This is a genomic window from Amycolatopsis sp. CA-161197 (assembly GCF_050942255.1).
In the GTDB taxonomy this organism is placed as follows: Bacteria; Actinomycetota; Actinomycetes; order Mycobacteriales; family Pseudonocardiaceae; genus Amycolatopsis.
Genome location: NZ_CP192059.1, coordinates 2,966,458 through 3,023,581, shown reverse-complemented (window position 1 = coordinate 3,023,581; position 57,124 = coordinate 2,966,458). Strand labels below are relative to the sequence as shown.

Below are 57,124 nucleotides of genomic sequence, written 5' to 3'. Positions count from 1 at the left end.
CCGATCATGCCCCTGACCTGGGGGAATCCCGGCGCACGCGGGCACCCCGCTGCACCTGCCGTGGACGTCCTCCGCGCCGCAGGCCGCGAGCGTGGCTGACGAGCATCGGTCGTGGAAGACGTTCAGTGAGCGGCTGGTCTACGACAACCGGTGGGTCAAGGTCGGGTTGACAGACGTCGAGGCGCCGAACGGCGAGCGCTGGGAGTACCACGTGGTTCACCTGGCGCGTGGGGGTAAACCGCGCCGCGTGGACGACCTCGATCCGCGGGATGAACCAATCGTCGGGATCGGCCAGGTCCCGATCGCCGTGCGCCGAGTAGACCTTGAACCCTCGCTCACCGAGCTCGATCAGCTTTCCAGGTCACGAGGCGCCCTGACCTGCACTGATCCCGTTCGGCGCCCATGCCGTCCAGGCTATGTCAGCAAATGAGACATCGCCAAAGCCACATTGGGGCGCTTCACCCACCCACCCACCCACCCAAGGCGACGGACCCATCCCAACCAACTCAGCACCCAGCCCCTCCCCAGCACCCCACGCAACACGCTCCCGCGAGAACTGCAAAGAACCACACAGAACCGCGGAAACCACTCACTCCATCACACGAATCGGCTCCCCACTCCGAAACGCCGCAATGTCCTCCACCGCATCCCGGTAGAAGATCTCGTACGTCTCCCGGCTCACGTACCCGACATGGGGCGTCAGAATCACATTGTCGAGACCACGCACCGCATGATCGGCCGGCAACGGTTCCACGTCGTACACATCCAATGCCGCCGCGGCGATCTGCCGCGAACGCAAGGCGGCCACCAACGCGGCCTCATCCACAATCGGCCCGCGAGACGTGTTCACCAGCAACGCCGTCGGCTTCATCCGGGCCAGCTCCGCCGCCCCGACCAGGCCGCGGCTGCGGTCGGACAAAACCACGTGCACCGACAACACATCACTGCGCTCGAACAGCTCTTCCTTGCCGACGGCCGTCACCCCGTGCTCCGCAGCCTTCTCCGCCGTCAGGTTCGGGCTCCACGCGATCGTCTCCATCCCGAACGCCTGCCCGATCCGCGCTGACGCACTCCCGAGCCGCCCCAATCCGAGCAGCCCCAGCGTCTTCCCGCTCAACACGGTCCCGACCCCGACCTGCCATCCACCGTCACGCATCGACTGCACGTCGGCCGGCAGATTCCGGGCCGCAGCAAGGATCAAGGCCCACGTGTGCTCCAACGTCGGCGGCCCGAGGTACCCCGTCGCCGAAACCACAACCCCGTTGCGCTTCGCCGCCGCGACATCGATCGCCGCGTTACGTCGCCCAGTACTCACCAACAGCCGCAAATCCGGCAACCGGTCCAAAACCTCCGCCGGAAACCGCGTGCGCTCACGCATCGCCACCGCGACGTCGAAACCCGCCAGCTTGCGGACGACGTCATCGGGACCGGTGAAGGCCTCCGTGAAGACCTCGATGTCGGCACCGAGGGAGTCCCAGTCGGCATAGGTGAGCGCGACGTTCTGATAGTCGTCGAGGATCGCGATCTTCATGCGCCCCACCGTAGTCCGCTCACGCGCGCAGAACCGCGTCCACCCGCAAGCCGGCGCCGGTCCAGCGAATCCCGGACAGGTCCTGGACCACGGGCGCGGCAGACGAATCCAGCGCCCCACGGCCCACACCCACCACGGCGGCAGGACCCGCCGCCACCGCAGCGGCCAGGCCGTTGTCGCTGTCCTCGAAGATCGCGCACTCCCCGATCGGCACACTGACCCGCCGCGCCCCGAGCAGATAGCCCTCGGGGTCCGGTTTGCCCCGCGACACGTCCGCGGCGGTCACGATCACGGGCGCGAGCGGCAGCCCCGCGGCGGCGAGCCGGGCTTCGAGCAACGGCCGCGACGCCGACGTGACCACGGCCCAGTTGCCGGCCAGGCTCGCGAGCAGCTCGGCCGCGCCGGGGATGGCGACGGTGGTGCCCGCGTCGCCGATCTCCAGCCCGTCGATCCGGCGCAGACCTTCCTCGGCTTGGTCCTCGGGCAGGTGCATCCGCACCGTCTCCGTGGACCGGCGGCCGTGCACACCGTCGAGCACAACGGCCGGGTCCAGCCCGTGCTCGTGCGCCCACCGCGTCCACGACCGTTCGCCCGACGCCGTGGAGTCCACCAGCACCCCGTCGACGTCGAACAGCACCGCACGGCACGCCACGATCATGCTTCTCCTGCCACACAACGGAAGTACAGGAACCGCGGCTTCGTCCGCAGCCCCTTGGCGATCCGCGGGTCGACCTCGTCGGCCTTGGCCACGGGCATCGGCTCCACCAGGCGGTCGACGATGAACCCGGCGTCGCGCACCGCGTCGAACGTCCGGCTCAGCGGCCGACGGTAGAACTGCACCGCCTGACGGTAAGAACCGAGCAGGAACTCGTCGTCGAGCAGCTCGGTCTCGAAGTAGTTCTCGCGGTCGAACCAGTGCCAGTCCTCACCCGGGTGGTGGACGGAGAACACAAGCTGTCCGCCCGGGCGCAAGACGCGGTGGAATTCGGACAACGTCGGTCCGAAATCCTCCAGGTAGTGGAGGACCAGAGACGCGGTGACGACGTCGACTGAACCGTCCTCAAGGGACAGTGGCCTCGCGACGTCGGCGATCTCGAACTTCGCCAGGTGACCGAACTCCTTGCGCGCCAGAGAGATCAGGCCTTCACTCACGTCGACACCCAGCACCTCCGCACCGCGGCCGGCGAGCAACGCGCTCAGGTGGCCGGCCGCGCACCCGACGTCGAGCACGCGCTTGCCCGCCACCTCACCGGCCAGCTCCACGATCGCCGGCCGGTCGTAGAGCGCGTTCGTGACGCTCTTCGCCGCGTGCTCGGCATACGCCTGGCTGAACGCGTCGTACTGCGCGGCTTCGAGCCGCGCGGCGCGGGCACGGCCGACGATCTCGTCGATGACCTCGCTCTTGGCGTCCGCGTAGTGCTGGATGTATGTCCAGGTTTTCGCAGCCAGTGCGCGCTTCTTCGCAAGATATGTTGCGAGTTCCTCAGGATGTGTTCGCATTCGATCACGGAAGAGGAGATACCGCTCGGTCTGGCCGTTACCCGGCGAGTGGACGTGGAGGTTGACCCTCGGGTCTGTCCCGGAGAAGCACCGGTGCTTCTCCCAGTCCGGCTCCCGGATCACGAGCCGGTAGCCCGCGGCTTCGAGGGCCGACACGTAGGCGTCCTCGTCGTCGGAGTCCGGGACCTCCAGCAGGATGTCGATGATCGGCTTGGCGGCGAGACCGGGAACCGAAGTGGACCCGACGTGTTCGAGGAGCACCACCTTCTCCCCCAGCGCTGTGCGAATCCGCTCAGCTTCGCGTTCGAACAACACCGGCCACTGCAAGTCGTACTCGGCGAGCGTCACCGTGGTGTCGAGGCGCGGCGGCTCGTCGACCCAGGAGTCCCGGATCTCCTCGTCGCTGCGCGGCTGCTGGCTGGTTTCCGACATGCGTCCCCCTGGACTCGGCAAACGGGCAGTCGGCCAGAATAACAGCGCGGCGCGAGGCCTGCCTCACGAAATCGGCAGCGGCAGGATGTCCCCCGTCGCCGCTCGCAGCGCGGAGCGCATTTCCTCCCGCGGCGCCGGCCGGCCCGTGAAGTGCTCCGCCTGGCCGAATGCCTGGTGCAGCAACATGTCCAGCCCCGTCGCCAACCGGCCGCCCCGGGCGGCAACGGCTTCGGCCAGCGGCGTCGGCCACGGGTGGTAGATCACGTCCAGCGCGCTGGGCACGCCCGCGAGCGCGGGAACGTGAGCCAGCACAGCCTCCGGCGGCACGGTGTTCACCAGCACGGCCGTGCGCGCCGCCAGGGCTGGGAAGTCCACTTCGGACCACCGGAGCACGTCGACCTCGAGGCCCGCGCTCTTGGCCGCGTCGAGCGTCTCCCCCGCCCGCGCCGGCTCGCGCACCACGAGACTCGCGGCCGCCACGCCCATTGCGGCGAGCCCGACCACCGCGGCCGCCGCCGTCCCGCCGGCGCCGAGCACCACGGCCCGGTCACCCGGCGAAGGGGTGTACCCACCGGCGGCCCGCAACGCGCCCGTGACGCCGTCGACGTCGGTGCAGTCGGCGAGCCAGCCGCCTTCGACGCGCACCAGCGTGTTCGCCGCACCGACGGCCGCCGCGCGCGGCGTGACCTCGGCCGCGTGGTCGAGCGCCCGGCGTTTGCCCGGCATCGTCACCGACAGGCCGACCCACTCGGGGCCGAGCCCGTCGACGAAGCCGGGCAGCTCGTCGGCCCCGGTCTCCACGCGCTCGTACGTCCAGTCCGTGAGCCCGAGCGCATCGAACGCCGCGCGGTGCAGCACCGGCGAAAGCGAGTGCTCGATCGGCTTGCCGAGCACCGCGGCCTTGCGGGGCCCGTCAGAAGACGCCACGGGACTGCGCCAGGTCACGGTTCTTGTTGTGGTCGACCAGATTCGAGGCGAAGCAGGAGTGCCCGTCCTTCTCGCACTTCACGAAGTACAGCTCGTCGCCGTCCGGCGGGTTGAGCGCCGCCTTGAGGGCGGCGGTGCTGGGCACCCCGATCGGGGTCGGCGGGAGGCCGTAGTTCAGGTACGTGTTGTACGGCCCCGGTGCTTCTCGATCCGCCTTGTTCGTGAGCAGGGTCGGTTTGTCGACCACGTAGTTCACGGTCGAGTCGAAGCCGAGCTTGATCTTCTGGTCGAGCCGGTTGTAGATGACCCGCGAGATCTTGGGGAAGTCGGGGGTGATCGCTTCACGCTCGATGAGCGACGCGATGATCAGCGTCTCGTACGGCGTCTGCTTGGGCCCGGTGCTCTGCGTGGTGAGGCCGGCGGCCTGGATCGCCGAGGAGGACTGTTTCACGAGGTTCGTGATCAGCTCCGACGCGGTCCAGCCCGGTTTGACGTCGTAGAGCCCCGGCGCGATCAGGCCTTCGATGCGCTTGTCCTTGCTCAGGGCCTTCTGCGCGGGGTCCACCGCCCAGTCGGGCACGCCGAGCGTCTTGAGGTCGGCGTCCGCGACGGTCTTGCGCAGCGCGTCGGTGGAGACGCAGGTGCTCTTGCCGTCGAGCTCGGCGCACGAGGCCTTGGAGATCAGCGAGTAGACGCCCGGCGCGACGGTGTTGTTGGGCTGTTTCACGTCGTCGAGCTGCATGTACGGGCGGATCTCCAGCCGTCCGACGTGCGCGGCCGGCGAGGTGATCATCGACACCGCGCTCTCGCCGGACATGTGCTGCTTGAGCAGGTAGTAGCCCTGCTGGATCCGGCTCAGCGCGGTGTTCTGCGCGCCGGCCTTCACGAACGCCGTGGTGCTCGCGACGACGCCCGCGTCCACCAGCTTGCCGCCGATCGCCGACGTGGTGTCACCGTCCTCGACCTGGATGAGCGCGCTGCCTTCGCCGGTGCCGTCGTAGTCGTTGTAGCCGAAGATCTTCTGGTAGCCGTAGTACGCGCCGCCGGCGAAGACCACGAGGACCAGCAGCGCCGCGACCCAGCCCAGCGCGCGCTTGCTGCGCTTGCGCTTCTTCTTTTTCTTGGCGGGTGCGGCTTCTTCGGCGTATTCCTCGTCTTCGTAGTCGGCGTCTTCGTACTCGCCGTACTCCTCGTCGTCGTACGCCTGGTCGTATTCGCCGTCTTCGCGGTACTCGTCTTCGTAGTCGTCGTCGCCGAACAGGTCGTCGAGCTGCTCACGCTCCTGCGGCGCCGAGTCCGGCACGGTCGGGATCACGTCGGTCGGGTGCTCGACCGGCTGCGGCCGGCGCCGCGGCGCCGGGCCCGGCCGGCCGAGCCGCGGGTCGGGCGGCATCGAACCGTCGGCGGGACCGCTGAAGCGCGGGTCGGGCGGCATGGAGCCGTCGACCGGGCCGGCGAAACGGGGGTCCGGCGGCATCGAGCCGTCAGCGGGGCCGTTGAAACGCGGGTCCGGCGGCATCGAGCCGTCGGCAGGAGTGTTGAAACGCGGATCCGGCGGCATGGAGCCGTCGACCGGACCGTTGAAACGCGGGTCGCGAGGCATGGAGCCGTCGGGCGGACCGGCGAACCGGGGGGCCGGCGGCATGGAGCCTTCAACGGGACCGTTGAAACGGGGGTCCGGAGGCATCGAACCATCAACCGGACCGGCAAAGCGCGGGTCGGGCGGCATCGAGCCGTCCGGCGGGCCGGCGGGGCGGCGGACCGGACGTGAGGGGCCGGGGTCGCCGGGCAGCGGCAGGTCGCCGGTGTCCGCGCGCGGGCGGCGGCGCGGGGGTGCCGGAGGCACCTCGCCCGGCTCGGCGCGGCGACGACGGCGCGGCGCGGCGGGCGGCGGGCCCGGCGGAGGAGGCGGCATCTCGCCGGCACCGCGCGGGTTGCCGGGAGGCAACGGGAGATCGGTACCACGCGGACCCGAAGGCTGCGGCAGATCACCACGCGGACCCGAAGGCGGCTGGAGATCGGCTCCCCGCGGGTCGCCGGGAGGCTGGGGCAGATCCGCGCCGCGCCCACGCGACGGTTGCGGCAGGTCACCATGCCGAGGGTCACCCGAGGGCGGCGGCAATTCGGTGTCACGAGGGCCCGAGGGCGGCGGCAGATCGGCACCGCGCGGGCCCGAAGGCTGCGGCAGGTCACCATGCCGGGGGTCACCCGACGGCTGTGGGAGGTCGGGAGGCGGCACGTCGGCGGGCTCGCGACGGCGGCGACGGCCGGTGGCCGGCGGAGATGCAGGAGGTGCAGGAGGTCCGGGAGGACCCGGTGGAGCCGGCGGAGGCGGCACCTCGTCCGCGGCCTCGCGACGGCGGCGCCGGCCGCCGCTGGGGGGAGGGGGCGGCGGGGCGTCGTCGTACGGGTCGGGGGCTGCGTGGTGGCCGCCGGACGGCGGTGGTGTGCGCCGGGCGCGCCGGGGTCCGCCCGGCGGCGTGGTGCCGGGGTCGCGCAATCGTCGGCGGCCGCCCTCGTTCTCGGGACCGCGGGGCTCGGTCATGACTCGCCTTTCCGGGCGCGCTGCGCGGCGGCGGCGTCGAGCCAGGCCTGCAGGATCTCGACGGCGGCGGCCTGGTCGACCACCGCCCGCTGCTTGCGTCCCTTGACCCCCCGCTGGGAAAGCATTCGGGACGCCGTGACCGTCGTCAACCGTTCGTCGGCGAGGCGCACCGGCACGTCGCCGACCCGCGTGGCCAGCTTGTCGGCATACTCCACCGCGATCTGCGCGGCGGGTCCGGCTCGGTTCGCCAGTGTCTTCGGCAAGCCCACGATCACCTCGACCACCTCGTGTTCGGTGACGAGTTCGGCAAGCTTGTCCAGATCGCTGTCGTCCTTCGCATCACGGGAGAGGGTAACGAGCGGGCTCGCGAGGATGGGGGCGGGATCGCTGAGCGCCACCCCCACCCGGACAGACCCGACATCGACCCCGAGCCGCCTGCCGCGGCCCGGATCGGACTCACCGGGCCGATCCGGGTCCCGCCGGGAGCTAGCGGCCAATGCCCGCGACCGCTGCGCGCAGCGCCTCGACGGCCTGCTGCGCGCCGGCCGGGTTGCTGCCGCCGCCCTGCGCCATGTCGGGCTTGCCGCCACCGCGGCCACCGATGGCCTCGGCGAACGACGGCACGAGCTTGCCCGCCGCGATGCCCTGGTCGCGCGCCGCCGACGTGGTCGCCACGACGAACGCCACCTTGTCACCGGAGGGCGAGAACAGCGCCACCACGCCGGGCCGGTCGCCCAGGCGGCCGCGGACGTCGGACGCGAGCGCCCGCAGCCCGTTGCCGTCGACGTCGGGCACGACCTCCGCGACCACCGACACGCCACCGATGTCCTGCGCCTTGTCGGTGAGCGCGCCCGCCGAGCCGAGCACCTGCTGCGTGCGCAGCTGCTCGATCTCCTTCTCCGCGTTCTTCAGCCGCGAGAGCACGTCCTCGATGCGGCCCGGCAGCTCGTCGGTCGGCACCTTGAACGTGTTCGCCAGCTGCGACACGAGCAGCTGCTCCTTGCGCACGTGCTTCAGCGCGTCCGGGCCCACCAGCGCCTCGACGCGGTGCACGCCCGACCCGATCGACGAGTCGCCCACGAGCTTCACCAGGCCCAGCTGGCCGATGCGGTCCACGTGCGTGCCACCGCACAGCTCGCGCGAGTAGTCGCCCATGTCGACCACGCGCACGTCGTTGCCGTACTTCTCGCCGAACAGCGCGACCGCGCCCAGCTCGAGCGCCTTGTCCTTCGTGGTGATGTAGCTCTGCACCTCGACGTCGGTCTGCAGGTAGTCGTTCACCTCTTCCTCGACCTCGGTGAGGATGTCGGTCGACACCGAGGCGGGCGTGGTGAAGTCGAACCGCATCCGGCCCGGCGAGTTGAGCGAGCCGGCCTGCGCTGCGCGCTTGCCGTACGCGCCGCGCACGGCCGCGTGCACCAGGTGCGTCGCCGAGTGCGACCGCTCGATCGACAGGCGCCGCGCGGCGTCGACCGAGCCGGTGAGCTCGGTGCCGATGCCGACCTCGCCGTCGGTGACCTCCACGCGGTGCACGAACAGGCCCGGCACGATCTTCTGCACGTCGAGCACGTTCAGCTTCACGCCGTCGCCGAGCAGCACGCCGATGTCGGCGACCTGGCCGCCGCTTTCGGCGTAGAACGGGGTGCGGTCGAGCACCAGTTCCGCCTTGTGGCCCGCCGAGACGCTGCGCACCGGCTGCCCGTCCTCGAGCAGGCCGACGACCTTCGCGGACGCCTGCAGCTCGGTGTAGCCGAGGAACTCGGTCTCGCCGTTCTGCTCCAGCAGTTTGCGGTACTCGGACAGGTCGCCGTGGCCGTGCTTGCGCTGCGCCGCGTCGGCCTTCGCCCGGGTGCGCTGCTGCTCCATGAGCGTGCGGAACCCGTCCTCGTCGACGCTCAGGCCCTGCTCGGCCGCCATCTCCAGCGTGAGGTCGATCGGGAAGCCGTAGGTGTCGTGCAGCTGGAACGCCTTGTCGCCCGCGAGCACGTCGCCGCCGGAGTTCTTCGTCTCGGCCGCCGCCAGGTCGAAGATGCGCGAACCGCTGGTGAGGGTGGCGAGGAACGCCTCCTCCTCCACGCGCACGACCTCGGAGATGCGGTCGAAGTCCGTGACCAGGTTCGCGTACGTCGGGCCCATGGTGTCGCGCACGACCTCGGCGAACGCCTGCAGCACCGGCTCGTGCACGCCCAGCAGGCGCGTGGAGCGGACGATGCGGCGCAGCAGCCGGCGCAGCACGTAGCCGCGGCCGTCGTTGCCGGGCGTGACGCCGTCGCCGATCAGCAGCACGCCGGTGCGCGCGTGGTCGGCGATCACGCGGAAGCGGACGTCGTCGACGTGGTTGGCGCCGTAGCGGCGGCCCGAGAACTCCTCGGCGCGGCCGATCACCGGGCGGACCAGGTCGGTCTCGTAGACGTTCTCGACGCCCTGCAGGATCGTCGCCACGCGCTCGACACCCATGCCGGTGTCGATGTTCTTGGCCGGCAGGTCACCGAGGATCGGGAAGTTCTTCTTGCCCGCGCCCTCGCCCCGGATGTTCTGCATGAACACCAGGTTCCAGATCTCGATGTAGCGGTCCTCGTCCGCGACGGGCCCGCCTTCACGGCCGTAGTCGGGGCCGCGGTCGTAGTAGATCTCGGAGCTCGGTCCGCACGGGCCGGGGATGCCCATGGACCAGAAGTTGTCCTCCATGCCGCGCTGCTGGATGCGCTCGGACGGCAGGCCGGTGAGCTTGCGCCACAGCCCCGCCGCTTCGGCGTCGTCCTCGAACACGGTCGCCCAGATCCGGTCGGGGTCGAGCCCGTAGCCGCCCTCGGACTGCGGCCCGGTGATCAGCTCCCAGGCCGACTCGATCGCGCCTTCCTTGAAGTAGTCGCCGAACGAGAAGTTGCCGGCCATCTGGAAGAACGTGTTGTGCCGCGTGGTCTTGCCGACCTCGTCGATGTCGGGCGTGCGCACGCACTTCTGCACGGAGGTCGCGCGCGAGTACGGCGGCGGCACCTCACCGAGGAAGTACGGCTTGAACTGCACCATGCCGGCGTTCACGAACAGCAGGTTCGGGTCGTCGAGGATCAGCGAGGCGCTGGGCACGCGGGTGTGCCCCTTCGCCTCGTAGTGGCGCAGGAATCGTTCGGTGATCTCGTGTGTGTCCACGGGTGTGTCCTCGGGCTGGGGTCCGCGCACCGCTCGGCGCGAAGATCGGACCGGGAAAAGAGGGGGAGGCGGCGACGGCGGAAGGACGCTGCTCGCGGGCGCGAGAAGCTCAGCCTTCCGCCCGGCGAGCTCGCCGGACGGGGCGCGCGGCAGCGTGCCGGCCCGCACCGTGGGGTGCGGGGTACGCGGTCCGTTCCTCGACCATGTCGTGCAGCTCCTGTTCCCGTTCGCTCATCCCGGCGCGCACCTCGGCGCCGAACGAACCGACGGCGCCGGCCAGCTCGCGCACGGCCTCGCCCAGGTTCGATGCTAACCCCGAGGGAGTGGCCTGACGAGCCGTTTCCCCGGCCTTGCGGGTGAGCGCGACGCCGGCGATGACGCCGACACCGAGCCAGAACAGACGCTTCACTTCTTCCTCCGGCGAGCGGGCCGCTGGGCCTTCGCTTCCTGCTTCTTGCGGCGCGCGCGGATCGCCTTGCTGATCCCGTAGGACAGCGCGGCGGTCTTCACGAGCGGGCCGCCGAGGGTCGCGGTGAACACCGAGGACAGCGCCGAGACGTTGCCCGTGACGGCCTGCGCGTTGGCGGTGATCCCGTCGACGCGCTCGAGCTGGGTGTTCACGTGGGTGATCGTCTCGTTGGCGCCCAGCAGGATCGGGTCGCTGTTCTCGTGGGCCTTGCGGATCGCGATCGTCGCCTCGTCGAGCGTGCGGCCGAGCTTGAGCAGCGGGATCGCCAGCAGCAAGACCAGCACGACGAATGCTCCTGCGGCGATCAGCGCGGCGATCTGCCCTGCCGACACGGGCCCTCCTCGGGGTTGCACGGGTCTTCGGTGCCAGTGAGGTTACCGCCTGGCCAGCCGTTCGGCGGTGTCGCCCCGCCGCTCGGTCACTCAGCGCATCCGAACCGCTTCCGACCAGCGGTTGTGCCCCGTGCCGAACCCTCCACCGGGCGAGCCGGCGGAGGGTTCGGGTGGTGATCAGTCGTCCTGTTTGGCCACGGCCCGGTACAGCACCGCCATGTCCTCCTCGCCGTGGCCGGCGTCGACGGCGGCCTGCAGGTGGGCCAGCGTCGCCGCGGCCCCGGCGACGTCGACGGTGTCTCCCGCGGCCTCCACCACGAGCCGCGCGTCCTTGGCGGCCAGCGCGGCGGGGAAGCTCGCCGGGTAGTCGCCCGAGAGCATGAGCGGGCCCTTCATGCGCGCGTAGCCGACGTCGAAGCCGGTCCCCTCCATCACGTCGAAGAACAGCTGCGGGTCGATGCCGAGGGCACGGGCGAGCGCGAGGCTCTCGGCCGTGCCGTTGGTCAGCGCCAGCACCCAGGCGTTCATCACCAGCTTGAGCCGCGTGGCGGTGCCGGGCTCGGTGCCCAGCCAGCGCGTGCGCGAGCCGACGGCGTCGAAGACCGGCGCAGCGGCCTCGTGCGCGTCGTCCGGGCCGGCGGCCAGGACCTGCAGCTGCGCCTGCTCGGCGGGGACCTTCGTGCCCATCACCGGGCAGTCGACGAACACGACGCCGGCCTTCTCCGCGGCCTCGGCCAGCGTGGCGATCCACTCCGTGCCGACGGTGCTCATCTGCAGCCAGACCGTGCCGGCCTTGACGTCCGCGGCGGCGAAGACGTCGGCGACCGTGGGCCCGTCGGACAGCATCGTGACGAGCACGTCGGCGCCCGCCGCGGCTTCGGCGGGGGTGTCGACGACCGTGGCGCCGTCGGCGGCCAGCGGCTCGGCCTTGCTGCGGGTGCGGTTCCACACGCGCAGCGAGACGCCGGCGCGGACGAGGTTGGCGGCCATCGGGTGGCCCATGATTCCGGTGCCCAGGAAAGCGACAGTGGTCATGGCTCCATCGTGCCTGCCGGCGCCCCGGCGCGCAGGCAGGCCCGAAGCGTCGGTGGTGTCAGTGGCGTCGGTGGCGTCAGTGGCTCAGCGCGGGCCAGGTCGACGCGCGGCCGGCCACCAGCTCGTCGAAACCGGGGAAGTCGCCGGCGCGCAATGGTTCGGCCCACGGCGTCGCCGAGCCCGAAGCCGGGTGGCGCACGCGGATGGTCACGTGGCCGGGGTTCGAGCCGCCGTCGTGCCAGTGGCGGGTGTGCGCCGGGATGCCGAGCAGGTCGCCGGGCTCGCACAGCACGGCGTGGACCTGGCGGCCCGCGTGCAGGTACCAGACGGCGGAGCCGGTCACGAAGAACCGGTCCTCGTCGCGCGGCAGGCTGCGTTCGGCCGCGCCGAAGTCGCCCGCGAGCACGTCGACGGCGTGGTAGCCCACGGCCGTGGTGCGCGAGTCGATGCGGTCCCGGAACCGGGCAAGCACCTCGGACTCACTGGCGCCGGGCAGCGGCCCGTCCACCGGCCAGCGGCCGAACTCGACCCCGATGCGGGCCAGCTCGGCCGTGATCGTCCCCGGGTCCTCGGTCCGCAGCAGCACGTGCCCGGGCTGGTCGTCGGGCCACACCGTCAGCAGCGTCATCGCCACCCCCTCCGTCGCCGGGAATCAACCGGCCCGACGGCCGGACATTCCCGCTTCCGCCGTTATACGGAAGAAAGTGGCGACGTTCACGGGAGTTTCAGCGAGCGGGATCGAAGGGGGAACCAACACTGCCCTGGCGGCACAGTTGATCACTCCAGGTGCGTGACGTGCGCAAACTCGGCTATACACCTCGGGTATACCTGCCATGTATAGTCGCTGCTATGTCGATCAGTCACGCTCTGCTCGGGCTGCTGGAGGCCGGCCCGCGACACGGCTACGACCTCAAGCGGACCTACGACGAACGGTTCGGCCAGGACCGCCCGCTGCGCTACGGGCAGGTCTACTCGACGTTGTCGCGGCTGTTGAAAAACGGGCTCGTCGAAGTCGCGGGTGCCGAGGCCGGCGGCGGGCCGGACCGCAAGCGCTACACGATCACCGACGCGGGGATCACCGACGTCGAGACGTGGCTGCGCACGCCGGAAGATCCGGTCGCGCACCTGCAGAACATCCTCTACACCAAGGTCGTGCTCGCGCTGCTGTCCGGCCGCGACGCCGCCGACGTGCTCGACGTCCAGCGAGCCGAGCACCTGCGCGTGATGCGCGAGCTGACCCGGCGCAAACGCGCGGGCGACCTCGTCGACGCGCTGATCGGCGACTACGCCCTGTTCCACCTCGAAGCAGACCTGCGCTGGCTGGAGCTGGCCGCGGCCCGCCTCGACCGGCTCGCCGGGAAGCTCGCCGCCGCGCCCGGATCGTCCGAAGGAGAGCAGGCATGAACGCGAGCGCAGACCCGCAGGTGCTGCTGCGCGGGACCGGGCTGACCAAGTCGTTCGGCTCGACACCCGCGCTCGCGGACGCGAGCCTCGCCGTCCACGCGGGGGAAGTGGTCGCGGTGATGGGCCCGTCGGGTTCGGGCAAGTCGACGCTGCTGCACTGCCTCGCCGGGATCGTCGCGCCGGACGACGGCGCCGTGCACTACGTCGGCACCGACCTGGCGACCATGTCGGACGCGCACCGGAGTGCGTTGCGGCGCAGGGATTTCGGCTTCGTCTTCCAGTTCGGCCAGTTGGTGCCGGAGCTGAGCTGCCTGGAGAACGTCTGCCTGCCGCTGCGGCTCGCGGGCCTGCGCCGGCGCGCGGCCGAGGCCACCGCGCGGGAATGGCTGGACCGGCTGGAAGTCGGTGACGCCGCGGCCCAGCGGCCGGGTGACGTGTCCGGCGGGCAGAGCCAGCGGGTCGCGGTGGCCCGGGCGCTCGTGACGGGGCCGCGGGTGATCTTCGCGGACGAGCCGACGGGGGCGCTCGACTCGCTCAACGGCGAGCGCGTGATGGGCCTGCTGATGTCCGCCGTCGAGGAGACCGGGGCGGCGGTTGTGCTGGTGACGCACGAAGCGCGCGTTGCCGCGTATTCCGACCGCGAGGTCGTGGTCCGCGACGGCCGCATCCGGGAACTGGAGCCGACCCGGTGACGGCGCTGCTCGACCTGCCGGTGCGCACCAGCTGGCCGCGCGATTTCGCCCTCGGGGTGCGGCTGGCGGTCGGCGGTGGCCGGACGTCGTGGATCCGCGTGACGCTCGGGACGATCGGGATCGGGCTCGCCGTCGCGGTGCTGTTGCTGTTCGCGTCGGTCGGGCACGTGCTGGGCAACCAGGACGCGCGGGTGAGCGCGGGGCTGCCCGACACTTCGGTGATCGCCGGCGTGAGCCCGACCGTGGTGGTCCACGACGACAGCGAGTACCGCGGCCGGGTCATCGGCGGCGAGTACCTGCACGGGACCGGGGCGAACTCGCCCGTGCCGCCGGGGATCGCGCGGCTGCCCGAGGAGGGCGAGATCGTGGTCTCCCCCGCGTTGGCCGGGCTGATGGCGTCGGATCCGGGGCTGCGGTCGCGGTTTCCGCAGCAGGTTGCCGGCACGATCAGTGACGCGGGGTTGCGCGGGCCGGCCGATCTGGCGTTCTACGGCGGTACCGGGCCGTTGCCGCCGGTTTCCTCGATCGGGCCGCGCGCGATGGACGTGTATGCGTTCGGCAGCGGCACCCCGCAGGTCTCGACGGATCCGACGCTGGTGATCGTGGCGATCGTCGGCGGGGTGGCGTTGCTCGTGCCGATGCTGATCTTCGTGTCGGTGAGCAGCCGCATCGCCGGCGCGCAACGCGATCGCCGGCTGGCGGCGCTGCGGCTGGCCGGCGTGGGCGGCTGGCAGGTCCGGCGGGTCGCGGCGGCCGAGACGCTGGTCAGCGTCGCCGGCGGGCTCGTGCTGGGGACGCTCGCGTTCCTCGGCCTGCGGCAGCTGGCGCCGCGCGTCGACCTGCTGGGGTGGAGCGTGTTCACCCGTGACGTCGTGCCGTCGTTTTGGCTGACGGTGCTGATCGTGGCGCTGATGCCGGCGCTGGCCGTCGGGACGGTGCTGTTTTCGATGCGCCGCACGATCATCGAGCCGCTGGGCGTGGTCCGCGACAGCAAGCCCGTGCGGCGGCGGGTGTGGTGGCGGGTCGTGCCGATCGTGGTGGGGGTCGGGGTGCTGTTCGCTGTTCCGCCGGGCGGTGAGCCGAGCACGGCGTCGTGGATCGCGCTCGTCGCTTCCGGTTCGGCGGCGTTGCTGGCCGGGGTGCCCGCGATCCTGCCGTGGCTGCTGGAGCGCGCGGTCGGGCGGCTGCGCGGAGGCGCGCCGTCGTGGCAGCTGGCGGTCCGTCGGCTGCAGCTCGACAGCGGCACCCCGGCTCGGGTGGTGAGCGGGGTCGCCGTGGTGCTGGCCGGGTCGATCACGCTGCAGCTGGTGCTGCTGTCGACGGCGGGGCCGTACACCACTCCGGCGGCCGACGACTGGGTCACCGTCGACACCACGGTCGCGGGCGCCGACCGGGTCGCGGCCGATCTGGCCGGGGTGCCGGCGGCCGCGCAGGTGGGCCTGACGAAACAGGTGAGCACAATCGGCGCGGACCCGACGCGTCCGCTGGACCGCGCCACGATCACGTCGCGTCGTGCGCGACGATCCAGCGAGTCCTCGAAGTGCCCCGGTGCGCGGACGGCGACGGCTTCCTGGCGGGTCGAATCCAGCCCGGCACGGTGCTGACGTTGGTCGGCGCCCACGACTACGGCGCGCACCCGCGTTCACAGGGCACCTACACCGTTCCGGCCGGTCTTTTGCCTGCGACACCACGGGTTCCGCTCAGCGCGGGCGACGTCGTGCTCACGCTGGCCGCCGGCCTGAGGGCGCCCGCCGACGTCCGCGCCGAAGCCTGGGTGCGGCTCGCCCCCGGCCATCCCGATGCGACCGAGCAGATCGCCAACGCCGTCGGCAACCTGACCTGGCAGGCCTTCGTGTCCGGCAGCACCGGCGACCTGCTCACGGCCGGCCAGGAGTCGTTCGCGACCGTCCGCAGTGGACTCGACGCGGCCTCGCTCTTCACGCTGTTGCCGGCGGGGGTGAGCATGCTGGTGCTCGCGCTGGAACAGGTCCGCGAACGCCGCCGCCCACTGGCCCTGCTCGCCGCGGCGGGCGTGCCGACGTCCGTGCTGGCCAAGTCGTTGCTGTGGCAGACGGCCGTCCCGCTCGTCCTGGCCGTCCTCGCCGCGACCGGCACGGGCGTCGGCCTCGCCGCCCTGGTGACCCGCCTGCTGGGCACACCGGTCACCGTCGACTGGACCACCCTCGCCGCACTCGCCGGGACCTGCGTCGCCCTGGTCTTCCTCGTAACCGCTCTCGCACTGCCCGCCCTGCGCACCGCCATGCGTCCCGACTCCATCCGGACGGAGTGAGCGCTCCTGCTCCTGCTACTGCCGCTCGTCGCGGATGGTGCGGCGCACGCGTTCGACGAGCGGGCGTTCACCGCCGCCGGCCACCCGACGGCTCGGCACACCCATCACGCACGGCTCGACCACCACCGGGTCCTCGCTCGCGGAAGCCGCCGTGGCCTCGGCCCTGCCGCGACGGCACCGGCGCGGCCAGCCATACGGACCGAGCGAACGCTACCGCCGCTTGTCACGGGCCGCGCCGGGCACGCGCTCGACAAGCGGGCGCTCACCGCCCTGGCGACCCGACGGCTCGACACACCGACAGCACTCGGCCCAACCACCGCGGCTTCGCTCGCCGGAGCCGGCGCGGCCCGTCCTGACCGCACCCCCGCGCACCGTCACCCAGACGGAGTGACCGCTACTGCTACTGCCGCTCGTCGCGGATGGTGCGGCGGAGGCGGGGCACGCGTTCGGCGAGGGGGCGTTCGCCGCCGCGTTGGGTGGGTTCGTAGTAGTCGCGGCCGATGAGTTCGTCGGGTGGGTACTGCTGGGCCAGGACGCCTTCCGGGACGTTGTGGGGGTAGCGGTAGCCCTGGGCGTTGCCGAGTTTCTTGGCGCCCGCGTAGTGGCCGTCGCGCAGGTGTGGGGGGACGGTGCCGGCCAGGCCGGCGCGGACGTCGGCCAGGGCGGCGTCGATGGCGGTGACCACGGCGTTGGACTTGGGCGCCGTGGCGAGGTGGATGGTGGCCTGGGCGAGGGCGAGGCGGCCTTCGGGCATACCGATGAACTGCACGGCGTGCGCGGCCGCCACCGCCGCCTGCAGTGCGGTCGGGTCGGCCAGGCCGACGTCCTCGCTCGCGTGGACCACGAGCCGGCGCGCGAGGAAGCGCGGGTCCTCCCCCGCTTCGATCATGCGGGCCAGGTAGTGCAGCGCGGCGTCGACGTCGGAGCCGCGGATGGACTTGATGAACGCGCTGATCACGTCGTAGTGCTGGTCGCCGTCGCGGTCGTAGCGGACCGCGGCCTTGTCCACAGTGGACTCGACGGTGGCGAGGTCGATCGTCTTGGCCTCGGTGGCCGACGCGGCGTCGGCGGCCGCTTCCAACGCCGTCAGAGCACGGCGCGCGTCGCCGCCGGCCAGGCGAACGAGGTGGTCGCGTGCCTCGTCGGTCAGCGTCAGCTCGCCGCCCAGGCCGCGTTGGTCGGCGAGCGCGCGGTCGAGCAGCTTCACGATGTCCTCGTCGGTCAGCGGCCGCAGCTGCAGCACCAGCGACCGCGACAGCAGCGGGGACACGACGGAGAACGACGGGTTCTCGGTCGTCGCCGCCACCAGCAGCACCGTGCGGTCCTCGACCGCGCCCAGCAACGCGTCCTGCTGCGTCTTGGAGAAGCGGTGCACCTCGTCGATGAACAGCACGGTGTTCTCGGCGTTGTACTGCCGGCGCCGCCGTGCCTCCTCGATGACGCCGCGCACCTCCTTCACGCCCGCCGACAGCGCGGACATCGCGACGAACCGGCGGCCGGTCGCGATCGAGACGAGGTTCGCCAGCGTGGTCTTGCCCGTGCCCGGCGGGCCGTAGAGCAGCACGGACGCCGGCGCGGCCCCCTCCACGAGGCGGCGCAGCGGCGCGCCCTCGCGCAGCAGGTGCTGCTGCCCGACCACCTCGTCGAGCGTGCGCGGCCGCATCCGCACGGCCAGCGGCGAGCTCGCCGGGTCGGCCTGCGGTTCGGCCGGCGACGACGAGCCGGCCCGCGTCGGTTCCGGCGGCGGCCCCAGGTCGGGGTTCACCGTGAAGAGTTCGTCCTGTGCCACACCGTTGACGTTAACCGACCACCCCGACAACTCCGCTTGCCCGGCCCGGGTACTCGCGCTACCGTGGAATTGACCAGATGAGCAAATCTGGTCACGAGGTCAAATCGAGGAGGCCGGGTGCCCGACGACCCGAACCGCGAACGCGCCGACCGGATCCTCGACGCGGCGTCCGAGCTGCTCGTGCGCTGGGGCTCGCGCAAGGTCACGATCGAGGACATCGCGCGCCGCGCCGGCATCGGCAAAGGCACCGTCTACCTGCACTGGCGCACGAAGGACTCGCTGTTCGAGGCCCTGCTGATGCGAGCGTCGATCACGCTGCTCGAGAGCTCCGCGGCCCAGCTGCGCGACGACCCGCGCACGGTCGTGCCGCACCGCTACTTCCGCTCCACGTTCCTGCTGACCGTCCGCGACCCGCTGCTGTCGGCCATGCTCACGAACGACACCGAACTGCTCGGCCACTACGCGCTCACCGCGAACCAGACCCGGCAGGCCGCCGCGGAGACCACCGAACGCACCTGGGACCTCTGGACCGGCAACGGCTTCCTGCGCGACGACGTCGAGAACCTGCGCTTCTCCCTCGCCGCCGCGGCCAGCGGCTTCTACCTCTACAGCAACGTCAACCCGGAATACGCGGACGTGGCCCTCGAAGCCAAGGCCGACTCGCTCGCCCACGTGATCCGCGCCGGCTTCGAACCTCCGCACGGCCCCGACGAGGCCGTGGTCGAGCAGACGGCCACCGAACTCCGGGTGGTGCTCGAGACCTACGTCTCGGCGTGCCACGCGGCGATCTACCCGGGGAAATCCACCGCTGAGGCCGGCTGATCCCGGCCCGTCCGTGAAGACAGATTGGGGCTGTCACACCATGAGCACCGCACTTCCCGAAGCCTGGACCATCCACGAAGGACAGTTCTGGCTGAGGGGCGAACGACCCGAGAACCCCGTGGAGTTCAAGCCCGAGCTGGGCACGTGGAACGTCTACGGCCACCCGGAGGCCCACGAGATCCTGTCCGACCCGGCCACGTTCTCCTCCGACACCGCGCGGCTGCTGCCCGAGAAGACCCTCGGCGACACCAAGGAGCTCTCGGCCGGCAACCTGCTGCAGCTCGATCCCCCGCTGCACAACAAGATGCGCAAGCTCGTGAGCCGCGCCTTCACGCCGAAGGTGGTGGCCGACCTCGAGCCGCGCATCGCCGAGCTGACCCACGAGCTGCTCGACGAGGCCGCCGGCCACGACCACCTGGAGCTGGTCGCCGACCTCGCCTACCCGCTGCCGGTGATCGTGATCGCCGAGCTGCTCGGCGTGCCGGCGAGCGACCGCCACCTGTTCCGCGAGTGGGTGGACCGGCTGTTCGAGAGCCCGGAACAGTTCTCGCTCACCGACGACTCCGAGGAACAGCAGAAGCGGCTGAAGGACCAGCTGGCCGTGAGCCGCAAGTTCACCGACTACCTCGGCGAGCACGCCGACGAGCGCCGGCGCAATCCGCGCGAAGACCTGCTCACGAAACTCGTCGAGGCGGAGGTCGACGGGGAGCGGCTCACGCGCTCGGAGATCGTGAACTTCGCGCAGGTGCTGCTGCTGGCCGGGCACATCACGACCACGATGCTGCTCGGCAACACCGTGCTGTGCCTCGACGCGTTCCCCGAGTGGGACGCGCGCGTGCGGGCCGACCGCTCGCTGCTGGCCCCGGTGATCGAGGAGTCGCTGCGCTACCTGTCGCCGTTCGGGGCCGTGGCGCGCGTGACCAACCGCGAGGTGGCGGTCGGCGGCACCACGATCCCGGCCGACCAGATGCTCATGGTCTGGGTCGCCGCGGCCAACCGCGACCCGCGCGTGTTCGCCGAACCCGACTCGTTCGACCCGACGCGCGAGGACATCACCCACGCGCACCTGGCGTTCGGGCGCGGCATCCACTTCTGCATCGGCGCGCCGCTCGCGCGGCTCGAAGGCCGCACGGCGCTGAACATCCTGCTCGACCGCTACCCGTCGCTGCGCACGATTCCCGGTGAGCCGCCGGCGTTCCAGCCCAACCCGGCGATGACGGGTGTGACGAAGTTGCCCCTGAACGGCTGAACCGCGCGGCTGACCCGTATTGCGCCGCCGGCGAACACCGCTCGCCGGCGGCGTCGCGGCAGGCAGAATCGCGGGATGGTGTCCTCCGTCGCGGTCCTGTCCGACATCCACGGCGTGCTGCCCGCGCTCGACGCCGTGCTCGCGGAGCCGGACGTCGCGGCGGCCGACGTGGTCGTGCTGTGCGGCGACCACGCCGCCGGTCCCCTGCCACGGCAGACGCTCGACCGGCTCGGGGCGCTCGGCGAACGCGCGGTGTGGGTGCGCGGCAACGCCGACCGCGAACTCGTGACGCTCGCCGGCGGCGGCACCACGCAGATCCCCGACCCGATCGCGCCGTGGGCCGCCGCCCAGCTGCGCCCGGACCAGGTCGAGCTGCTCGCCGCGCTGCCGCCGACCGTCACGCTCGACGTCGACGGGCTCGGCGAGGTGCTGTTCTGCCACGCGACCCCGCGCGACGACGAGGAAGTCGCCCTCGTCGACAGCCCGCTGTCGCGCTGGGCGGAGGTGCTCGACGGCGTCACGGCGGAAACCGTGGTGTGCGGGCACACCCACATGCCGTTCGTGCGGCTGGCGGACCGCACGCGGATCGTCAACCCCGGCAGCGTCGGAATGCCTTACGGCACAACGGGTGCGCACTGGGCGCTGCTCGGCCCCGGCGTGCAGCTGCGCCGAACCCCTTACGACACTGCGAAAGCGTGCGAGGTGCTGGCCCGGTCCGAGTACGCCGGCATCGAAGAATGGGCCGAGAACTTCGTGCGCAACCCGGTGTCCGACGCGGAAGCGTTGCGCGTGTTCAGTCCACGCGCTCGCGGAACGAGCGCCACATGATCGCCACCGCGTAGGGCAGGAACTCGCGCCCGCGGCGCCACAGCCACGGCAGGCCGCGCGCAACCAGCCACACGACGTGGCTCGCGGTGCTCGGCTGGACGCCGCCGGAGCAGGTCAGGCTCACCGGTTCCGGCACGGCGAACCCGGCTTCGGCCAGCAGCGCGGTGAAGCCGAGCGCCAGCATCCGGTGCCCCAGCTCCGACGGGTGCAGCCGGTCGACGCTCCACGACGGCAGGTCGTAGGCACCGGGCATCGCGTCGAGGTCCAGGCACGGCACGCCTTCGGCGGCCACGACCGCGTCGATGACCTCGTTCAGCTCCGCGACACGGGCGCTCAGCGCGCGCTTGATCGACGGCGGGAGGCGGAACACCTTGCCGTGGTCGTGGAACCGCACCGGCACCAGCAGCGTGCCGTGGGCGGCGAGCGTGCGGATGAGCTCGGTGAGGTCGGCGGCGATCTGCTCCGCATTGAAATCGGGCCGCAGCGTGTCGTTCATGCCGACCACGAGCAGCGCGATCTCGGGCCGGAACTCCAGCACCGCCGGCATCTGGCGGGTCAGCACGTCCTTCATCCGCGCGCCTTCGAACGACGGGTTGAGGTACCCGTCCTCGGCCACGCCGAGCGCGGCGGCGACGAGCGGCCCCACTCCGCGCCAGCCACCTCGGTTCGGCAGCGGGTCGCCCAGGCCGACGGCGGTGGAGTCCCCCAGCATGGCCAGCCGGCGCGCACGGCGCGGCTCGTCGGCCGGCGCGGCGTCGGTGGTCTGCCGCTGCGGCGCGGGATCGGCGGGTTCGGGGAAGCGGGTGACTTCGACGCTGATCACGGTCACGCAGAAGACCATCCGGCACCGAAACTCACCTGCGGTGATGACCAGGTAACGCGGCATGGACGGGGGCTGAAACTCTTGGCATGTCCTGTCCGCCCGGCGGGGTCGGGATTGCCGGTTTCCCTCGTTCACCCGCGCGAACCGGGATCTTCCCGACGAATCGGGCTAGCGGAAAGCGGGGTAGAACGCCAGATCCGCGTGCGGTCCGAGCCGCGCGCCGAGCGCCGCGGCCACGCGCTGTGCGTGCTCGGCGATGTCCGTGAGCCGCGCGTAACCCGCGTGCTTGGCCAGCTCGCGCCACCACGTGACGAGTGCCGCCTCCCGGCTCACGGGCGTGGCGTGGCGGCTGAGGTCCAGCTTCGGGAGCGTTTCGCGGGTGATGAGCCAGACCATGAGCAGCTCGCTGATCGTGAGCTGCGCGGCGAGCTCCTCGTCGTCGGCGAACGACGGCCACACGGACACGACCTCGGCGCGCCAGGCGGCGATCATCGCTTCGCTCATGCCCGCGGGCAGGGCCAGCGCGTCTTCGCAGGAAGCGAAGGGCAGGCGCAGGTAGGCGGCGTCGACCAGGGCCGTGCGCACGCGGCCTCGTTCGAAGTCGAGGAACCGCACGCCGGAACCGGTCACGAGGTTGTTGTCGGGGCTCAGATCCACCGGGCTGAACGCCCGGAACGACGCCGAGCGCGCCTGCGTCACCGCCTGGGCGACGCGGTCGTGGACCGGTTCGGCGACCACCACGTCGAGCAGGTCCGCCAGCATCGGCGGCACCTCGGCGGTGAGGTCGGCCAGGCCCGCGTCCTGGTTGCGCACCGGGCCGCCGAGGCGGCGCAGCAGCGCGTTGAAGTCGGCTTCGCGGCTGGCGGTGCTCGCGTGCAGGCGCCCGAGCGAACGGGCCCACGACAGCAGCGCGCGCTCGGCCGCGCGGGAGTCGCGCGAGGCGAGCTTGTCCTGCAACGTCGGCGCGCGGCCGAGGTCCTCGATCACGAGCACGCGGTGGCGCCCGTCGTGGGCGAGCAGCTCGGGGCACATGCGCTCATCGGGCGACAACGCCGTGAAGAGCTGGTAGCTCACGGCCTCCTGCGCGAACGGGTCGGCCTCGCCGGGCTCGGGCGGGTCGGGGTAGTGCTTGATGACCAGCGTGCGCGGCAGCGCGAACGACGACGACACGACCCGGGCCCGCACGACCGTGGCCGGTCCGCTGCCGTCGAGTCCTTCCGGTGACACCAGGGTGATCGCGCTGCCGAAGCGGCGCGAGAGCACCGCCTCGCCCGCCGCGACCGCCGCGGCGACAGCGAGCTGCCCGGCTCCTGCTCCGACGCCCGCGTCGCCGGCGGAGGAGGTGTCGACTGTCATTGGCACCGACCCTACTCGTGACTGAGCAACCATGACCACAGTGATCCGGGCAAGAACACGCGAACCGACGCGTAGTTCATCACCCGCGTGAAAGCGGACGTAACAGGTCCCCGGAACGTTGCTTGCGCCGTCGAAGTATCAGCACAATGGCCGCAGCGAGGACGATCCCGATCAGGTTCACGAACAGCTGCAGCAGCGAAAACCCCGCGCGGTCCCAGCGCCCGGCAACGGCGGCGACCATCGTGTAACCGGCGGCCGGCACCGTGGTCACGGAGATGAACACTCCGACCAGCACGGCGGACTTCGCCGACGTCATCGCGAGCATCCCGGCGGCACCGGCGAGCAGCGCGACCACGAACGACGCCGCGCCGACCTGGTAGACGAAGTCGACGTTGTAGTTGTCGAGGATGCTCTTCGGGTCGAAGAAGCCGAACACGCTCCCCAGCAGCACCGCCACGCCCGTGACCAGCATGGCCACCGGGAACCCCACGGCCAGCGCGATCCCCGCCCGGCGGACGAGGTCCCAGCGCCGCAGGACCAGGCCGACGGCGACGGCGGCCAGCGGGCCGAACTCGGGACCGACGACCATGGCGCCGACGACCGTGATCGGCGAGTCGGTGATCACGCCCGTGGCCGCGAGCAGGCACGCGATCGTGAGGAACGCCTGGAACGTGAGGGTCCAGCGCGACTCCTCGCCCGTGCGGCGCCCTCGCCGGGGGTGGCCTCCTCGGCGGCGTCGGCCGCGTCGGACACCGCGGTGTCGAGGTTTTCGAGCGTGATGCCGCCGGTGCGGTCGAGGTGCAGCGCGCACAGCGCGTCGACGATCTCACCCGCGGCTTCGCGGGCCACGTCGGCCTCCACGAGGTCGCCCGCGGGCACGAGGGCGACCCCGTGGTGCACCACGAGGTGTGCGGTCCCGGAGTGTGCTCGCAGGTACGCGAGCACCTCGGGGGTCCGCTCCGGCGGGCACAGGGCCCTGAGGTGGAGCATCAGCCCTGGGGCTGGGCTGGCTTCGCGCTCGGGGCCTCGGGGTTCTTGGCCTCGGGGGTCTTCGGGGCCTGGGGCTTGGCGTCGATGCCGGCTTCCTTGCGCTGCTGCGCCGTGATGGGCGCGGGCGCGGCCGTGAGCGGGTCGTAGCCGCCGCCGGTCTTGGGGAAGGCGATGACGTCGCGCAGCGAGTCGGCCTTGGCCAGCAGCATCACGATGCGGTCCCAGCCGAACGCGATGCCGCCGTGGGGCGGCGGGCCGAAGGCGAACGCGTCGAGCAGGAAGCCGAACTTCTCCTGCGCTTCCTCCTCGCCGAGGCCCATCAGCGCGAACACGCGCTTCTGCACGTCGCCGCGGTGGATACGGATGGAGCCGCCGCCGATCTCGTTGCCGTTGCAGACGATGTCGTAGGCGTAGGCCAGTGCGGCGCCCGGGTCCTGCTCGAACTTGTCGACCCACTCCGGCGTGGGCGAGGTGAACGCGTGGTGCACGGCGGTCCACTTGCCCGAGCCGACGGCCACGTCGTCGCCGATGTCCTCGACCGGCGCGAACAGCGGCGCGTCGACGACCCACACGAACGACCAGGCGTCCTCGTCGATGAGGCCGAGGCGCTTGCCGATCTCGTCGCGCGCGGCGCCGAGCAGGCCCTGGGTCGTGGCGGTCTTGCCGGCGGCGAAGAAGATGCAGTCGCCGGGCTTCGCACCGGCGGCCTTGGCCACGTTCTCGCGCTCGGTCTCCGACAGGTTCTTGGCGACCGGGCCGCCGAGGGTGCCGTCCTCGTTCACGAGGATGTACGCGAGGCCGCGGGCGCCGCGCTGCTTGGCCCACTCCTGCCACGCGTCGAGCTGGCGGCGCGGCTGGTCGGCACCGCCGGCCATCACGACCGCGCCGACGTAGGGCGCCTGGAACACGCGGAACGGAGTGTCGGCGAAGAACTCCGTCATGTCGGTGATCTCGAGGTCGAAGCGCAGGTCCGGCTTGTCGGAGCCGTACTTGGCCATGGCCTCGTGGTAGGTGATGCGCGGGATCGGGCGCGGGATCTCGTGGCCGATCAGCTTCCACAGCGCGGACACGATGTCCTCGCCGAGCTTGATCACGTCGTCCTGGTCGACGAAGCTCATCTCGATGTCGAGCTGCGTGAACTCGGGCTGGCGGTCGGCGCGGAAGTCTTCGTCGCGGTAGCAGCGCGCGATCTGGTAGTAGCGCTCGAGGCCACCGACCATGAGCAGCTGCTTGAACAGCTGCGGCGACTGCGGCAGCGCGTACCAGGACCCGGGCTTGAGGCGCGCGGGCACGAGGAAGTCGCGGGCGCCCTCGGGGGTGGAGCGGGTCATCGTCGGCGTCTCGACCTCGACGAAGTCCTGCGCGTCGAGCACCTCGCGCGCCGCCCGGCTCACCTTGCTGCGCAGCCGCATCGCGGCCGCCGGCCCGCTGCGCCGCAGGTCCAGGTAGCGGTACTTCAGGCGCACCTCTTCGCCGACGTCCACCCGGTCGTCGATCGGGAACGGCAGCGGCGCAGCCTCGGACAGGACTTCGAGCTCGGTCACGAGGACCTCGATCTCGCCCGTGGGGATCTCGGCGTTCGCGTTGCCCTCGGGCCGCTTCGACACCTCGCCGACGATCTTCACGCAGAACTCCGACCGCAGCGCGTGCGCGCGCTCGGCCATCTCGCCCTCGCGGAACACCACCTGGGCGACCCCGCTGGCATCGCGGAGGTCGATGAAGATGACTCCGCCGTGATCGCGCCGCCGCGCCACCCAGCCGGTGAGGGTGACGGTCTGGCCGGCCTGCCCGGCACGCAGGGTGCCGGCTTGATGAGTGCGGAGCACTGCGACTGCTCTCCTTAGCCCACGGGTTCACGGGTTCGTCGGCGGGTTTTCGCCGAACACAGAGGCTAACGAATGGCAGGGAAGAGGCGGCGACCAGGCTTGAGTCGCGGTTGTCCCTACCGCGCGAGGCACGCGGAGGTGTCGGTCCTCGGCGTCGGCGCGATCAGGGCCGGCCTTTGCTGCCGGAGACGTCTTGCTGCCCCCAAGGGTGCAGAGCGCTCCACGTGCCACCGGCCACTTCGAAGACCAAGCTCGAGCCTTCGAAGACCTCCTCGGCGTTCTCCGGGTGCAGGTTTCCGAAGCGTTCGGCGCACAAGTCGACCTGCAATAGCCCATCGAAGCGGGTGAACTGCGGGGGATCGTAGAGGACCCACGTGGTGGTGACGCTCTCGTCGATGCGGAACCGTCGCACGCCGAGCAGGTCCAGGGATACGGGTTCCCAGCGGAGATCTTCGCTCATCACCATGGCGTCGATCACGAGCCTCGCGGCGCGTGGAGGTGTCGCATACCGCCCGAATTCCTGATCAAGGACCACACGGCGGAGGACGGAGTCGTGAAACGCGTAACGGTCCAGCAACGCCGCGACCCCATCCTCGGTCAACGGGCGCGGTCCAAGCCTTCGCCCCGGCACCGACGCCGGCGGTATGTAGTCCACTGTGCTCCTTCGTCACCCGACGAACCGCCGTGCCGAGGGCATACGCCGGTATTGCGGCATCGACGGCGCAACCGCTGTGTGCCGTCACGACGAAACCCAACGCAATCACACCATTCGACGGGCAGCGGCGACCGCGCAGGGACACTGTCTCGCCGAGGAGGGGTAGCCCGGCCGTTCGGGGCGTGCCGGCCGGGCCGCCGTTTCGGCCACACCTGGTCGGGGCAGGCCGGCTGGTGAGCCGGACGAGGTGTGTCAGAGCAGGCGGAGCTGTTCGGCGGGTGGTGGGTTTCCACAACTCGGGGCAGGTGTGGACAACTCGGCTGAAGTCGGTCATACGCGGAGCGTTGACGAGGCTGCACGGCGCAGCCACGGGAGCGGGTGCAAGTCCGAACGCGGGCGGAACGGCGCACGAGGGCGGCGGGCCTGGGCGCGAGGGTGAGTGCGGAGAGCGGGCGCGGAGTTCAAGAGCGTGCCCGACCGCCGGAAGAGAAGGGCCGGTACCCCGGCCGCTCCGGGGGGCGTGCCGGCCTGGCCACCGTTTCGGCCGCACTTGGCCGGGGAAGGCCGGCCGGTGAATCGGGCCAGCCAGGTGGGTCAGAGCAGGCGGACCTATTCGGCGGGTGGTGGGTTTCCACAACTCGCGGCGGGCGCGGGCACCTCGGCTCGAGTCGGTCGTACGCGGAGCGTTGACGAGGCCGCAGGAGCAGCGACGGGTGCGGGCGCGAGTGAGGGCAGCGGGCAGGAGTTCGACCGCAGGCACGAGTGCGGGTCCGAGCGCAGGCACGAGTGGGGCAGCGAGCCTCGGCACGAGCGCGAGCACGGGAGCGGGCACAAGCGCGAGGGGGCGGCCACGAGTTCGACGCGGCGGGCACGAGTGCGGGTGCAAGCCTGGGCTCGGGCGCGATGACGGGACAAGACTGCGAGCGCGAGGGCCGAGGCGCGACTTCAACCGCAAGCCCCACCACCGAACGGAAGGGACGGTGACCCGGCCGTTCGGGGGGCCTGGCGGCCGGGTCACCGCTGCTGAGCGCGCCGGTCGGGGAAGGCCGGGTGGCGCGGTCAGAGCAGGCGGAGCTGTTCGGCGGGTGGTGGGGTTTCCGCGCGGGGCTCCGGGACTTCGGGTTCGGCGGCGGTGCGGGGGTTGTAGCCCGATTTGGGGGCCAGGCCGTGGCGGCGGAGCAGGGGGCCGACGCGTTCGCCGAGTTGTTGGCGGTAGGCGCGGTCGACGTAGCTGCCGCGGGAGTAGAGGCGTTTGTAGCGCGGCACCAGCGCGGGGTGGTGGCGGCCGAGCCACGAGGCGAACCACTCGCGGGCGCCGGGGCGGAGGTGGAGGGGGATGACAGTGACGCTGTCGGCGCCGGCGTCGGCGAGTTCGGTGAAGAGGGCGTCGAGGGCTTCGACCGAGTCCGTGAGGTAGGGCAGCACCGGGGCGACGAGCACGGAACACGGCAGGCCGGCCGCGCGGGCCTTGCGGACGAGGTCGAGGCGGGCCTGCGGGCTGGGGGTGCCGGGTTCGAGGCGGCGTTGCAGCTCGCGGTCGAGCAGGGCGATCGAGACGGCGAGGCTCACCGGCACGTCTTTGGCGACCGATTCCAGCAGCGGGAGGTCGCGGGTGAGGACCGTGCCCTTCGACAGGATCGACAGTGGCGTGCCCGAGTCGGCCAGGGCGCGGATGATGCCGGGCATCAGGCGATAGCGGCCCTCGGCGCGTTGGTACGGGTCGGTGTTGGTGCCCATGGCCACGTGCTCGCGTTGCCAGCTGGGCCGTTTCAGTTGTGCGGCAAGGACTTCCGGGGCGTTGACCTTCACCACGACCTGGGTGTCGAAGTCGTGGCCCGCGTCGAAGTCGAGGTAGGTGTGGGTGTTGCGGGCGAAACAGTTGTGGGACACCATGCCGTCGGCCACGAAGTCGCCGGTGCCGGTGGTGATGTCGAACAGCGGCAGCTCCAGGCCGAGCGACTCGACGGACGTGACGACCCGCCGCACGGACCCGATCGTCGTGCCGTCGAGAGAGCGCTTCCACGCGACCGCCGGATCGGTCACGTGCAGGAACCGCAACACTTCCCCGGCGCCGCCGGTCAGCCGCGCCTGGCGCCGGCCGGCGTACTCGCGGTGGCCGACGGTCTCGTACTCGAACGAAAACCGGTCCAGCGCGGCGAACATCGCCTCGACCACGTCGGTCTCGTCGTGCGCGATCGACAGCACCCCGCGCCGGTACGCGCCCGCCAGGTCGAACAGCCCGGCGAGGAACCCGCGCGCCCAGTGCGCGTCGGGCTTCGGTGGCAGGCTCATGAACCCCACGGACGCACCGAAATCGGGCAGGTACCGCAACGCCCGCGCCGCCGCGTCCTTCTCCGCCGCGAAGCCGCCGGAACGCAACATGCCGCACAGGTAGCCCGCGCGGTAGCCGAGCGTGTCGTCGGGCGTGCGCACGAACTTGCCGCCGCCGACGAGTTCCGTGCCCTCGACCAGGTGCGGCCGCTGTGCCGCGCCGAGCTTGCTGCCGGTGACGTACTTCCAGCCACGCGCGCTGAGGAACCGGTGGTCGGGCCCGGTGACGAGGGCGGTGCCGTCGTCGAGTGTCACGCGGTACGCCTCGCGCACCGTCGTCCAGTGCGCCAGCACCTCCGTGGGCACCAGCCGCCGCGCGACGCCGTGGCCGCGGGTGCCGAGGATCCGCTCCCCCACCTGCAGGTCGGCGATCGGCTTCACGCGCCCGTCGGCCATCAGCACGGGTGTGCCGCCTTCGAGGCAATACGTGCACGCGTGGGAACACCCGCGGTACGGGTTCACGGTCCACCGGAACGGCACCTGCGACCCGTCGGGCACCCGGTTCAGCACCGACTTGGCGTGCACCTCGTGAAAGGTGACGCCGTCGAACTCCGGTGACCGCACGGACCGCAGCAACCCGTCCAGACCAGGCAGGATCGGCTCGCCCTCCCCCGCTCGTTGTCGTTCCCATCGCACCCGTCCAGTCGAACACATGTTCTATCGAGTGTCAAACAGGTGTTCGGACGGTCACTCCGATGACGCGGCCGACCGATGTGGCCAGGCGAATCGGCCCCGGCAGCACAGCGCCGCCGGAGTGAGCCCCGGCGGCGCGTGTCCAGCGAAGAGCCTCAGATCGGGAACCGGTCCAGAGCCCGGATCTTGTTCGTCGCGTCCAGGGCCGCGACCTTGTACGCCTCCGAGAGGGTCGGGTAGTTGAACACCGCGTCCACCAGGTAGTCGACGGTGCCGCCGCAGCCCATGACGGCCTGGCCGATGTGGACGAGGTCCGTGGCGCCCGTGCCGAAGACGTGGACGCCCAGCAGTTTGCGGTCCACTGTGGACACCAAGAGCTTCAGCATGCCGTAGCTGTCGCCCGTGATCTGGCCGCGCGCGAGCTCGCGGTAGCGGGAGATGCCGACTTCGTACGGCACCGAGGAGGACGTCAGCTGGGCCTCGGTGGCGCCGACGTAGGAGATCTCCGGGATCGTGTAGATGCCGATGGGCTGCAGGGCGCCGAGGCCGTTCGCGGGTTCGCCGAACGCGTGGTACGCGGCGAGCCGGCCCTGGTCCATCGAGGTGGCGGCGAGCGCGGGGAAGCCGATGACGTCGCCGACGGCGTAGATGTGCTCCACCTCGGTGCGGTAGTGCTCGTCGACCGCCAGGCGGCCACGTTCGTCGGCCAGGAGGCCGGCGTTCTCCAGGGCGAGCTCGTGGGTCATGCCCTGGCGGCCGGCGGAGTACATGACGCCGTCGGCCGGGATGCGCTTGCCGCTGACGAGCGTGGTCACGGTGGTCTCGTCGGAGACCGCGACGTTCGCCACCTTCTCCCCGAACCGGAACGTGACCCCGAGGTCGCGCAGCTGGAACTTCAGCGACTCCACGATCTCCGGGTCGCAGAAGTCGAGCATCTGGTCGCGCTGCTCCACCACCGTCACGCGCGAGCCGAGCGCGGCGAACATCGACGCGTACTCGATCCCGATCACCCCGGCCCCCACCACGACGAGCGACGACTGGATCGCCTCCAGCCGCAGGATCTCGTCCGAGTCGAGCACCCGCGCGGCGTCGAAGTCCACGTGCGCCGGGCGCGCCGGCCGCGTGCCGGTGGCGATCACGATGTGGTCGCCCGACACCGTGCGCCGGTCACCGACGTGCCGCCCCTCGACCAGCACCGTGTGCGGATCGGCGAACGACCCCGTGCCCGGCACGAGGTCGATGTGGTTGCGCAGCAACTGGGCCCGGACCACCTGGACCTCGCGCCCCACCACGTGCTGGGTGCGCGCCATGAGGTCGGCGATGGTGATGTCCTGCTTCACGCGGTAGCTGGCGCCGTAGAGCTCGCGCTGGTTCATCCCCGTCAGGTAGAGGACCGCCTCGCGCAGCGTCTTGGACGGGATCGTGCCCGTGTTGACGCACACCCCGCCCACCATGTCGTGGCGATCGACGACCGCCACCTTCTTCCCCAGCTTCGCGGCCGCGATGGCGGCCTTCTGCCCACCCGGGCCCGAGCCGATGACGATCAGGTCGTAGTCACGTTCGCTCACGGTGTGAGCCTGCGCACTCACCCCCCGCGCCGCAAGCCCTGGCCCGCGCCCGCCACGCCACCTTAACGCCGTCTTCGCCTGCGGCGCCGGAGCCGAGCGCCGGAAACAGCGGTGCCCCAGCATCGTCGGGAAGCTGGGGCACCACTGCCGGTGACATCTAGCGGACGGACTTCAGGAACCCGCGCCAACCGGCGGGCGAGAGCGCGAAGTGGCCCCCTTCGGGATCCTTGGAGTCCCGGACAGCCACCTCATCCAGCGGACCCGCCGCAGGGAACCCGACCTCCACGCATTCCTGCTGCGGGTTCCCCGAGAACGACGACTTCCGCCAGTGGAAGTCACTTGTCATCTCTTTTCTCCACCTCCTCGATCAACTCGCCGATCAGCCTGAGCGAATCGTCAGGACTCATCGCCTCACGGCGGAGCTGTTCCGCCGCTTCCTTGTACCCGCGGATGTACTGCTCCGCAGTCAATGTGGAACTACTCGCGTACTGCTCCAGGTAAACCACATCGGCGCCCGGTTCGGCACCCTCGATCAACACGAACCCGCCGTCGCGAAGCGGCGTGTACAGCGCGGCCATCGGAACGATCTGGATCGTGATCTGGGGCAACTGCGCGACTTCGACCAGGAACCGCAGCTGCTCGGTCCACGCCGCGTCGTCGCTCTCGGGGTAGCGCAGCGCATACTCGCCGATGACGAAGGTGGCTTCGACCTTCGAGGCGAGCACCTTCTCCCGCCGGCCCATGCGAAAGTCCGCGCCGGACTTGATGTCCTCCTCGGCAGCACCCGTTGCGCGCATCAAAGTTTCCGCGTAGGTGCGAGCTTGAAGCAAGCCCGGAATCCGCTGCGCCTGGGCGGTGAAGATCTGGGATGCCGCCGCTTCGTACTCGCTCAGGACGGCGAGCTGCCGGTTGACCCCGGTGACCCAGTTGGGGTCGGCGGCTTCCAGCCGAATCTGCAGCAGCGCCTCGAGAGCCTCGCCTTCGATGCCGAGGTGCACGCAGATCGCGCCGGTCTCGGCTTCCGACGGGATGAGCAAACCCTGGAAGTAGCGCGACACGTGAGAGCCGTTGCGCCGGATCAGAGTTCCGAGCTGCCGGGTCGAATACCCCTTCGCCTGAGCGGCATTGCGCAGGATCGAACCGAACTCCCGCGATCGCGGCGTGGGCATGTTGCTGGCCATGCAGCAGATCTTAGCGGCTGAGAGTAGTCGGTTATTCACCCGATTGCGGCCCGCGCGGGGGTTGCGCAACCGATGCATGCATCGCATCCTTGCTTTGCTGCATGCAGCGGGTGCGGGCAGCTGATCAGCCGGGGAGGGCTTCATGTACGTGTGGCAACAAGCATCGGGACGGCGGCACGCCAGGCAGGCCGTGCATCGCGGGGTGCTGGATCTCGGCGCGACGTTCACGACTCTGTGCGGCTACCGGCTGGAGGTCGGCGAGGCGGACGTGCACACGCCGGACAAGCCGTGGCTCGATCCGACGTGCGGCGGGTGCGACTACAAGATCCGCAAGGCGCTCGGCATCCCGCCGGCCCCGCGCGGCGACGCGGACCCGCTGGTGCTGGAGGACTACGAGGACCGTCAGCGGCCGAAGGTGAAGTGCTGAGCCATGACCGTTCGCGCCCAGACCCCTGCCGCCACGTCGGGTGGCGGCAGGGCCTCCACGTCCCGGGACACTGGCACGCGTCCGGGGCTGCCGGCCGGTGACCGTCGCGCGCTGCAGGAGCTGGTCGACGCGGCCGACGCGGTGACGTGGGGGCTGTCGCTGAAGATGTCCGGGATCGTGTGGCGGCTCAGGGAAACCACGGTGCCGACGGTCCTGGAGCTCGAACTCGTGCTGGAGCGAGCGGCGCGGCTGCACGACGCGCTCGAGAGGTGCCGGGCGTTCGTCGTCGAGCGGGCCGGCGAACGCCCCTGAACGCTGCGGCTCAATACCGGTCGAGGTCGCGTTCGCAGCGCAGCCGCAGCGTCGTACTCCCCTGCGCGGCCGCCAGCTCCACCGCCGACTTCAGGCGGATCCGGCCTTGTTCGCGCCCGTCGTAGGCGGAGCGCAGGCGCAACACCTCGGGGAGCCACCAGAGGTCGTCGCGGGCCTGGCCGACGACGAGGGCGGCGTCGAGGGCGGCCCGGGCCGGGCCGGGCCGGTCGTGGCGGGCCAGCAGGTCGGCCTGCAGCGCGAGCCAGTAGGGCATGCGGGCGAGCGAGCCCTCGGCCTTGAGGTTGGCGACGCCGCGGCGGATGTCGGCGAGGCCGTCGGCGTCGCCGCGGACCCAGCCGCCGAGGACGAGGCCCCACTCGCGGTAGTAGGCGAAGCCGTAACGGCCGCAGAGCTCGCGCAGCTCGGCCGAGACCTGCTTCACGTCGCCGAGGTCGCCGCGCATCTGGTGGGTGATGCCGGCGTACGCGAGGGCCACGGCGAGGCTGTACGGGTGCGTCTTCGTGCGCGCCAGGCTGACGGCTTCACGGCAGCTGCGGAGCGCTTCGTCCTCGTGCCCCAGCAGCCAGTGCGCGTGCGCGGCCCAGGCCGGGCTGTGCACCTCGGGGCGCGTGCCGATGGGCAGCGACGGCGCGCCGCGCGTGAGGCGGGCGGCGAGGTCGAAGTGGCGCAGCGCCTCCCCGGGCCGGCCGAGGCTCACCGACGAGCCGGCGAACGCGAAGTGCGCGGAGCCGTTGAGCTCGTCTTTGGTGCGGTCGTCGTCGACGAGTTCGAGCGCGCGTTTCGCCGCTTCGTGCGCGCGGGCGGTGCGGCCTTGCACGAACCTCGACGTCCACAGCCCCACCAAGGCGACGAGCGTGGAATCCTGCTGCCCCAGGCGTTCCGCGAGCACGATCGAGCGTTCGAGGGCGCGTTGGAGGTCGGGGGACGCGTAGCCGAGCCGGGCGTTGAGGGGTCCGGAAAGGGCTTCGAGCACCTCCAGCTCACGGCGGTCGGTCTCCGGCCCGGCGGGGGCGCCGGCGAGCAACGACAGGGCTTCGCGCAGCAGCCGGATCGCCTCGCCGTGGGCGAAGGTGCCGGACGCGAGCTCGGCGGCCCGGCGGTAGAACTCCACGGCCCGGTCCGGCCGGCCGCCGCGGGCGTACTGCTCGGCCAGCTGCGCGGAGACGGAACCGGTGTCGCCGGGGTGCAGCAGTTCGAGGCTCTGGGCCAGCCGGCGGTGCAGCAGCCACCGCCGCGCGCGGGTCACCTGGCGGTAGGCGGCGTCGCGGAGCAGGTCGTGGGAGAAGTCGTAGCCGTCGCGGAACTCGCGCAGGATCCGCAGCCGCCACAGCTCGTCGACGGCGCGCACCACGGCTTCGGCGTCGAGGTCGCTGGCCTCGGTGAGCAGGTCGAGCGAGAAATCCCGGCCAACGGCGGCCGCCAGACCCGCGATCTCGCGGGCGTCGGGAGTCGGTTGCCGCAGGCGTTCGGTGAGCACGGCGTCGAGGTCTCCGGGCGGGCCGCCGGAGCGCAGCGCCTCCACCACCGACAGCGGGAAGCCGCCGGTCGCGGCGTGCAGGAGGGTGAGCTCGTCGCCCGAAGGCAGGAGACCGGAGACGGACTCGGCCAGCCGCGCGGTGTCGTCGAGGTCCAGTGGGCTGAGATCCACTTCGGACAGCCGGCCGGTGGCGCGCAGGCGTTCCGTCCAGCCGGCGAGGGTGCCGTCGCCGGGATCCGACCGCTGAGTGGCGGCGAGCAGCAGCGGTGCGCGGGGTTCGAGGCCGAGGCAGAAGAGCAGGAACGCCAGGGTTTCCTGATCGCACCACTGCGCGTTGTCGAGCACGAGCAACGTCGGCCGGCCGGCGCCGGTGAGGGCGCGGGCGAGCCCTTCGAAGAAGCGGTGCCGCTGCCACGCGTCGGCCACCGCGCGCACCACGGGCGCCGGTCCGCCTTCCTTGCCGCTGTCCTTGCCGGCCGGCACGAGCCGGTCCACTTCGGCGCGCCAGACGGGCGCGAGTGTCGCCAACGACGGCTGCAGCACGGGGTTGCGCAGCCAGTCCGCCACCGGCGCCAGCGCGAGCCGGCCCGACGTCCCGAAGCACTGCGTCCCCGCCACCACCGCACCCTGGCTGCGCGCGAGCCGGGCCAGCTCGACCACCAGCCGGGTCTTGCCGACACCGGCGTCGCCCCGCACGAGCGCCACCGACGGCTGGCCGCGCGCGGCTTGCTGCCACCGTTCCCGCAGCCGCGTGAACTCGCGGGTGCGGCCGACGAGCCGGGATTCGCGGCTGGGCACGGCGTCGGCCAGCAGCCGCCGCAACGCCGCTTGCGTGGCGCGGTCGGGCGCCACGCCCAGCTCGCGTTCGAGCACCGCCGCGCACTGGTGGTAGGTGCTCACGGCCCCAGCGCGGTCGCCGAGGTCGGCCTGCAGCTCCATGAGCGTGCGGTAGCCCAGCTCTTCCAGCGGCCGCAGGCGGATCCGGCGGCGGGCGGTTTCCGCAGCGCCCGCGAGGTCGCCCAGGCGGCACTGGGCGTCGCCGAGCAGGTCGCACAGGGCCACACATTGCTGTTCGAGCTCGTTGCGGGGTTCGAAGAGCCATTCGTCGGCCAGGCCGGGCATCAGCTCGCCGCGGTACTCGGCCAGCGCGGCGCCGGCGTGGGCGCGGACTTCCTCGTCTTCGCCGGCGGCCAGTGCCGCGCGGCGTTCGGCGTCGAACACGCGCACGTCGACGCGGCAACGGGGAGTGTCCTGCCAGGACAGATCGGTCGCGGTCGCGAGCAGCGCCGAGTCCTCGCCCAGGACCTGGCGCAGGTGGTGCAGCTCGCGGCGCAGGTTCGTGCGGGCCTGCGCGTCGGAGGAATCGGGCCAGAACAGCGACGCGATCCGCTGCCTCGGCTGCGGCAGCCCCGCGTGCGTCACGAGGTAGCCGACGAGCGCGATCGCCCGCGGCGACCGGGTCACCGCCGGCCCGGTCGCACCGTGGGTGACCGACTGCTCGCCCAGCAGCGACACGTAGAGCATCCCGGGGTGCCTCCTGTCCAGGCACGGTAGTCGGGCGGTGGGCGCACAGGACGGCTCCGCCGCCGGGCCGGCTCGCGGGCGCGCGATGAGCGCCGTGGAGAAGTTCTTGCACTAGGCCAAAAAGATCGCCGGGAACGCCTGCGTTCCCGGCAAAAAACTCGTCACCGAACGGACCCCTCGGCGCACCCGAACGCTGCGCGAACGCCCCGTCCCTAGCTTCGGTGGGGCAGGCAGCCCGACCGGGAGGCCGTTCCACATCAGGGAGAAATCGCATGACCACCATCACCGCACCGTTCCCCGAGCTGGCACTGGCGCTGAGGGGCGAGCTCGTGACGCGCGGCGACGACGGCTACGACCAGGCGCGCGCCGTGTACAACGGGATGATCGACAAGCACCCGGCCGCCATCGCCCGGTGTGCGGACACCGCGGACGTCGTCACGTGTGTGAATTTCGCGCGGGAGAACCGGATCGACCTCGCCGTGCGCGGCGGCGGGCACAACGCCGGCGGGCTGGGCATCGCCGACGACGCGTTGGTGGTCGACCTTTCGGCGATGCGCAGCACGACCGTGGACCCCGAGACGCACACCGTGCGCGTCGACGCCGGGTGCACCTGGGGCGACGTCGACCACGCGACCGTGGGCTTCGGCATGGCCACGCCGTCGGGGATCATCTCCTCCACCGGCGTCGGCGGGCTGACCCTCGGCGGCGGGATCGGCTACCTGGCCCGGCGCTTCGGGCTGACGGTCGACAACCTGCTCTCCGCGGACGTCGTCCTCGCCGACGGCAGTTTCGTGCACGCCAGTGAGAAGTCGAACCCGGACCTGTTCTGGGCCCTGCGCGGGGGCGGCGGCAACTTCGGCGTGGTCACGTCGTTCACCTTCCGCTGCCACGACATCGGGGACCACGGCACGATCATCGGCGGCCCGGTGCTCTACGCACTGGAGGACACCGAAGACGTGCTGCGCTGGTACCGCGAGCTGCTGCCTTCGCTGCCCGAAGAGCTCAGCGGCTGGTTCGGGCTGATCACCATCCCGCCGGCACCACCGTTCCCGGAGGAGCTGTGGAACCGCAAGGCGTGCGCCATCGTCTGGTGCTACACCGGTGACCACGCGAGGGCCGACGAGGTCTTCGAGCCGGTGCGCTCGTTCGGGTCACCGCTGGTGGTGGGTCTGCAGCCGATGCCGTTCACGGCGCTGCAGAGCGCGTTCGACGCGCTGTATCCGTCGGGTCTGCAGTGGTACTGGCGTGCCGACGTCACCACGGAGATCTCCGACGACGCGATCGCCATCCACCGCCGCTTCGGCGAGATGCTGCCGACGATGCACTCCAGCATGCACATGTACCCGATCGACGGTGCCGCTGCCCGGGTCGCCGCCGACGCCACGGCGTTCCCCTACCGCGACGGCGGCTGGTCCGGTGTGATCGTGGGCGTGGACCCCTCGCCCGACAACCGGGAGAAGATCACCCGCTGGACGAAGGACTACTGGACCGAGCTGCACCCGACCTCGGCCGGCGGCGCCTACGTCAACTTCATGATGGAGGAGGGTGACGACCGCGTGCGGGCCGCCTACCGCGACAACTACGCGCGGCTGGCGCAGGTCAAGAACCGGTACGACCCGCAGAACCTGTTCCACATCAACCAGAACATCCGGCCGTCCGGTTCGTGAGCGGCCCGGCCGGGTGGCTGCGGCGCAGCGGTCGGGGCCGCACCGCAGCACACCGCGGTCAGGAACGGAGGGAGCCACGACGGCGCTGGAAGTCGGTGACGGCGTCCAGCCCGGCGTGGAGTTCCTGACGCAGCAAGGCGAGCTGCTGGGTGGAGACGTCCTCCCCCAGCAGCTCGCTCGTCCGGCCCTTTTCCAGCTCCGCCAGCGCTTCCCACGGCGTCGGGGCGAGCTCGCCGACGACCGTGCCCGGGTCCGGGGGTGTCAGACCGTCGGCCACGCCCGCGCAGCCGGCCGCCACCAGGGCGGCCACGACGAGGTGCGGCTGGGCGTCGGCGCCGGCGAAACGGAACTCGAGCCGGGGCGACGCTGAGGTGCCGCAGAGCCGGACGGCGGCGGTGCGGTCGTCCGGGCCCCAGCGCAGCACGCGCGGGGAGAACGACGCCGTGCGCAGGCGGACGTAGCTGTTCCACGTCGGCGCCCACACGGCGGTGAGCGCCCGCGCGTCGCGCAGCACGCCCGCGAGGAAGGCGCCGAGGCCGAAGGGAAACCCCGCCGGACCGTCCGGAGTGGACAGTGACAGGTGGACGTGGCACGAGTTGCCCTGGCCGGTCTCCGGCGCGGCGAGGTAGTCGGCGCTCGCGCCGTGCCGGCTCGCGACGCGGCGGGTGAGCAGCTGGAGCAGCAGGGCGTCGTCGCACGCGGTGAGCGCGTCGCGGTGGCGCAGCACCACTTCGTACTGGCCGGGGTGGCATTCGGCGCGGGCGGACTCCACGCCCAGGGCCGAGGCGGCCGAGCGCAGGTCGGCCAGGAGCGGAGCCAGGCGTTCGGTGCCGCCCACCGCGTAGTCGACGCCGTGGCCGGTCAGCGGGGCGCCGGAGCCGTCGCGGAACACGACCTCGTGCTCGATCCCGATGGACGGCACCAGACCGAACTCCTCGAGCGCGGCCAGCTGCGTCCGCAGCACCGTGCGCGGCGCGAGGCCCGCCGGCTCACCCGAGGGCAGCTCGGCGTCGCACACCACGGCCCAGGTGCGCTCCCCCAGTGGCACGGCCGTCGCGGCGTCCGCACGCATGCGCAGGTCGCCGAAGCCGCCGAGGTAGGCGCTCAGGGAACCGGTGTCCGGCAACGGTTCCCGCTCCGGCGTCCAGGCGAAGACGTAGCTGCACACGCCGTAGCCGTCGTCGAGCACCGACGCGGCGAACGGCGCCTCCACCTCCACCGCGGCGAACCGCGCGTGCGGGTCGGGCACGAGCAGCACCAGGCGCGTGCCCTCCTCGGCGAGCACGTGCCGCAGCACGGCCGCCGCAGCGGAGCCCGCCTCCGCGCGCACGGTGAGCGAGCGCGCGCCGGCGGGCCGGTCGAACGGCGTCACCACGCGCCGTCCGGGTCGGGCGCGTGCAAGGGGTTCGGCACTCGGCCCCAGCGGACGTCGAACTCGTCGTCGCGCTCCAGCTTGTCGAAGCCCTGCCCGGCGAAGTGCTCGCGGTTGAGCGTGACGCGCTCCACGTCGGGCGCGAACAGCCGACACGCGTCGAAGCGCTCGGCGACGTCGGGGTTCTCGTCGCGGTAGCGGCCGACGACCTCGCGCACCAGGGCCCAGAAGTCGCCGCGGGCCAGGCCGAGGTCGTCGAGCAGCACCTCGGCCCAGAACCGCAGCTGGCCGGAGAACACGGAACTGAACAGCGACTGCGCGAGCAGGTGGGCGGGCCAGCGCAGCATGTCGGCGTCGGCCTCGGGCGGGAGGTCCGCGTAACAAGGCAGTTCCTCGTCCATCAGGTCCACGCCCTGCGCGAAGTCCTTGATGGCCACGCGCACGGGCTGGCTGTCGGCGTCGACGACGAGGATGAGGTTCTGGCCGTGGGGGCAGAACCCGACGCCGTAACGCAGCAGCCACTGCAGCAGCGGCGTGAGCAGCAGGTCGAACAGCCACGACAGCCACACCTCGGCGCCGTCGCCGGCCTGCGTGATGAGCCGCGTGAGCACGGCTTCGCCCGAAGCGTCGCGGTAAGGCAAGGCGGCGAAGGAGATCGCGCGTTCGCCCTCGGCCAGCGTCGCGACGAGCGGCTCGCGCCACAGCGCGCCGAGGGTTTCGTGGAAGCGGTAGGGCAGCTCTTCGAGCGCGCCGAACAACGGGTGACGCACGGACACGCTCGCCACCTCGCCCAGCAGCGCGAAGCGGTACTTCTCCGACAGCAGCGGGTCGGCCGCGTCGACGCGGCGCAGCCACTCGGTGACCGACGGCCCGGCCAGCGTCGCCGCGGAGTTCAGGCCGCGGTAGACCAGCGTGTTGCGCACGGAGACGGCGGTTTTAACGTCGTGGCGATCGGGGCGGCTGCGGTTGGCGAGCGTGCGCACCGTCTGGTGGGGCCGGTAGGCGTCGGCGCTCTCCCCCAGCTCGATCATCCGGCCGGTCGCGAGTTCGGCGGAGTACAGGGTGCCGAGGATCTCGTCGGCCTGCCACGGGTGCACGGGCACCCACACGTAGTCGGCCGGGTCGCCGACGACGGCGACGCGCGTGGTGAACTCCTCGCGCTGGGTGTCGTTCAGCTCCTGGTGGAGCAGGGTTTCGGCGTCGAGCTCCGCGACGGAACGGAACTGCGCCAGGTCGCGGTGGACGGCATACCAGCGCAGGCGGACGTCCTCGCCCGCCTCCGGCGCGTAGCGGGCGCGGTCCGGAGCCGAGAAGCCGACGCGGCCCTTGTTCAGCACGAGCCGCGGGTGGCCGGTGAGGTGGCCGTCGGCGAGGTTGTAGTCCATCGTGGACAGTTCGGCGGCGGTCGGGGCGCGGCGCAGGCGGGCGGCCTCGTTGGTGACGGTGGCGGTGAGCTCCGCCAGCACGTCGGCCAGGCGCATCCCGGTGAGGCCCAGCGTTTCCCGGGCGTCGACGACCAGGGTGCGCGGGTCGTCGGCCTGAGTCTCGGCTCCGTCGGCGAGCCGGACGGCGCTGCCCGGCAGGACGGTCCACGACTCGAACGCGCCGCGGCGGGCCTCGAAGCGGTACGAGACGCCGCCGGGGAGGTCGAGCAACCAGGTGCGGTGGCCGTCGCGGGTCGGTTCGCCGGGGTTCGGGCGCAGCATCGCCTCGTAGGACAGCTCGCCGAGCATCTTGTGCGTGACGAGCGAGCCCGCGGCCCGCCAGGCGGCGGCGTCGGTCAGGGTCACTGCTCCTCCGTGGGTTCTGATCCGGTGTTCAGGCCGAACGTGGTGAAGGCGGTGCGCTCGGGCAGCTCGTAGACCGGCTTGCCGCACACCGCGTTGAGGATCGCCGCGGCGCGCCAGGCGCCGAGGCCGAGGTCGGGTGCGCCGGGGCCGTGGGTGTGGCGCTCGGCGTTCTGCACGAACACCGAACCGGTGACGCCGTCGCCCAGCTCCAGCCGGTGGTCCGCGCCCACGACGAGCCGGCCGTGGCCGTCGCGGCGCACGGCCAGCTCCCGCAGCAAGGGCGCGGTCGGCGTTTCGGCGTAACCGGTCGCGGAGACCACGGCGTGCGTGCGGTGCGTGGCGGTGCTCCCCTGCTCGGCGTGCCGCAGACCCAGCTCGATCCCGCCGTCGCCGGCCGTGGCCGAGACGACCTCGACGCCGGGCGTGAGCGCCGCGCCGGGCCAGCCGCCGCCGATGCTGCGACGGTAGAGCTCGTCGTGGATCGCGGCGATGGTCTCCGCGTCGATCCCCTTGTACAGCTGCCACTGCGACGGCAGCAGCCGGTCGCGCACCGCCTCGGGCAGGCCGTGGAAGTAGGCCGTGTAGTCCGGGGTGAACTGCTCCAGGCCCAGCTTCGAGTACTCCATCGGCGCGAACGCGGGTGTGCGGGCGAGCCAGCGCAGACCGTCCACAGTGGAGCGTGAGCGCAGGAGGTCGAGGAACACCTCGGCCCCCGACTGCCCGGAACCGACCACGGTCACCGTCTCCGCGGCCAGCAGCTCGGCGCGGTGGGTGAGGTAGTCGGCCGAGTGCAGGGCGAGCACGCCCGGGGCCGCGACGAGGTCGCGTAGCGGTTCGGGCACGCTCGGCCGCGTGCCGACGCCGAGCACCACCGACGACGCCAGGACCGGTTCGGTGCCCGGCACGGTCAGCTCGAACGCCTCCTCCGCGGCCGCCCAGCGCAGGCCCGTGACCTCGTGGCCGAAGCGGCACGCCGGCAGGCGGGCGGCGGCCCAGCGGCCGTAGTCGTCGTACTCCGCGCGCGGCAGGTGGAAGCGCTCGGCGAAGTAGAACGGCAGCAGGCGGCCGCGTTCGCGCAGGTAGTTGAGGAACGAGTGCCGGCTCGTGGGGTCGACGAGCGACACCAGGTCGGCGAGGAACGGGACCTGAAGCGTCGCGCCGTCGATCAGGAGCCCGGGGTGCCAGCGGAACTCCGGGCGCGCGTCGAAGAGCACCACGTCGAGCTGGTCGAGCGGGTCGGCCAGCGCGGCGAGCGACAGGTTGAACGGCCCGATCCCCACGCCCGCGAGGTCGAAGCGCCTCACGAGGCGACCGGGCTCTGCGGTGCGGTCACGCTGCGCTCGGCTTCTGCTGTGGCGACGACCCGGTCGAGCAGCTCCACGTAGTCCGCGGCCGTGGTGTGCGGGTGCAGCAGGGTGAGCTTGAGCCACAGCTGCGGGGCGCCGTCGGGGCCGGTCGGCAGGGCGCCGCGGCCGATCACGGCGGTGCCGGCTTCCAGCAGCGTGCGGCGGACGCGGGCGATGAGGTCGTCGTCGGCGCCGCGCGGGCGGAAGACGACGGTGGACAGCTCCGGTTTGCCCCAGGACTGCAGGGCGGGGTGGCGTTCCACCAGCTCGTTGACCTCGGTCGCGGTGGAGCAGCAGCGTTCGACGAGGGCGCCGAGGCCTTCGGTGCCGAGCGCGCGGACGGTGACGGCCATGCGGAAGGCGTCGGGACGGCGGGAGGTCCGGATGGAGCGGCCGAGGAGGTCGGGGAGGCCGGCTTCGGTGTCGTCGTCGGCGTTGAGGTACTCGGCGCGGACGGTCAGCGCGGAGAGGTCGGCGGCGTTTCGCGCGGCGAAGAGGCCGGCGGCGACGGGTTGCCAGCCGAACTTGTGCATGTCGAGGGCGACGGAGTCGGCGAGTTCGAGGCCGGCGACGCGGGGGGCCAGGGTTTCGCTGCAGAGGAGCAGGCCGCCGTAGGCCGCGTCGACGTGGAGGCGGGCGCCGGAGAGGTGGCAGATGCGGGCGATCTCCTCGAGGGGATCGATTCGGCCGGTGTTGGTGGTGCCGGCGGTGGCGATGACCACTGCCTCTGCGCCCAGTGGCTTGAGGGCTTCGGCCAGGGCTTCGGGGATCATGCGGTCGTCTTGGCAGGGGACGACGACCGGGGCCGGGAGGCCGAGGAGCCAGGCCGCGCGGGAGACGCTGTGGTGGGAGTTGGAGCCGCAGACCGGGTGGACGGTTCCTGGCGTGGTTTCCCGGGCCAGGAGGAGGCCGAGGAGGTTGGATTCGGTGCCGCCGGAGGTGACCACGGCGTCGGCCGTGGGGGTGGCCGGGAAGCAGAGGTGGGCGATGCCGCTGAGGAACTCTGCTTCGAGTTCGCTGGCCATGGGGGCTTGGTCCCAGGAGTCCATGGAGGGGTTCATCGCCGCGGCCACCACGTCGGCGGCGACGGAGACGGCCAGCGGGGGGCAGTGGAGGTGGGCGGCGCAAGCCGGGTCTGCTGGGTCGGCTGTGCCTTCTGCGAGGAGGGTCGAGTAGTGGTGGAGGGCTTGTTCGGCGCCGATCCCGGTTTTGGGGAGGTGCTGGGTGCCGCCGGCCGCGGCGAGGGAGGCGGCTACGGAGGCGGGGCCGCCGGACGGGATGGGGCCGTTGCGTTCGGTGATGCCTGCGGCCATGCCCTGGAGGGCGACGGGGATGAGGTCGGTGAGGTGTGTTGCACCGTCGCGGCCGCCGGCCAGCCAGGTCGCTGAATCTCCACCCATGGAGCCGCCTTTCTTAGGGTAACCTTGCCTACCCTATGCAACTGTACGGATACCCACCGCTAGAGGACGGAGGGGGTCCTCTGTGTTCAGGATGGTGGGGTGGGTGGGGTTGTTGCGTCGGCCGTTCGGGGGGCTCGGCGCGCGGAGCGCACCATTGCGGCCGGGATGGTGGGGGTGGGCACCCCGATTTTTGATTGTCACGACGGTGGAGATCGGTTTGTCAAGGCGGGAAAGCGTGCCTTGACAAACCGATCTCCACCGTGTTGGGGAAAAGAATCGGGGGCCGGGAGGGGGAAGGGTGCGGGGAGGGGTCGGTGGATCGTGGGTTGTGTTGCCGGGTGGCCGTTGGGTGGAGGCAAGGGAGCGCGGCGGTGGGTTGGACGGCGAGGTGCGTTGGGGGTGGGGGTTGGGTGGGGACGGAAGCGCCCCAATGTGGCGTTCAGTGCGTTGAGCGCAACGAATGCCGCATTGGGGCGCGCGGGGTGGTGCGGGGGGTCAGCGTTGGGGGGCTAGACCCTTGGCCAGGTCGAAGGGGTCGGTGCCGGTGGGGAGGAGAGCGATGATGGGGGTGGCGAGGCCGTTGTCCACATAGGACTGGACCTGGTCGCGGCAGGATTCGACGGAGCCGTGGATGACGAGGTCGTCGACGACGGAGTCGGGGATGAGTTCGTTGGCCTTCTTGCGGTCGCCGGCGGACCAGGCGGTGTGCATGGGGGCGAGTTGGTCGCCGCGGCCTAGCCAGTCGTGGAAGGCGGCGTAGACGGGGACGGTCAGGTAGCTGGAGATCATCATGCGGCCCAGGGCCCGTGCGGCGTCTTTGTCTTCGGTGGGGCAGACGAAGATTCGGGCGGCGAGTTCGACGTCGGGGCCGATGACTTTGCGGATCTGGGGGACGTCGGTGGCGGAGAGCCAGTTGGTGATGGCGCCGTCCGCTTCGGCCGCGGCGAGGCGGAGCATGCCGGGGCGCAGGGCCGCGAGCATGATCGACGGGGCGGGGTCGGGGGCGCGTTCCAGGCGGAACTTGTTGACGGAGAAGGTGTCGTAGGACTGGGTGACCTTTTCGCCCGCCAGGGCGCTGCGGAGGAAGTGGAGGGTGTCGCGGGTGCGGACGAACGGTTCCTCGAAGGCCGCGCCGTTCCAGCCTTCGACGATGACCGGGGAGGAGGCGCCGATGCCGAGGACGAAGCGGCCCGGGGCGAGTTCGGCGAGGGTGGAGGCGCTCATGGCCAGGAGGCCCGGGCCGCGCGTGTACACGGGCACGATGGCGGTGCCGAGGCGTAGCTGGGGCGCCCATTGGGACGCCAGCACCAACGGGGTGAAGGCGTCGGTGCCGGCGGTTTCGGCCGTCCACGCGTCGGTGTAGCCCAGGTCGGGCAGTTGTTCCACGAGGGCGCGATGCTCCATGAGCGGCACCCCCGTGAGCGGGATGGTCAGGCCCCACCGGTTCATGCGTTCTCCTTGTCGACGGTGACGGAGGCGAGCTCACGCAGGATCCAGTCGACCTGCGTGCGCATCAGGTTTTCCGCGACCTCCTCGGCCTGCGGGGTCATGTGGGTGGCCCCGGCCAGCGGGAGGAAGACGTGGGGGCGGCCCTTCGCCAGCAGAGCGCCCGACAACCTCAACGAGTGCGCCGGGAAGACGTTGTCGTCGGCGAGGCCGTGGACGATGAGCAGCGCCCGGGAGAGTTCGCCGGCGTCGGCGATCAGCGAGTTGTGCTCGTAAACCTCGGGGGCGTCCTGCGGGTTGCCCAGGTAGCGCTCGGTGTAGTGGGTGTCGTAAAGGGCCCAGTCGGTGACGGGGGCGCCGGCGACGGCGGCGTGGAAGACGTCCGGCCGACGGAGGACGGCGAGCGCGGAGAGGTAACCGCCGTAGGACCAGCCGCGGATGGCGACGCGTTCGAGGTCCAGCTCGGGGTGGTCGGCCGCGGCGGCGTGGAGGGCGTCCACCTGGTCGGCGAGGGTGACGTCGGCGAGCTTGCCCGCGATCTCGCGCTCCCAAGCCGGGCCGCGGCCGGGCGAGCCTCGGCCGTCGGTGACGAGCACGGCGAAGCCCTGGTCGGCGAGCCACTGCGGGGTGAGGAAAGCGTTGCGGCTCTGGAGCACGCGCTGGGCGTGGGGGCCACCGTACGGGTCGAGCAGAACCGGGAGCTTGCCCTCGCTGGGCTCGTAGCCGCGCGGCAGCACCAGGGCGCCGCGCAGGCCGCGCTCGCCCAGCGTGAGCCACGTCAGGTTGGGTTCGATCTCGGGGTCCACTGTGGACGACGTGATGCGGCCGATCTCCGCGCCGTCGCGCAGGACCGTGACGACCGGGCCGCTGTGGGCGAGGCTCCATTCCGTGAGCACGGTCAAAGAGGCGCTGCCGGAGCCGACGTGCACGCCGTCCTGAGTGGACAGTCGCCGGACGCCGCCGGACTCGGTGCGGTAGACGTGGATCTGGGTGGAGTCGGCCTCCGACGCGGTGAAGAGCACCTGCTCGCCCGCGTGCAGGACCGCGCGAAGCTGCATGCCCGGCGGCGTGACGGGCTCCCCCGCCACCACGAGGCGGTGGTCGCCGTCGGCGGCGCTGGTGGTGACGAGCCGGCCGTCGGAGGTCCACGCGGGCACGCCCTGCACGATGTCGACCCAGTGCTCGTCGGTCTCGGTGTGCAGCTCGGTCACGGAGCCGTCGGCCGGGTCGAGCGCCAGCACGGTGAGGCGCTTCTGGTCGCGCGGCTGCACCGCGAGCAGCGGCGCGCCGCCGGCCGACCAGTGCACCGTGACCAGGTACTCCCAGTCGCCGCGCTCGACGTCGACGCGGCTGCCGTCCAGGCCGAGCACCGCGAGCGACACCACGGCGTTGGGCGAACCCGCGGACGGGTAGGCCACGACGTTGGCCGGGTGGTCCGGGTTGGCGGGGTCGCCGATGGTCCAGCGCGGCACCGGGCCGCGGTCGGAACGCTCGACGATGAGGCTCTGCCCGTCCGGCGCCCACCAGTAGCCGCGCGTGCGGTCCATCTCCTCGGCGGCGATGAACTCCGCGAGACCCCAGGCGATGTCGTCGCCGTCTTCCTCGACGAGGGCGCGGTCGGTGCCCGTGGCCAGCTCGATCACGCGCAGCCGGCGATCGCGGACGTAGGCGACGTGCGTGCCCGTCGGGTTGGGGCGCGGGTCGACGACCGAGCCGTCGACGAGCACCGCGGTCGCGCCGGTGGCCAGGTCGAGCGTGTAGAGCTTGCCGGACAGCGTGAAGGTGACGACGGTGAACGCGTCGTCCACGCCGTAGGCCACCACGCCGCCGCCGGTCTCCCGCGCGCGCTCGCGCCGGGCCCGCTCCTCCGGCGGCAGGTCCTCCTCGGCGGGCAGCAGCTCCGCGGCGTCGACGAGCTTGGCCTCCGTGCTGCTCCCGAGGTCGAGCGACCACAGGCTGTGCCGCGGGTCCGTGCCCGTCTCGCTGCGGAGGAACAGCACGCGCGAGCCGTCCGGGGCCACGCGGAACTGCTTGGGGGCGCCGAGGGTGAAGCGCTGCGTGCGGGCCTGGCGGCGGAGGAACGGAACGTCGTCGAGAGCAGAGTCGGTCACGCCCGCACTCTTCCAGACGATCAGGCCGCCACGCCATCACCCTTCAGCATCGCCAGCTGCTCGGCGACGTCGAAGTCCGGCTCCGGGAACCGCGGCGCCATCTCCGTCATCGTCTCGATCAGCAGCTCGGCGACGGCCCAGTTGCGATACCACTTGCGGTCGGCCGGCACGACGTACCACGGCGCGTGCTCGGTCGAGGTGCGCGCGAGCAGGTCCGCGTAGGCCTGTGCGTAGGCGTCCCAGTGGCCGCGGGCCTCGACGTCGGACGGCGCGAACTTCCAGATCTTCTCCGGCCGCTCCAGCCGCGAGACGAGCCGGCGCAGCTGTTCCTCGGGCGAGATGTGCAGGAACACCTTGACGATCGTGGTCCCGGCCGCCGCGACCTCCTCCTCGAACGCGTTGATCTGCGAGATCCGGCTGCGCCGCTCGGCCGCGGTGAGCAGGCCGGCGACGCGGGGCACCAGCACGTCCTCGTAGTGCGACCGGTCGAACACCCCGATATGGCCCGACGCCGGCAGCTCCTTGCGGATGCGCCACAGGAAGTCGTGGCGGCGCTCGGCCGGCGTCGGAACCTTGAAGCCCTTGTACCGCACGCCCATCGGGTTCACCAGGCCCAGCACGTGCCGGACGGTGCCGCCCTTGCCGGAGGTGTCCATGCCCTGCAGCACGAGCAACACGCTGCGGCCACCTCCGCTCGTGCCCTCGGCGTACAGCGCCTCCTGCAGGGCGTCGAGCCGTTCACCGGCGGTGGCGAGTTTCTTCTCGCCCTTGCCCTTCTTGTCCGGCCCGACCGGTGAGGAACCCGGATCCGGCAGCTCCGCCGTGGCACGGAGCGCGTCGCGGATCCGGGTCCCGTTGTCCTTCTTCGCCATCCGGCGACGATAACGTCAGGAAGCGGCCTTCGCGGCGAAGAGTTTCAGCAGTCCGTTCCAGCCGCCCTCGGTGTTCACGCCGTCTCGCACCTTCTGCGCGGTGGCGCCGTGCCGCTCGAACGCGCGGTGCTCAAGGTCGACTCGCGTGGTCCCGGGCCCTTCCTCGGTGAAAACCAGCTCGATCTCACTTGCGTGTGCCGGGTCCGGATCGATCTTCCAGTCCCCATTGATCTGCCACGACAGAACCACTCGGCCGGGTGGCTCCCACACGAGCACGCGGCCCCAGTCGCACTCCGACCCGTCCGTGAGCCGCTCGTAGCAGCGCCCGCCTTCTTTCGTCTCCATCACGGCCTCGGCGAGCTCTCCCTTGCCGATGTGGTGCTCGCGCGGCCACCAGCTGTCGAAACCCTCGGTGTAGACCTTGAACGCGTGCTCGCGCGAGCAGGCGACGGTGATCGTCTTGCGAATCGGTTCGAGTGTCATGACGCTTCGCTTCCTGGATCGGTTTCCTCGGCTTTCCTGGCGAACGAACTCAGCGCGTCGGACCACATCCCGTCGAGGTAGGCGCGCAACGCGGCGATCCCTTCGGGGCGCAGCCGGTACAGCCGTCTCGTCCCGGCCGCCTGGTCGACGACCAGACCCGCTTCCTTGAGCACCTTCAGGTGCTGCGAGACCGCCGGACGGCTGATCGGCAACGCCGCGGCCAGCTCCCCCACCGCCCGCGGCCCGTCGCGCAACGCTTCGAAGATCGCGCGCCGCGACGGGTCGGCGAGGGCGGAGAGCTGGTCGCTTCCGTAAGTCGCCACGAACGGTAAGTTACAGCTTACCAATGACAGCGGTCAACGCCACGCATCGATTCGCCGGTCAGACCGCCCGACTGCGCAACGAACGACGGGTGAAAGCAACGTTTCCCGACTGAATTCCCCGCCCGTTGGATCTAGCCTGAACGCATGACGACGCTCGCCGGTCGGGAGACCGCCAGCCCTGCCTCCGCCGACGGCTTCATCGAGCTCGACGAGCGGTGGAGCACCCACAACTACCACCCGCTGCCCGTCGTGATCGCCGAGGCCGAGGGCGCGACGGTGACCGACGTCGAGGGCAAGAGCTACCTCGACTTCCTGTCCGGGTACTCCGCCCTGAACTTCGGCCACCGCCACCCCGCGCTGATCGCCGCGGCCGTGGAGCAGCTGGGCCGGGTCACGCTGACCTCGCGCGCGTTCCACCACGACCAGCTCGGGCTGTTCTGCCGCGAGCTGGCCGAGCTGACCGGCACCGAGATGGTGCTGCCGATGAACTCCGGTGCCGAGGCCGTGGAGTCGGCGGTGAAGGTGGCGCGCAAGTGGGCGCACCAGGTCAAGGGCGTGCCCGACGGCACGGCCGAGATCGTGGTCGCGGGCGCCAACTTCCACGGCCGCACCACCACGATCGTCTCGTTCTCCACCGACGACACCGCGCGCGCCGGCTTCGGCCCGTTCACGCCGGGCTTCGTCACGGTCCCCTACGGCGACGCGGCCGCCCTGCGCGCCGCCATCACCCCGCGCACGGCCGCGGTCCTGCTCGAACCGGTGCAGGGCGAGGCCGGCGTGATCGTGCCGCCGGCCGGGTACTTCGCCGACGTGCGCCGCGCGTGCGACGAGAACGGCGTGCTGCTCATCGCCGACGAGATCCAGTCCGGCCTCGCCCGCACGGGCACCGTGCTGGCGCTGGACCACGAGGGCGTGCGCGCCGACGTCTACACGCTCGGCAAGGCCCTCGGCGGCGGCATCCTGCCCGTGTCCGCGGTGGTCGGCAGCCGCGACGTGCTGGGCGTGCTCAAGCCGGGCGAGCACGGTTCGACGTTCGGCGGCAACCCGGTGGCCTGCGCCGTCGGCCGCGCGGTGGTGCGGCTGTTGCAGACCGGCGAGTACCAGCAGCGCTCGGCCGAGCTGGGCGCGCACCTGCACGAACGTCTGTCCGCTTTGGTCGGCCACGGCCTGTCGGAAGTCCGCGGCCGCGGCCTGTGGGCCGGTGTGGACATCGCGCCGGGCGGGCCCACGGGGCGCGCCGCGTCGGAGGCGCTCGCCGGGCTGGGTGTGCTGTGCAAGGAGACGCACGACCACACGCTGCGCATCGCGCCGCCGCTGGTGATCAGCCGCAACGAGCTGGACCGCGGCATCGACGCGATCGCCCAGGTGGTGCGCCGCTAGGCCGTTCGCGGGAGCGTTTCGCCCGGTTCGCTCGTTGGGTCCGGTATGGGACGAGGGGACTGGGTCGAACGGCCGCTGGTCGGCACGGACGACGTCGACCCCGCGCAGCTGTACGCGCGGGGCAAGCAGCTGCGGGAGCGCGCGCCGGTCGAGGCGCACGACCACGCGGCGGCGGGCGCGGGGCGTCCGCGCGTGCGGGAGTACTTCGAGGCGAGCAACGCGGGGCGGCTGCCCGAACTGGTGGAGCTGCGGCGGGAGCGGATGGCGGCGTCGCCGTTCACCTTCTTCCGCGGCGCGGCCGGACTGATGGCGGCGGACCTCGCGGGCTCACCGTCGTCGGGGCTCACCGCGCAGCTGTGCGGCGACGCGCACGCGGCCAACTTCGGCCTGTACGGCACGCCCGAGGGCCGGATCGTCATGGACGTCAACGACTTCGACGAAACCGCGCCCGGGCCGTGGAGTGGGACCTCAAGCGGCTGTCGGCGAGCCTCGTGCTCGCCGGACGCGAGGGCGGGATCGGGTCCGCCGCGTGCCGTGAAGCCGCGGAGGACGCGGTGAAGTCCTACCGGCGCACGATCCGCGCGCTGGCGGAGCTGCCGTACCTGCAGTCGTGGAACGCACTGCCCGACGCGTCCGCCGTGTCGCGGGCGCGCGCCGACGAGCTGATCGACGACTTCGCCGAAGCCGAGGAGAAGGCGCGCCGCAACACCAGCGCCAAGGTCGTGGCCAAGTGGACCCGCCACGTCGACGACCACGAAACCGGCCTGGCGCGCCACCGGTTCGTTGAGGACCCGCCCGTGCTCACGCACATCGACGACGCCGCGGCCGCCTCGGTCGTGGCCGGGCTGACGTCCTATGTGGACACCCTGCGCGAATCGCGGCGCACGCTCGTGGCGCGCTACCGCGTGGCCGACGTCGCGTTCCGCGTGGTCGGCACGGGCAGCGTCGGGCTGCGCAGCTACGTCGTGCTGCTGCACGGCAACGAGGACGAAGACCTGGTGCTGCAAGTGAAACAGGCGCAGCCCTCGGCGCTCGCGCCCTACCTCGGCCTCTCCCCCGCCGACCACGAAGGCCGCCGCATCGTCGCCGGTGCCCGCCTCGTCCAGGCCGAGACCGACATCCTCCTCGGCTGGACCACGATCGACGGCATCCCCTTCGTCGTCCGCCAGTTCCGCAACCTCAAGGGCGCCATCGACCCGGCCGCGCTGGGCAAGAACCACCTCGACGACTACGGCCGCCTCGCCGGAGCCCTGCTCGCCCGTGCCCACACGCGCTCACTGCACCCGCAACTGCTCGCCGGCTACTTCGCCGACGACGAAGACCTCGACGAGACGATCGGCGCGTATGCGCTGCGGTACGCCGACCAGACGGAGGCCGATCACGCCGAGTTCACCGGCTGAGGCGGTGGCTTCCCGGCCCTAACCCACCAGGGAAGCCACGTCCTCCGCGCAGCCCCACGCCAGGGTGATTCCCGCGCCGCCGTGGCCGTAGCAGTGGACGACGTCGCCGGTGCGTTCCAGGCGCACGCTCGGCCGGCCCGGCCGCAGGCCCACGCGGGTGCCGAGTACGGCGGCGTCGGCCAGGCGCGGTTCCAGCTCGCGGCAGCGGCGCACGATCGCGGCCGCCACGGCGGGGTCGGGTTCGAGGTCGTTGCGGCCGATCTCCTCGGTGCCGCCGCACACGACGTGGCGGCCGTGGGGGATCACGTACGTCAGGTCGCCGTCGGCTTCCTCGACCGACCACGACGTGAGCCCCGGGTCGGCGAGGTGGACGACCTGGCCGCGCACCGGCACGAGGGTGTCGTCGCCCGCGAGGGTGCCGCCGGCGAGGCCGGTGGCGTTGACGACGACGTCGGCGTCGAGGTCGGCCAGGGACGTGACCGTGCGGTACTCGGTGCGCACGCCCAGCGCGGCGACCTGCTCGGCCAGCCACGTGAGGTACACCGGAGTGTCCACGAGCGCCGTGGTGAACGCGAGCACCGAGCCCTCGCGCGACACGTCGGTCATCGCGGTGAGCCAGCGGGGATCGGGCACGTCCGCGGCGACTCGGATCCAGCCCGGCAGGAACCGGATCCCGGGCGCCGCGAGCAGCGAGCGGTACACGCCGACGGTCGTCTCGGTCCAGCGCACCACGCGCTCGTCCGGCCGCGCCACCGGCGGGTAGATCAGCCCGCCCGCCACGGCCGACGTCGTCTCCGCCGGTTTGCCCGCCGTCACGACCGTGACGCTGTGGCCCGCCTCGGCCAGCCGGTACGCGCAGCTCAGCCCGACGACCCCGCCGCCGGCCACGGTGATCCGCATGCCGCTCCCTCCGCTCGTGCTCCCGCCCGTGATCGTGGCCGAAGCCCGGCCATCGGCGCCACCCGCCATCCGCGTAGGCTCGCTGCCGGGAGGGGAGAAATCGTGAGCCGCGTTCTGGGACTCGTCGCCGTGCTCTGCGCGCTCGCGACCGTCGCACTGGGACTCGGCTACGCGGGCGGGCACTCCCCCGGCGCGCTCGACACGTGGGCCGCGCAGGCGATCGCCGGCCTGGGCCCCACCACGCTGAACGTGCTCGTGCTGCCGACCGAGCCGTACGTGCTGATCCCGGCGATCGCGGTCATCGCCGGCGTCTGCCTGTACCTGCGCCGCCGCACGGACGCGCTGCTGGCCGTCGCGGGCCCGGCGCTCGCCGTGGCGCTCAACACCTGGGTGCTCAAACCGCTGTTCGACCGCTGGAAGAACGACATCCTCGTCTACCCGAGCGGCCACACGGTGAGCCTGGTGACGGTGCTCGTGATGCTGGTCCTGCTGGCGCGCCCGAAGGTCCTCACCGTCGTGCTCGGCGTGGTTCTCCTGTGCTGCGCGGCGATCGGCATGATCGGCCTCGGCTACCACTACCTCACGGACATCGTCGGCGGCACGTTCTTCGCCACCGCCGTGGTGACCGGCCTGCGGGCCGTCACACCGCGTCGCGTGCCAGCGCCGTCAGCCGGCTGACCGCGCGCAGGTACTTCTTGCGGTAGCCGCCGTTCACCATCTCCTCGGTGAACAGCTCCGGCAGCGGCACGCCCGACACGACCACGGGAATGGCGCGGTCGTAGAGGCGGTCGGCGAACGCCACGAGCCGCAGCCCCACGTTCTGGTCCGGCGCCGGCGTCACGTGCTTGAGGTGCACGCGCCGCACGCCGTCGAGCAGCTTGCCGTACCGCGACGGGTGCAGCTTGGCCAGATGCGCCACGAGCGCGTCGAACTCGTCCACAGTGGACCTCTCGTGCGCGGCGGCCGACGCGTCGAGCTCCTCGTCGGTCACCGGCGGCGGCGCGTCGGGCAGGCCGCGGTGGCGGTAGTCCGGCCCGTCCACCCGCACCACTTCGAAGCGGCGCGAGAGCGCCTGGATCTCGCGCAGGAAGTCCTCGGCGGCGAAGCGGCCCTCGCCCAGCTTGTCGGGCAGTGTGTTGGACGTCGCGGCGATGTACACGCCCGCGTCGGTGAGTTCCTGCAGCAGCCGGCACACGAGCGTGGTGTCGCCGGGGTCGTCGAGTTCGAACTCGTCGATCGCGAGCAGCCGGTGCTCCGACAGCCGCCGCACGGCCTCGGCGAACCCGAGCGCGCCGACGAGGTGCGTGAGCTCCACGAAGGTGCCGTACGCCTTGGGCGAAGGCGCGTCGTGCCAGGTCGAGGCGAGCAGGTGGGTCTTGCCCACGCCGAACCCGCCGTCGAGGTAGAGGCCCATCGGCCCCACGGGGGCGGTCTCGCCGCCGAAGAGCGAACGCAGCCGCGACTTCTTCGCCGGCCGGTCGCCGATGCGCCCGGCGAACGCCGAACACGACTTCACGGCGGCGGCCTGGCTCGGCTCGTCGGGGTTCGGGAGGTAGGTGGAGAACCGCGCCTCGCCGAACCGCGGCGGCGGCACCATGGAGGAGATCAGCTCGTCGGCCCCGAGCTCGGGAAACCGGTCCGCCAGGGCAGCTGGGGGCATGGCTGCAGAGCCTAGCCAGGCCCCGCGCGCGGGCGGTCGTGGTGTCCGCACCCGCGTATCCCCCGGTCGGGGCCGGGTCGGTGCCCGTGCTGGGATAGCAGGCGTGCGGAGCGTGTGGCCACCATCACCGGGCGGGACCGGGCCCTTGTCCGACGAGGACCTGGAGCGCGTCTACGGCTACCCCGAGGACCTGACCGACCTGGCCGGCCCGTTCGTGCAGGTCAACTTCGTGGCGTCGGCCGACGGCGCCGTGGCCGTGGACGAGCTGTCGAAGGGCCTTTCGCACCCGGCCGACCGCCGTGTGTTCCTGCTCGCGCGCGACCTCGCCGACGTGATCCTCGTCGGCGGCGGCACCGCGCGCGCCGAGAACTACCGCGGCGCCCGGACCAACGCGGTGCGCTCGGCCCGGCGGGCTCGGCTGGGTCTGGCGCCTGCGCCGCCCATCGCCGTCGTCACGCGTACGGGTTCACTCGACCCGGCGGGCCCGCTGTTCACCGACACGCGCGTGCCGCCATTGGTCGTCACCACTTCGCGCGCCGACGCCGCGGCGGTGCGGGAGGCCGGTGCCGACGTGCTCGTCGCGGGAGACGAAGACGTGGATCTGCCGTGCGCGCTGGCGATGCTGGCCGAACGCGGCCTGCGGCGTGTGGACTGCGAAGGCGGGCCCGGGCTGTTCGCGGCGTTGATCGCGGCCGACCTCGTCGACACGCTCAACCTCACCGTCGCCCCGCTGCTCGTCGGCGGCGACGCGAGCCGGATCGCCGCGGGACCAGCCGCGCTGCCGCCGCGCCGGATGGAGCTCGCGTCGATCCTCGTGGACGACGGCTTCACGCTGCTGCGCTACCGGCGGGGCAGCGGCTGATGGCCGACAGCGAGGCGCTCGTCGCGGCCGCGGCGGCGGGTGACCACGCCGCGTTCGACACGTTGGTGCGCCGGCACACGCCGATGATGTACCGCGTCGCGCTGCGCATCACGGGCAGCCCGGCCGAGGCCGAGGACGTGGTGCAGGAGGCGTGGCTGGCCGCGTGGCGGTCGCTGGCGACGTTCCGCCAGGAGTCGGCGGTGTCCACGTGGCTGTACCGCGTGGTCACCAACGGCGCCCTGGACCTGCTACGCCGCCACCGCCCCACCGTGTCGATCGAGAGCGTGTCGATCGCCGAGGCCCCCGACCTCGTCGCCGAGGGCACGCCCGAACGCCAGGTCGTGCACGCCGAGCAGGTGGACGCCGTGCTGCGGGCGATCGCGCGGCTCGACGTGGCGCAGCGCGTGCCGCTGGTGCTGCGCGAACTCGAGGGGCTCAGCTACGAAGAAGTGGCCGAAGTGCTCGAAGTCGGCGTCCCGGCCTTGCGCTCGCGCCTGCACCGGGCCAGGGTGGCGCTGCTCGGCCAGCTGAGGGAGCGGTGATGACGGACGAGGGCGCCGGCGGCCCGCAGGACCCCGAACGGGATCCTCGCTGGGACCTCGTGCGCGCCGCCGCCCGCCGCCACGTCGCGACGCCGCCCGGCCTGGTCGACCGCGTGCTCCGATCGCTGACCAAGGTCCGCCAAGGCCCGCCGCTGCGGCTGCCCTGCGACGAAGGCGTGCTGACCGTTTCGGAAGCCGCGTTGCTCCGCCTCGCCCGCACCGTCGCCACCGATCAGGCCGAAGACGTCGACGGGGTCACGGTTTCCGCCGTCGCGCTGGCCGACGGCGAGCTGCAGATCCTGGCCACGATCCGCTTCGGCGTGGTCGCCGACGAAGCCGCACGCGTGCTGCAGCACTGCCTGAGCGCGGAGCTCACCCGGCTGCTGCGGGCGCGCTCGCCGCGGGTCAACGTCCACGTCGTCGACGTGCGTCCCGGCTGAGGAACCAGCGTTCACCGGCCAAGCGGAGCAACCCCGCGCGGTCGGCTTTCGGGCCTGGACCTGGTGGCGCTACCCTCGGTGCCGCGTCAGACACACTGTCTTGCTCTCCGGGAGGATCGCGTGGTGCTCGAATCGGAAAACACCCCCGTGGGAGTGGACCCGACCCGAGCGTTCGTCGCGCGTGTGTACGACTACCTGCTGGGCGGCAAGGACAACTTCGACGTCGACCGCCACGAGGCCGAGCGGATCATCGCCGCGATGCCCGAGGTGCCCGACGTCGCGTGGGAGAACCGCAACTTCCTGACCCGCGTGTGCCGCTTCCTCGCGAACAACACCGAGGTCCGCCAGTTCCTCGACTGCGGCTCGGGCCTGCCGACCGCCGAGAACGTGCACCAGGTGGTGCAGCGCATCCACCCCGAGGCGAAGGTCGTCTACGTCGACTACGACCCGGTCGTGGCCGCCCACGGGCGCGTGCTGCTGGAGGAGAACGACAACACGAAGTTCGTGCAGGCCGACATCTTCGAGCCCGAAAGCATCCTCGACAACCCCGAGGTGCTCGGCGCGCTCGACTGGTCGCAGCCCATCGCGCTGCTTTTCGTGGCCGCGCTGCACCACTACAAGGGCGACCGGGGCCGCCCGGCCGAGGTGACCAAGCAGTTCATCGACCGCCTGCCGCCCGGTTCGTTCGTGGTGATCAGCCACGTCCTCGACCCGGACGACGGCTCCGAGTACGACTCGACGCTGCAGGCGACCCTCGAGGTCATCCGCCGCGGCTCCATGCGCGACATCACCGCGCGCACCAAGACCGAGATCCGCGAGCTGTTCCACGAGCTGGAGATCATCCCGTCCAGCACCGCCGGCGACGCCGACGTCGTGCCCGTGGCGAGCTGGTGGCCCGACGGCCCGCGCTACACGAAGCCGACCATCGCCCAGCAGATCATCGCGGGTGGCGTGGCGCGCAAGCTCTGAATCGCTGAACCCTCGCTTCCGAGGCCGTTTCCCCTGGCGGCC

General features: G+C 71.8%; 48 protein-coding genes and 3 pseudogenes. 18 read left to right on the top strand and 33 right to left on the bottom strand.

Going from position 1 to position 57,124, the window contains the following annotated elements:
• Positions 1–91: 91 nt before the first annotated feature.
• Positions 92–262: pseudogene (locus ACQPXB_RS14495) on the top strand (NUDIX hydrolase); the annotation flags it as partial.
• A 327-nt stretch (positions 263–589) separates the two neighbouring features.
• On the opposite strand, the gene ACQPXB_RS14490 reads toward ACQPXB_RS14495, so the two are convergent.
• From ACQPXB_RS14490 to ACQPXB_RS14440, 11 genes are all read right to left on the bottom strand, one after another.
• Positions 590–1,531, bottom strand: coding sequence for a D-2-hydroxyacid dehydrogenase family protein (locus ACQPXB_RS14490; protein ID WP_432852190.1), 942 nt, complete (start codon positions 1,529–1,531; stop codon positions 590–592).
• 19 nt (positions 1,532–1,550) lie between these two features.
• A complete protein-coding gene (locus ACQPXB_RS14485) occupies positions 1,551–2,189 on the bottom strand; it encodes an HAD-IA family hydrolase (RefSeq protein ID WP_432852187.1) in 639 nt (212 codons plus the stop codon).
• Complete coding sequence (locus ACQPXB_RS14480) at positions 2,186–3,463, bottom strand: GrpB family protein (RefSeq protein WP_432852184.1); 1,278 nt, start codon at positions 3,461–3,463, stop codon at positions 2,186–2,188. Before ACQPXB_RS14480 ends, ACQPXB_RS14485 begins: the two co-directional genes overlap by 4 nt.
• Positions 3,464–3,526: 63 nt before the next feature.
• Positions 3,527–4,408, bottom strand: a complete 882-nt coding sequence (locus ACQPXB_RS14475; RefSeq protein WP_432852181.1) for a shikimate dehydrogenase — start codon at positions 4,406–4,408, stop codon at positions 3,527–3,529.
• Complete coding sequence (gene mltG, locus ACQPXB_RS14470; RefSeq protein WP_432852178.1) at positions 4,377–6,035, bottom strand: endolytic transglycosylase MltG; 1,659 nt, start codon at positions 6,033–6,035, stop codon at positions 4,377–4,379. The genes ACQPXB_RS14475 and mltG overlap by 32 nt, the downstream gene beginning before the upstream one ends.
• An 896-nt stretch (positions 6,036–6,931) precedes the next feature.
• Entirely contained in the window at positions 6,932–7,432 is a 501-nt protein-coding gene (gene ruvX / locus ACQPXB_RS14465; protein ID WP_364047562.1) for a Holliday junction resolvase RuvX, read from the bottom strand.
• The gene (gene alaS, locus ACQPXB_RS14460) at positions 7,422–10,085 is read right to left on the bottom strand and encodes an alanine--tRNA ligase (RefSeq protein ID WP_386956379.1); all 2,664 of its coding nucleotides are present in this window, start codon (positions 10,083–10,085) and stop codon (positions 7,422–7,424) included. Before alaS ends, ruvX begins: the two co-directional genes overlap by 11 nt.
• A 109-nt stretch (positions 10,086–10,194) precedes the next feature.
• Positions 10,195–10,494 carry a hypothetical protein gene (locus tag ACQPXB_RS14455; RefSeq protein WP_366583222.1) on the bottom strand — a complete coding sequence of 100 codons (300 nt, stop codon included), beginning with the start codon at positions 10,492–10,494 and terminating at the stop codon, positions 10,195–10,197.
• Positions 10,491–10,886 (bottom strand): DUF948 domain-containing protein, encoded by a 396-nt coding sequence (locus ACQPXB_RS14450; RefSeq protein ID WP_364047556.1) that lies wholly within the window; start codon positions 10,884–10,886, stop codon positions 10,491–10,493. The genes ACQPXB_RS14455 and ACQPXB_RS14450 overlap by 4 nt, the downstream gene beginning before the upstream one ends.
• A 177-nt stretch (positions 10,887–11,063) precedes the next feature.
• Positions 11,064–11,921 (bottom strand): NAD(P)-dependent oxidoreductase, encoded by an 858-nt coding sequence (locus ACQPXB_RS14445; RefSeq protein ID WP_386956380.1) that lies wholly within the window; start codon positions 11,919–11,921, stop codon positions 11,064–11,066.
• A gap of 76 nt (positions 11,922–11,997) precedes the next feature.
• Positions 11,998–12,549 carry a cupin gene (locus tag ACQPXB_RS14440; protein WP_366583221.1) on the bottom strand — a complete coding sequence of 184 codons (552 nt, stop codon included), beginning with the start codon at positions 12,547–12,549 and terminating at the stop codon, positions 11,998–12,000.
• Between the two features lie 221 nt (positions 12,550–12,770).
• Here ACQPXB_RS14440 and ACQPXB_RS14435 point away from each other — a divergent pair, with 221 nt between their 5' ends.
• The 4 genes from ACQPXB_RS14435 to ACQPXB_RS14420 are packed head-to-tail and all read left to right on the top strand — an operon-like array spanning position 12,771 to position 16,307.
• The gene (locus ACQPXB_RS14435; protein WP_432852172.1) at positions 12,771–13,325 is read left to right on the top strand and encodes a PadR family transcriptional regulator; all 555 of its coding nucleotides are present in this window, start codon (positions 12,771–12,773) and stop codon (positions 13,323–13,325) included.
• Positions 13,322–14,017 (top strand): ABC transporter ATP-binding protein, encoded by a 696-nt coding sequence (locus ACQPXB_RS14430; protein WP_432852168.1) that lies wholly within the window; start codon positions 13,322–13,324, stop codon positions 14,015–14,017. The genes ACQPXB_RS14435 and ACQPXB_RS14430 overlap by 4 nt, the downstream gene beginning before the upstream one ends.
• Positions 14,014–15,621: an FtsX-like permease family protein gene (locus ACQPXB_RS14425; protein ID WP_432852165.1), complete on the top strand. Its 1,608-nt coding sequence runs from the start codon at positions 14,014–14,016 to the stop codon at positions 15,619–15,621. Before ACQPXB_RS14430 ends, ACQPXB_RS14425 begins: the two co-directional genes overlap by 4 nt.
• Positions 15,615–16,307, top strand: a complete 693-nt coding sequence (locus ACQPXB_RS14420; protein WP_432852162.1) for an FtsX-like permease family protein — start codon at positions 15,615–15,617, stop codon at positions 16,305–16,307. Before ACQPXB_RS14425 ends, ACQPXB_RS14420 begins: the two co-directional genes overlap by 7 nt.
• 400 nt (positions 16,308–16,707) lie before the next feature.
• On the opposite strand, the gene ACQPXB_RS14415 is transcribed toward ACQPXB_RS14420, so the two are convergent.
• Complete coding sequence (locus tag ACQPXB_RS14415; RefSeq protein WP_432852159.1) at positions 16,708–18,096, bottom strand: replication-associated recombination protein A; 1,389 nt, start codon at positions 18,094–18,096, stop codon at positions 16,708–16,710.
• 117 nt (positions 18,097–18,213) lie between these two features.
• Between ACQPXB_RS14415 and ACQPXB_RS14410 the strand changes: the two genes are divergently transcribed.
• From ACQPXB_RS14410 to ACQPXB_RS14400, 3 genes are all read left to right on the top strand, one after another.
• Complete coding sequence (locus ACQPXB_RS14410) at positions 18,214–18,918, top strand: TetR/AcrR family transcriptional regulator (RefSeq protein WP_366583216.1); 705 nt, start codon at positions 18,214–18,216, stop codon at positions 18,916–18,918.
• Between the two features lie 40 nt (positions 18,919–18,958).
• Positions 18,959–20,167 carry a cytochrome P450 gene (locus ACQPXB_RS14405; protein WP_432852155.1) on the top strand — a complete coding sequence of 403 codons (1,209 nt, stop codon included), beginning with the start codon at positions 18,959–18,961 and terminating at the stop codon, positions 20,165–20,167.
• Between the two features lie 75 nt (positions 20,168–20,242).
• A complete protein-coding gene (locus tag ACQPXB_RS14400) occupies positions 20,243–20,995 on the top strand; it encodes a metallophosphoesterase family protein (protein ID WP_432852152.1) in 753 nt (250 codons plus the stop codon).
• On the opposite strand, the gene ACQPXB_RS14395 is transcribed toward ACQPXB_RS14400, so the two are convergent.
• The 9 genes and pseudogenes from ACQPXB_RS14395 to ACQPXB_RS14355 form a co-directional block, all read right to left on the bottom strand.
• Positions 20,961–21,836 carry an SGNH/GDSL hydrolase family protein gene (locus ACQPXB_RS14395; RefSeq protein ID WP_432856620.1) on the bottom strand — a complete coding sequence of 292 codons (876 nt, stop codon included), beginning with the start codon at positions 21,834–21,836 and terminating at the stop codon, positions 20,961–20,963. The genes ACQPXB_RS14400 and ACQPXB_RS14395 overlap by 35 nt on opposite strands.
• 150 nt (positions 21,837–21,986) lie before the next feature.
• A complete protein-coding gene (locus ACQPXB_RS14390) occupies positions 21,987–23,174 on the bottom strand; it encodes a phosphotransferase (protein ID WP_432852149.1) in 1,188 nt (395 codons plus the stop codon).
• Between the two features lie 79 nt (positions 23,175–23,253).
• Positions 23,254–24,164, bottom strand: a pseudogene (locus tag ACQPXB_RS14385) (DUF389 domain-containing protein).
• Positions 24,164–25,990, bottom strand: a complete 1,827-nt coding sequence (gene aspS, locus ACQPXB_RS14380; RefSeq protein WP_432852146.1) for an aspartate--tRNA ligase — start codon at positions 25,988–25,990, stop codon at positions 24,164–24,166. Before aspS ends, ACQPXB_RS14385 begins: the two are co-directional and overlap by 1 nt.
• A gap of 163 nt (positions 25,991–26,153) precedes the next feature.
• On the bottom strand, positions 26,154–26,645 hold the full coding sequence (locus ACQPXB_RS14375; RefSeq protein ID WP_432852144.1) for a hypothetical protein: 492 nt from the start codon (positions 26,643–26,645) through the stop codon (positions 26,154–26,156).
• A 1,059-nt stretch (positions 26,646–27,704) separates the two neighbouring features.
• Positions 27,705–29,612, bottom strand: a complete 1,908-nt coding sequence (locus tag ACQPXB_RS14370) for an intein-containing Rv2578c family radical SAM protein (protein WP_432852141.1) — start codon at positions 29,610–29,612, stop codon at positions 27,705–27,707.
• Between the two features lie 152 nt (positions 29,613–29,764).
• The gene (gene sthA / locus ACQPXB_RS14365) at positions 29,765–31,177 is read right to left on the bottom strand and encodes a Si-specific NAD(P)(+) transhydrogenase (RefSeq protein ID WP_432852138.1); all 1,413 of its coding nucleotides are present in this window, start codon (positions 31,175–31,177) and stop codon (positions 29,765–29,767) included.
• Between the two features lie 157 nt (positions 31,178–31,334).
• Positions 31,335–31,523, bottom strand: a complete 189-nt coding sequence (locus tag ACQPXB_RS14360) for a DUF397 domain-containing protein (protein ID WP_386956467.1) — start codon at positions 31,521–31,523, stop codon at positions 31,335–31,337.
• Positions 31,513–32,358 carry a helix-turn-helix domain-containing protein gene (locus ACQPXB_RS14355; RefSeq protein WP_432852135.1) on the bottom strand — a complete coding sequence of 282 codons (846 nt, stop codon included), beginning with the start codon at positions 32,356–32,358 and terminating at the stop codon, positions 31,513–31,515. Before ACQPXB_RS14355 ends, ACQPXB_RS14360 begins: the two co-directional genes overlap by 11 nt.
• A 142-nt stretch (positions 32,359–32,500) precedes the next feature.
• Here ACQPXB_RS14355 and ACQPXB_RS14350 point away from each other — a divergent pair, with 142 nt between their 5' ends.
• A complete protein-coding gene (locus ACQPXB_RS14350) occupies positions 32,501–32,785 on the top strand; it encodes a zinc finger protein (RefSeq protein ID WP_366583205.1) in 285 nt (94 codons plus the stop codon).
• 3 nt (positions 32,786–32,788) lie between these two features.
• Positions 32,789–33,097, top strand: coding sequence for a hypothetical protein (locus ACQPXB_RS14345; RefSeq protein ID WP_366583204.1), 309 nt, complete (start codon positions 32,789–32,791; stop codon positions 33,095–33,097).
• Positions 33,098–33,107: 10 nt separating this feature from the next.
• Here the strand turns inward: ACQPXB_RS14345 and ACQPXB_RS14340 are convergent, their stop codons facing one another.
• Positions 33,108–36,119: an ATP-binding protein gene (locus ACQPXB_RS14340; protein ID WP_366583203.1), complete on the bottom strand. Its 3,012-nt coding sequence runs from the start codon at positions 36,117–36,119 to the stop codon at positions 33,108–33,110.
• Positions 36,120–36,391: 272 nt separating this feature from the next.
• Between ACQPXB_RS14340 and ACQPXB_RS14335 the strand changes: the two genes are divergently transcribed.
• Entirely contained in the window at positions 36,392–37,786 is a 1,395-nt protein-coding gene (locus ACQPXB_RS14335; protein WP_432852130.1) for an FAD-binding oxidoreductase, read from the top strand.
• A gap of 58 nt (positions 37,787–37,844) precedes the next feature.
• Here ACQPXB_RS14335 and ACQPXB_RS14330 read toward each other — a convergent pair whose 3' ends face one another.
• From ACQPXB_RS14330 to ACQPXB_RS14290, 9 genes are all read right to left on the bottom strand, one after another.
• Positions 37,845–39,158 (bottom strand): glutamine synthetase, encoded by a 1,314-nt coding sequence (locus ACQPXB_RS14330; RefSeq protein ID WP_432856617.1) that lies wholly within the window; start codon positions 39,156–39,158, stop codon positions 37,845–37,847.
• A complete protein-coding gene (locus ACQPXB_RS14325) occupies positions 39,155–40,948 on the bottom strand; it encodes an IucA/IucC family protein (protein WP_432852127.1) in 1,794 nt (597 codons plus the stop codon). The genes ACQPXB_RS14330 and ACQPXB_RS14325 overlap by 4 nt, the downstream gene beginning before the upstream one ends.
• Positions 40,945–42,252, bottom strand: a complete 1,308-nt coding sequence (locus ACQPXB_RS14320) for a lysine N(6)-hydroxylase/L-ornithine N(5)-oxygenase family protein (protein ID WP_432852124.1) — start codon at positions 42,250–42,252, stop codon at positions 40,945–40,947. The genes ACQPXB_RS14325 and ACQPXB_RS14320 overlap by 4 nt, the downstream gene beginning before the upstream one ends.
• Complete coding sequence (locus tag ACQPXB_RS14315) at positions 42,249–43,694, bottom strand: pyridoxal phosphate-dependent decarboxylase family protein (RefSeq protein ID WP_432852122.1); 1,446 nt, start codon at positions 43,692–43,694, stop codon at positions 42,249–42,251. The genes ACQPXB_RS14320 and ACQPXB_RS14315 overlap by 4 nt, the downstream gene beginning before the upstream one ends.
• Positions 43,695–44,189: 495 nt before the next feature.
• Complete coding sequence (locus tag ACQPXB_RS14310) at positions 44,190–45,143, bottom strand: LLM class F420-dependent oxidoreductase (RefSeq protein ID WP_432852119.1); 954 nt, start codon at positions 45,141–45,143, stop codon at positions 44,190–44,192.
• Entirely contained in the window at positions 45,140–47,251 is a 2,112-nt protein-coding gene (locus ACQPXB_RS14305) for a prolyl oligopeptidase family serine peptidase (protein WP_432852116.1), read from the bottom strand. Before ACQPXB_RS14305 ends, ACQPXB_RS14310 begins: the two co-directional genes overlap by 4 nt.
• Before the next feature lie 20 nt (positions 47,252–47,271).
• Positions 47,272–48,123, bottom strand: coding sequence for a PPK2 family polyphosphate kinase (locus ACQPXB_RS14300; RefSeq protein ID WP_432852113.1), 852 nt, complete (start codon positions 48,121–48,123; stop codon positions 47,272–47,274).
• 15 nt (positions 48,124–48,138) lie between these two features.
• Entirely contained in the window at positions 48,139–48,606 is a 468-nt protein-coding gene (locus ACQPXB_RS14295; RefSeq protein ID WP_366583195.1) for an SRPBCC family protein, read from the bottom strand.
• Positions 48,603–48,929, bottom strand: a complete 327-nt coding sequence (locus ACQPXB_RS14290; protein WP_366583194.1) for an ArsR/SmtB family transcription factor — start codon at positions 48,927–48,929, stop codon at positions 48,603–48,605. Before ACQPXB_RS14290 ends, ACQPXB_RS14295 begins: the two co-directional genes overlap by 4 nt.
• Positions 48,930–49,073: 144 nt before the next feature.
• Here ACQPXB_RS14290 and rocD point away from each other — a divergent pair, with 144 nt between their 5' ends.
• Positions 49,074–50,309, top strand: a complete 1,236-nt coding sequence (gene rocD, locus ACQPXB_RS14285; protein WP_386956284.1) for an ornithine--oxo-acid transaminase — start codon at positions 49,074–49,076, stop codon at positions 50,307–50,309.
• Positions 50,310–50,354: 45 nt separating this feature from the next.
• Positions 50,355–51,709, top strand: a pseudogene (locus ACQPXB_RS14280) (DUF2252 domain-containing protein).
• Positions 51,710–51,727: 18 nt separating this feature from the next.
• Here the strand turns inward: ACQPXB_RS14280 and ACQPXB_RS14275 are convergent.
• Positions 51,728–52,609: an FAD-dependent oxidoreductase gene (locus ACQPXB_RS14275; protein ID WP_432852107.1), complete on the bottom strand. Its 882-nt coding sequence runs from the start codon at positions 52,607–52,609 to the stop codon at positions 51,728–51,730.
• Between the two features lie 102 nt (positions 52,610–52,711).
• On the opposite strand from ACQPXB_RS14275, the gene ACQPXB_RS14270 reads away from it, so the two are divergent.
• On the top strand, positions 52,712–53,287 hold the full coding sequence (locus tag ACQPXB_RS14270; protein ID WP_432852104.1) for a phosphatase PAP2 family protein: 576 nt from the start codon (positions 52,712–52,714) through the stop codon (positions 53,285–53,287).
• Here the strand turns inward: ACQPXB_RS14270 and zapE are convergent.
• Positions 53,250–54,269: a cell division protein ZapE gene (gene zapE / locus ACQPXB_RS14265; protein WP_432852101.1), complete on the bottom strand. Its 1,020-nt coding sequence runs from the start codon at positions 54,267–54,269 to the stop codon at positions 53,250–53,252. The two genes, ACQPXB_RS14270 and zapE, sit on opposite strands and share 38 nt — an antisense overlap.
• 103 nt (positions 54,270–54,372) lie before the next feature.
• Here zapE and ACQPXB_RS14260 point away from each other — a divergent pair, with 103 nt between their 5' ends.
• From ACQPXB_RS14260 to ACQPXB_RS14245, 4 genes are all read left to right on the top strand, one after another.
• The gene (locus tag ACQPXB_RS14260; protein WP_432852098.1) at positions 54,373–55,131 is read left to right on the top strand and encodes a pyrimidine reductase family protein; all 759 of its coding nucleotides are present in this window, start codon (positions 54,373–54,375) and stop codon (positions 55,129–55,131) included.
• The gene (locus ACQPXB_RS14255) at positions 55,131–55,673 is read left to right on the top strand and encodes an RNA polymerase sigma factor (RefSeq protein ID WP_432852095.1); all 543 of its coding nucleotides are present in this window, start codon (positions 55,131–55,133) and stop codon (positions 55,671–55,673) included. The genes ACQPXB_RS14260 and ACQPXB_RS14255 overlap by 1 nt, the downstream gene beginning before the upstream one ends.
• On the top strand, positions 55,673–56,113 hold the full coding sequence (locus tag ACQPXB_RS14250) for a hypothetical protein (RefSeq protein ID WP_432852092.1): 441 nt from the start codon (positions 55,673–55,675) through the stop codon (positions 56,111–56,113). Before ACQPXB_RS14255 ends, ACQPXB_RS14250 begins: the two co-directional genes overlap by 1 nt.
• 123 nt (positions 56,114–56,236) lie before the next feature.
• Positions 56,237–57,082 carry an SAM-dependent methyltransferase gene (locus tag ACQPXB_RS14245; protein ID WP_366583186.1) on the top strand — a complete coding sequence of 282 codons (846 nt, stop codon included), beginning with the start codon at positions 56,237–56,239 and terminating at the stop codon, positions 57,080–57,082.
• The last annotated feature ends 42 nt before the right edge of the window (positions 57,083–57,124 follow it).

Excerpts from the sequence above, each read along its gene's own strand:
- ACQPXB_RS14490 (WP_432852190.1), bottom strand. The coding sequence starts at position 1,531 with ATGAAGATCGCGATCCTCGACGACTATCAGAACGTCGCGCTCACCTAT.
- ACQPXB_RS14485 (WP_432852187.1), bottom strand. The coding sequence starts at position 2,189 with ATGATCGTGGCGTGCCGTGCGGTGCTGTTCGACGTCGACGGGGTGCTG.
- ACQPXB_RS14480 (WP_432852184.1), bottom strand. The coding sequence starts at position 3,463 with ATGTCGGAAACCAGCCAGCAGCCGCGCAGCGACGAGGAGATCCGGGAC.
- mltG (WP_432852178.1), bottom strand. The coding sequence starts at position 6,035 with ATGCCGCCGGCCCCCCGGTTCGCCGGTCCGCCCGACGGCTCCATGCCT.
- ACQPXB_RS14445 (WP_386956380.1), bottom strand. The coding sequence starts at position 11,921 with ATGACCACTGTCGCTTTCCTGGGCACCGGAATCATGGGCCACCCGATG.
- ACQPXB_RS14440 (WP_366583221.1), bottom strand. The coding sequence starts at position 12,549 with ATGACGCTGCTGACGGTGTGGCCCGACGACCAGCCCGGGCACGTGCTG.
- ACQPXB_RS14435 (WP_432852172.1), top strand. The coding sequence starts at position 12,771 with ATGTCGATCAGTCACGCTCTGCTCGGGCTGCTGGAGGCCGGCCCGCGA.
- ACQPXB_RS14430 (WP_432852168.1), top strand. The coding sequence starts at position 13,322 with ATGAACGCGAGCGCAGACCCGCAGGTGCTGCTGCGCGGGACCGGGCTG.
- ACQPXB_RS14405 (WP_432852155.1), top strand. The coding sequence starts at position 18,959 with ATGAGCACCGCACTTCCCGAAGCCTGGACCATCCACGAAGGACAGTTC.
- ACQPXB_RS14400 (WP_432852152.1), top strand. The coding sequence starts at position 20,243 with ATGGTGTCCTCCGTCGCGGTCCTGTCCGACATCCACGGCGTGCTGCCC.
- ACQPXB_RS14395 (WP_432856620.1), bottom strand. The coding sequence starts at position 21,836 with ATGGTCTTCTGCGTGACCGTGATCAGCGTCGAAGTCACCCGCTTCCCC.
- ACQPXB_RS14390 (WP_432852149.1), bottom strand. The coding sequence starts at position 23,174 with ATGACAGTCGACACCTCCTCCGCCGGCGACGCGGGCGTCGGAGCAGGA.
- ACQPXB_RS14360 (WP_386956467.1), bottom strand. The coding sequence starts at position 31,523 with ATGACAAGTGACTTCCACTGGCGGAAGTCGTCGTTCTCGGGGAACCCG.
- ACQPXB_RS14355 (WP_432852135.1), bottom strand. The coding sequence starts at position 32,358 with ATGGCCAGCAACATGCCCACGCCGCGATCGCGGGAGTTCGGTTCGATC.
- ACQPXB_RS14350 (WP_366583205.1), top strand. The coding sequence starts at position 32,501 with ATGTACGTGTGGCAACAAGCATCGGGACGGCGGCACGCCAGGCAGGCC.
- ACQPXB_RS14345 (WP_366583204.1), top strand. The coding sequence starts at position 32,789 with ATGACCGTTCGCGCCCAGACCCCTGCCGCCACGTCGGGTGGCGGCAGG.
- ACQPXB_RS14340 (WP_366583203.1), bottom strand. The coding sequence starts at position 36,119 with ATGCTCTACGTGTCGCTGCTGGGCGAGCAGTCGGTCACCCACGGTGCG.
- ACQPXB_RS14335 (WP_432852130.1), top strand. The coding sequence starts at position 36,392 with ATGACCACCATCACCGCACCGTTCCCCGAGCTGGCACTGGCGCTGAGG.
- ACQPXB_RS14315 (WP_432852122.1), bottom strand. The coding sequence starts at position 43,694 with ATGGGTGGAGATTCAGCGACCTGGCTGGCCGGCGGCCGCGACGGTGCA.
- ACQPXB_RS14310 (WP_432852119.1), bottom strand. The coding sequence starts at position 45,143 with ATGAACCGGTGGGGCCTGACCATCCCGCTCACGGGGGTGCCGCTCATG.
- ACQPXB_RS14300 (WP_432852113.1), bottom strand. The coding sequence starts at position 48,123 with ATGGCGAAGAAGGACAACGGGACCCGGATCCGCGACGCGCTCCGTGCC.
- ACQPXB_RS14295 (WP_366583195.1), bottom strand. The coding sequence starts at position 48,606 with ATGACACTCGAACCGATTCGCAAGACGATCACCGTCGCCTGCTCGCGC.
- rocD (WP_386956284.1), top strand. The coding sequence starts at position 49,074 with ATGACGACGCTCGCCGGTCGGGAGACCGCCAGCCCTGCCTCCGCCGAC.
- ACQPXB_RS14275 (WP_432852107.1), bottom strand. The coding sequence starts at position 52,609 with ATGCGGATCACCGTGGCCGGCGGCGGGGTCGTCGGGCTGAGCTGCGCG.
- zapE (WP_432852101.1), bottom strand. The coding sequence starts at position 54,269 with ATGCCCCCAGCTGCCCTGGCGGACCGGTTTCCCGAGCTCGGGGCCGAC.
- ACQPXB_RS14255 (WP_432852095.1), top strand. The coding sequence starts at position 55,131 with ATGGCCGACAGCGAGGCGCTCGTCGCGGCCGCGGCGGCGGGTGACCAC.
- ACQPXB_RS14250 (WP_432852092.1), top strand. The coding sequence starts at position 55,673 with ATGACGGACGAGGGCGCCGGCGGCCCGCAGGACCCCGAACGGGATCCT.